General features: G+C 69.6%; 47 protein-coding genes, 2 tRNA genes, 1 pseudogene and 1 riboswitch (1 of these 51 only partly in view). Of the genes and pseudogenes, 31 read left to right on the top strand and 19 right to left on the bottom strand.

Features of this window, described 5'->3' with window-relative positions; genetic code table 11:
* Positions 1-1494: the 3' portion of an MFS transporter gene (locus ABH936_RS10955; RefSeq protein WP_404603251.1), read on the top strand. 30 nt of this gene lie to the left of the window's left edge; the window shows 1494 of its 1524 coding nt (coding positions 31-1524); its start codon lies beyond the left edge, outside the window; the stop codon is at positions 1492-1494.
* A 105-nt stretch (positions 1495-1599) separates the two neighbouring features.
* Here the strand turns inward: ABH936_RS10955 and ABH936_RS10950 are convergent, their stop codons facing one another.
* A complete protein-coding gene (locus tag ABH936_RS10950; protein WP_312293351.1) occupies positions 1600-3294 on the bottom strand; it encodes a long-chain-fatty-acid--CoA ligase in 1695 nt (564 codons plus the stop codon).
* Between the two features lie 264 nt (positions 3295-3558).
* On the opposite strand from ABH936_RS10950, the gene ABH936_RS10945 reads away from it, so the two are divergent.
* The 8 genes from ABH936_RS10945 to crcB all read left to right on the top strand — a co-directional run bounded on the left by ABH936_RS10945 (position 3559) and on the right by crcB (position 9524).
* Positions 3559-4101, top strand: coding sequence for an O-acetyl-ADP-ribose deacetylase (locus tag ABH936_RS10945; RefSeq protein ID WP_006945675.1), 543 nt, complete (start codon positions 3559-3561; stop codon positions 4099-4101).
* Positions 4102-4230: 129 nt separating this feature from the next.
* Positions 4231-4626, top strand: a complete 396-nt coding sequence (locus ABH936_RS10940; RefSeq protein ID WP_038566853.1) for a MazG nucleotide pyrophosphohydrolase domain-containing protein — start codon at positions 4231-4233, stop codon at positions 4624-4626.
* Positions 4623-5198, top strand: a complete 576-nt coding sequence (locus ABH936_RS10935; RefSeq protein WP_404603250.1) for a methylated-DNA--[protein]-cysteine S-methyltransferase — start codon at positions 4623-4625, stop codon at positions 5196-5198. Before ABH936_RS10940 ends, ABH936_RS10935 begins: the two co-directional genes overlap by 4 nt.
* An 85-nt stretch (positions 5199-5283) precedes the next feature.
* On the top strand, positions 5284-5868 hold the full coding sequence (locus ABH936_RS10930; protein ID WP_404603269.1) for an RNA polymerase sigma factor: 585 nt from the start codon (positions 5284-5286) through the stop codon (positions 5866-5868).
* Positions 5868-6482 carry a methylated-DNA--[protein]-cysteine S-methyltransferase gene (locus tag ABH936_RS10925; RefSeq protein ID WP_038566849.1) on the top strand — a complete coding sequence of 205 codons (615 nt, stop codon included), beginning with the start codon at positions 5868-5870 and terminating at the stop codon, positions 6480-6482. Before ABH936_RS10930 ends, ABH936_RS10925 begins: the two co-directional genes overlap by 1 nt.
* A 156-nt stretch (positions 6483-6638) precedes the next feature.
* On the top strand, positions 6639-8678 hold the full coding sequence (locus ABH936_RS10920) for a PhoX family phosphatase (protein WP_038566847.1): 2040 nt from the start codon (positions 6639-6641) through the stop codon (positions 8676-8678).
* A 112-nt stretch (positions 8679-8790) separates the two neighbouring features.
* The gene (locus tag ABH936_RS10915; protein ID WP_235181999.1) at positions 8791-9177 is read left to right on the top strand and encodes a CrcB family protein; all 387 of its coding nucleotides are present in this window, start codon (positions 8791-8793) and stop codon (positions 9175-9177) included.
* On the top strand, positions 9177-9524 hold the full coding sequence (crcB, locus tag ABH936_RS10910) for a fluoride efflux transporter CrcB (protein WP_038566845.1): 348 nt from the start codon (positions 9177-9179) through the stop codon (positions 9522-9524). Before ABH936_RS10915 ends, crcB begins: the two co-directional genes overlap by 1 nt.
* 70 nt (positions 9525-9594) lie before the next feature.
* On the opposite strand, the gene ABH936_RS10905 is transcribed toward crcB, so the two are convergent.
* Positions 9595-11121, bottom strand: coding sequence for an ATP-binding protein (locus tag ABH936_RS10905; protein ID WP_404360372.1), 1527 nt, complete (start codon positions 11119-11121; stop codon positions 9595-9597).
* A complete protein-coding gene (locus ABH936_RS10900; protein WP_038566843.1) occupies positions 11118-11846 on the bottom strand; it encodes a response regulator transcription factor in 729 nt (242 codons plus the stop codon). Before ABH936_RS10900 ends, ABH936_RS10905 begins: the two co-directional genes overlap by 4 nt.
* 311 nt (positions 11847-12157) lie before the next feature.
* Between ABH936_RS10900 and ABH936_RS10895 the strand changes: the two genes are divergently transcribed.
* On the top strand, positions 12158-13222 hold the full coding sequence (locus tag ABH936_RS10895; protein ID WP_051805603.1) for a hypothetical protein: 1065 nt from the start codon (positions 12158-12160) through the stop codon (positions 13220-13222).
* On the opposite strand, the gene ABH936_RS10890 is transcribed toward ABH936_RS10895, so the two are convergent.
* A complete protein-coding gene (locus ABH936_RS10890; protein WP_404603249.1) occupies positions 13213-15504 on the bottom strand; it encodes a bifunctional metallophosphatase/5'-nucleotidase in 2292 nt (763 codons plus the stop codon). The genes ABH936_RS10895 and ABH936_RS10890 overlap by 10 nt on opposite strands.
* A gap of 269 nt (positions 15505-15773) precedes the next feature.
* Here ABH936_RS10890 and ABH936_RS10885 point away from each other — a divergent pair, with 269 nt between their 5' ends.
* Positions 15774-16823, top strand: a complete 1050-nt coding sequence (locus ABH936_RS10885) for a pirin family protein (protein ID WP_404603248.1) — start codon at positions 15774-15776, stop codon at positions 16821-16823.
* Positions 16824-16904: 81 nt separating this feature from the next.
* Here ABH936_RS10885 and ABH936_RS10880 read toward each other — a convergent pair whose 3' ends face one another.
* Positions 16905-17546 (bottom strand): hypothetical protein, encoded by a 642-nt coding sequence (locus tag ABH936_RS10880; RefSeq protein WP_115296581.1) that lies wholly within the window; start codon positions 17544-17546, stop codon positions 16905-16907.
* A gap of 255 nt (positions 17547-17801) precedes the next feature.
* Between ABH936_RS10880 and ABH936_RS10875 the strand changes: the two genes are divergently transcribed.
* Both ABH936_RS10875 and ABH936_RS10870 read left to right on the top strand, forming a co-directional pair.
* The gene (locus ABH936_RS10875; protein WP_404603247.1) at positions 17802-18698 is read left to right on the top strand and encodes a lysoplasmalogenase family protein; all 897 of its coding nucleotides are present in this window, start codon (positions 17802-17804) and stop codon (positions 18696-18698) included.
* 86 nt (positions 18699-18784) lie between these two features.
* Positions 18785-19270 (top strand): hypothetical protein, encoded by a 486-nt coding sequence (locus ABH936_RS10870; RefSeq protein WP_074045962.1) that lies wholly within the window; start codon positions 18785-18787, stop codon positions 19268-19270.
* 172 nt (positions 19271-19442) lie between these two features.
* Here ABH936_RS10870 and ABH936_RS10865 read toward each other — a convergent pair whose 3' ends face one another.
* A complete protein-coding gene (locus ABH936_RS10865) occupies positions 19443-19856 on the bottom strand; it encodes a hypothetical protein (RefSeq protein WP_083607261.1) in 414 nt (137 codons plus the stop codon).
* A 6-nt stretch (positions 19857-19862) separates the two neighbouring features.
* Positions 19863-20909 carry an ATP-dependent 6-phosphofructokinase gene (locus tag ABH936_RS10860; protein WP_074045961.1) on the bottom strand — a complete coding sequence of 349 codons (1047 nt, stop codon included), beginning with the start codon at positions 20907-20909 and terminating at the stop codon, positions 19863-19865.
* A gap of 213 nt (positions 20910-21122) precedes the next feature.
* Between ABH936_RS10860 and ABH936_RS10855 the strand changes: the two genes are divergently transcribed.
* The 3 genes from ABH936_RS10855 (at position 21123) to ABH936_RS10845 (ending at position 27636) form a co-directional block, all read left to right on the top strand.
* Positions 21123-25298: a Pls/PosA family non-ribosomal peptide synthetase gene (locus ABH936_RS10855; protein ID WP_207623235.1), complete on the top strand. Its 4176-nt coding sequence runs from the start codon at positions 21123-21125 to the stop codon at positions 25296-25298.
* Positions 25298-26677 carry a M1 family metallopeptidase gene (locus tag ABH936_RS10850; protein ID WP_038566833.1) on the top strand — a complete coding sequence of 460 codons (1380 nt, stop codon included), beginning with the start codon at positions 25298-25300 and terminating at the stop codon, positions 26675-26677. Before ABH936_RS10855 ends, ABH936_RS10850 begins: the two co-directional genes overlap by 1 nt.
* A gap of 116 nt (positions 26678-26793) precedes the next feature.
* Entirely contained in the window at positions 26794-27636 is an 843-nt protein-coding gene (locus ABH936_RS10845; RefSeq protein ID WP_404603246.1) for a thioesterase family protein, read from the top strand.
* 23 nt (positions 27637-27659) lie between these two features.
* Here the strand turns inward: ABH936_RS10845 and ABH936_RS10840 are convergent, their stop codons facing one another.
* The 3 genes from ABH936_RS10840 to ABH936_RS10830 form a co-directional block, all read right to left on the bottom strand.
* Entirely contained in the window at positions 27660-28784 is a 1125-nt protein-coding gene (locus ABH936_RS10840; RefSeq protein WP_404603245.1) for an ABC transporter ATP-binding protein, read from the bottom strand.
* 119 nt (positions 28785-28903) lie between these two features.
* The gene (locus ABH936_RS10835) at positions 28904-30511 is read right to left on the bottom strand and encodes an ABC transporter permease (RefSeq protein ID WP_404603244.1); all 1608 of its coding nucleotides are present in this window, start codon (positions 30509-30511) and stop codon (positions 28904-28906) included.
* A gap of 76 nt (positions 30512-30587) precedes the next feature.
* A complete protein-coding gene (locus ABH936_RS10830) occupies positions 30588-31682 on the bottom strand; it encodes a thiamine ABC transporter substrate binding subunit (RefSeq protein ID WP_404603243.1) in 1095 nt (364 codons plus the stop codon).
* A 55-nt stretch (positions 31683-31737) separates the two neighbouring features.
* A riboswitch (TPP riboswitch) is annotated at positions 31738-31846 on the bottom strand.
* 270 nt (positions 31847-32116) lie between these two features.
* Between ABH936_RS10830 and ABH936_RS10825 the strand changes: the two genes are divergently transcribed.
* From ABH936_RS10825 to ABH936_RS10810, 4 genes and pseudogenes are all read left to right on the top strand, one after another.
* Entirely contained in the window at positions 32117-32452 is a 336-nt protein-coding gene (locus ABH936_RS10825) for a DUF4235 domain-containing protein (protein ID WP_006945679.1), read from the top strand.
* 377 nt (positions 32453-32829) lie between these two features.
* Positions 32830-33105: pseudogene (locus ABH936_RS10820) on the top strand (DUF72 domain-containing protein); the annotation flags it as partial.
* A 139-nt stretch (positions 33106-33244) separates the two neighbouring features.
* Entirely contained in the window at positions 33245-34774 is a 1530-nt protein-coding gene (locus ABH936_RS10815) for a circularly permuted type 2 ATP-grasp protein (RefSeq protein ID WP_051805597.1), read from the top strand.
* A 198-nt stretch (positions 34775-34972) separates the two neighbouring features.
* The gene (locus tag ABH936_RS10810; RefSeq protein ID WP_038566823.1) at positions 34973-36256 is read left to right on the top strand and encodes a DUF4921 family protein; all 1284 of its coding nucleotides are present in this window, start codon (positions 34973-34975) and stop codon (positions 36254-36256) included.
* Between the two features lie 12 nt (positions 36257-36268).
* On the opposite strand, the gene ABH936_RS10805 is transcribed toward ABH936_RS10810, so the two are convergent.
* Positions 36269-36700 (bottom strand): nucleoside deaminase, encoded by a 432-nt coding sequence (locus tag ABH936_RS10805; RefSeq protein ID WP_038570237.1) that lies wholly within the window; start codon positions 36698-36700, stop codon positions 36269-36271.
* Between the two features lie 64 nt (positions 36701-36764).
* On the opposite strand from ABH936_RS10805, the gene upp reads away from it, so the two are divergent.
* Positions 36765-37415, top strand: a complete 651-nt coding sequence (upp, locus tag ABH936_RS10800) for a uracil phosphoribosyltransferase (RefSeq protein ID WP_006945708.1) — start codon at positions 36765-36767, stop codon at positions 37413-37415.
* A gap of 106 nt (positions 37416-37521) precedes the next feature.
* Here the strand turns inward: upp and ABH936_RS10795 are convergent, their stop codons facing one another.
* Positions 37522-38601, bottom strand: a complete 1080-nt coding sequence (locus ABH936_RS10795; RefSeq protein WP_040014728.1) for a small ribosomal subunit Rsm22 family protein — start codon at positions 38599-38601, stop codon at positions 37522-37524.
* A 204-nt stretch (positions 38602-38805) separates the two neighbouring features.
* Here ABH936_RS10795 and ABH936_RS10790 point away from each other — a divergent pair, with 204 nt between their 5' ends.
* The 8 genes from ABH936_RS10790 (at position 38806) to ABH936_RS10755 (ending at position 45500) form a co-directional block, all read left to right on the top strand.
* On the top strand, positions 38806-38982 hold the full coding sequence (locus ABH936_RS10790; RefSeq protein ID WP_006945715.1) for a hypothetical protein: 177 nt from the start codon (positions 38806-38808) through the stop codon (positions 38980-38982).
* Positions 38983-38986: 4 nt separating this feature from the next.
* A complete protein-coding gene (locus ABH936_RS10785) occupies positions 38987-40021 on the top strand; it encodes a PH domain-containing protein (RefSeq protein ID WP_165583816.1) in 1035 nt (344 codons plus the stop codon).
* Positions 40022-40060: 39 nt separating this feature from the next.
* Positions 40061-41629 carry an APC family permease gene (locus ABH936_RS10780; RefSeq protein WP_062257539.1) on the top strand — a complete coding sequence of 523 codons (1569 nt, stop codon included), beginning with the start codon at positions 40061-40063 and terminating at the stop codon, positions 41627-41629.
* 257 nt (positions 41630-41886) lie between these two features.
* Positions 41887-42462, top strand: a complete 576-nt coding sequence (gene def, locus ABH936_RS10775) for a peptide deformylase (protein ID WP_006945693.1) — start codon at positions 41887-41889, stop codon at positions 42460-42462.
* 59 nt (positions 42463-42521) lie between these two features.
* Positions 42522-43397 (top strand): SMP-30/gluconolactonase/LRE family protein, encoded by an 876-nt coding sequence (locus ABH936_RS10770; RefSeq protein WP_006945667.1) that lies wholly within the window; start codon positions 42522-42524, stop codon positions 43395-43397.
* Positions 43398-43768: 371 nt separating this feature from the next.
* Positions 43769-43841 (top strand) — tRNA-Arg (locus ABH936_RS10765).
* Positions 43842-43947: 106 nt separating this feature from the next.
* Entirely contained in the window at positions 43948-44667 is a 720-nt protein-coding gene (locus tag ABH936_RS10760) for a TSUP family transporter (protein WP_404603242.1), read from the top strand.
* A 194-nt stretch (positions 44668-44861) separates the two neighbouring features.
* Positions 44862-45500: a hemerythrin domain-containing protein gene (locus ABH936_RS10755; RefSeq protein ID WP_062257542.1), complete on the top strand. Its 639-nt coding sequence runs from the start codon at positions 44862-44864 to the stop codon at positions 45498-45500.
* A gap of 221 nt (positions 45501-45721) precedes the next feature.
* On the opposite strand, the gene selB is transcribed toward ABH936_RS10755, so the two are convergent.
* The 3 genes from selB to ABH936_RS10740 form a co-directional block, all read right to left on the bottom strand.
* Positions 45722-47539 (bottom strand): selenocysteine-specific translation elongation factor, encoded by a 1818-nt coding sequence (selB, locus tag ABH936_RS10750; protein WP_404603241.1) that lies wholly within the window; start codon positions 47537-47539, stop codon positions 45722-45724.
* 118 nt (positions 47540-47657) lie between these two features.
* Positions 47658-49013: an L-seryl-tRNA(Sec) selenium transferase gene (gene selA / locus ABH936_RS10745; RefSeq protein WP_144707847.1), complete on the bottom strand. Its 1356-nt coding sequence runs from the start codon at positions 49011-49013 to the stop codon at positions 47658-47660.
* A 225-nt stretch (positions 49014-49238) separates the two neighbouring features.
* Positions 49239-49331: transfer RNA gene (locus tag ABH936_RS10740), tRNA-Sec, on the bottom strand.
* Between the two features lie 121 nt (positions 49332-49452).
* Here ABH936_RS10740 and selD point away from each other — a divergent pair.
* The gene (gene selD / locus ABH936_RS10735; RefSeq protein WP_006945665.1) at positions 49453-50442 is read left to right on the top strand and encodes a selenide, water dikinase SelD; all 990 of its coding nucleotides are present in this window, start codon (positions 49453-49455) and stop codon (positions 50440-50442) included.
* A gap of 131 nt (positions 50443-50573) precedes the next feature.
* Here selD and nrfD read toward each other — a convergent pair whose 3' ends face one another.
* The 4 genes from nrfD to ABH936_RS10715 all read right to left on the bottom strand — a co-directional run bounded on the left by nrfD (position 50574) and on the right by ABH936_RS10715 (position 56962).
* The gene (gene nrfD / locus ABH936_RS10730) at positions 50574-51917 is read right to left on the bottom strand and encodes an NrfD/PsrC family molybdoenzyme membrane anchor subunit (RefSeq protein ID WP_006945724.1); all 1344 of its coding nucleotides are present in this window, start codon (positions 51915-51917) and stop codon (positions 50574-50576) included.
* Positions 51914-53140: a 4Fe-4S dicluster domain-containing protein gene (locus tag ABH936_RS10725; RefSeq protein WP_144707846.1), complete on the bottom strand. Its 1227-nt coding sequence runs from the start codon at positions 53138-53140 to the stop codon at positions 51914-51916. Before ABH936_RS10725 ends, nrfD begins: the two co-directional genes overlap by 4 nt.
* Positions 53140-56430: a formate dehydrogenase gene (gene fdh / locus ABH936_RS10720; RefSeq protein WP_404603240.1), complete on the bottom strand. Its 3291-nt coding sequence runs from the start codon at positions 56428-56430 to the stop codon at positions 53140-53142. The genes ABH936_RS10725 and fdh overlap by 1 nt, the downstream gene beginning before the upstream one ends.
* Before the next feature lie 133 nt (positions 56431-56563).
* Entirely contained in the window at positions 56564-56962 is a 399-nt protein-coding gene (locus tag ABH936_RS10715) for an HAD hydrolase-like protein (RefSeq protein ID WP_006945734.1), read from the bottom strand.
* 49 nt (positions 56963-57011) lie between these two features.
* Between ABH936_RS10715 and ABH936_RS10710 the strand changes: the two genes are divergently transcribed.
* Complete coding sequence (locus ABH936_RS10710; RefSeq protein WP_006945659.1) at positions 57012-57665, top strand: histidine phosphatase family protein; 654 nt, start codon at positions 57012-57014, stop codon at positions 57663-57665.
* The last annotated feature ends 6 nt before the right edge of the window (positions 57666-57671 follow it).

Below are 57671 nucleotides of genomic sequence, written 5' to 3'. Positions count from 1 at the left end.
GGCGAGCCCCGCGAGCTCGAACGCGACCACATCACCGTGGTCGAGAAAGCTCCACTCAAGAAAGCCATCACGGGCGCCACCATGGGCAACCTCATGGAATGGTACGACTTCGGCATCTACGGCTACCTCGCCGCCACGATGACGAAGGTGTTCCAGCCCGAGGGTGGCGACGACTCGACGAAGATGATCATCACCTTCGCCGTGTTCGCCGTCAGCTTCCTCGCCCGCCCCTTCGGTGGCCTCGTCTTCGGCCCCCTCGGCGACAAGATCGGGCGTCAGAAGACGCTCGCCATCACGATGCTCGCCATGTCGATCGCGACGGGCGCCATCGGTCTACTGCCGTCGTTCTCGACCGCCGGCTGGTGGGCGTTCGCCGGTCTCATCATCTGCCGCCTCATCCAGGGCTTCTCCACCGGCGGTGAGTACTCGGGCGCAACGACGTTCGTCTCCGAGTACTCCCCCGACAAGCGTCGCGGCTACTTCTCGAGCTTTCTCGACACCGGTTCCTACCTCGGTTTCGCGGTCGGCGCCGCCGTCGTCGCGCTGTTCAGCATCGGCCTCGGCTCCGAGACGATGGACGACTGGGGCTGGCGCATCCCGTTCCTGCTCGCTCTGCCGTTCGGCCTGCTCGCCATGTACTTCCGCATGAAGATCGACGAGTCGCCGACGTTCGAGAACACGCAGGCCGCCAACGAGGCAGCCGAGAGCAACGACGCCATCGACGAGTCGCAGACGCAGCTCGGCCCGGTCGGCATCATCAAGCACCACTGGCGCCCGCTGCTCATCGCCATGGCGCTCGTCGGCGCGACGAACACCGCCGGCTACTCGCTCACGTCGTACATGCCCGGTTACCTCGAGAGCAACCACGGCTACACCACCCTGGGTGCCGCTGCAGCCACCATCCCGGCGCTCGTGGCGCTCTCCCTGGCCGTGCCCTTCGTCGGGCGCTTGTCGGACAAGATCGGCCGCAAGCCCGTCTACTGGATCGCGATCATCTCGACGCTGCTGTTCACCTACCCCGCCTACATGATGATGAAGAACCAGACGCTGGCCTTCGTCGCGATGTTCATGCTGGCCTTCTCCGTCTGCTTCTACGTCGCGATGTCGGCCTCGACGCTGCCCGCGCTGTTCCCGACGGCCTCACGCTTCGGCGGCATGGCGCTGTCGTACAACATCGCCGTCTCCCTGTTCGGCGGCACCGCGCCGATGATCAGCGAAGCGCTCGTCAAGTGGACCGGCAGCAAGAACGCGCCGGCGCTCTACACGATGTTCTTCGCCGTGCTCGGCGGCATCGCATTGCTCGCGATGAAGGAGTCGGCGCGTAGACCGCTGCCGGGTTCGATGCCGACGGTCGCCTCCGACGAAGAGGCCCACGAACTCGTCGAGACGCAGCACGACAACCCCGACATCGTCCACGAGGACCTGCCGTTCGACGCGCACGACGCCGCGAACGCGGCAACCGCGGGGACCACTTCCGACGCCGAGAAGCGCTGACGTCCGCTGCCGCGAGCGCTGAGTCCACAGCGCTCGCAGCCACGAAGGCCGCCACCCGATCGGGGTGGCGGCCTTCGCCGCCGTGTCGCCGCGACCACCGCTCGTTCAGTCACCCTGGTTCGCGTGCTCGTGCAGCAGCTTGGTGACCTCGCGGCGCAGCACCTTGCCCATCGGGTTCGTCGGCAGTTCGTCGACGACGACGAAGCGACGCGGCGCCTTGTACGCCGTCAGCTTGCCCTTGACGTGGCGGCGCAGCGCCTCGGCGTCAGCATCGGTGTGGCCGTCGGCGAGCACGACGGCGGCGACGACGTCCTCACCGCCCGCGGTGGCGGGCAGCCCGACGACGGCGGCGTCAGCGATCGAGTCGTGTTCGCGCAGCACGCCTTCGACCTCGCTCGGGTAGACGTTGAAGCCACCGGTGACGATCATCTCCTTGATGCGGTCGACGACCGTCAGGTAGCCGCCCTCACCCATCTCGACGACGTCGCCGGTGCGGAAGAAGCCGTCGTGGAACGCCTCCTGCGTCGCCTCGGGCTTCTTGTAATAGCCACCGAAGACCTGCGGACCCTTGACGAGCAGCTCGCCCGGGCCGGACTCCGGCGCGTCCTTCGTGACGTCCTCGGGATCGGCGAGGCGGATCTCGACGTCGGGGAACGGCACGCCGATCGAGCCGGCGCGACGATCGTCGGAGATGGGGTTGCCGACGACGACCGGGCTCGTCTCGGTGAGGCCGTAGCCCTCGATGAGGTGGCCGCCCGTCGCCTCCTCCCAGCGTTGCACGAGCGCGGACGGCAGCGACATCGCGCCCGACAGGCCGATGCGGATGCCCTCGAGGCTGACGTCGCGCTTCTCCGCCTCGTCGAGGATGCGGGCGTACAGCGGCGGTACACCCGGAGCGAACGTCGGGGTGCGACGCTTCACGGCGTCGATGATGAGCGGCACCTCGGGGGCGGGCAGCATGAGCAGGCACGCGCCGAGGTTGATGCCCGCGAGGACGCCGATCGTCAGACCGTACGCGTGGAACATCGGGAGGACGACGAGGAACGTCTCCTCACCGTCACGCAGCTGCGCCCACGCCTTGCCCTGCAGGCAGTTGGCAGCGAGGTTCGCGTGCGTGAGCGGGACGCCCTTGGGGGTGCCGCTCGTGCCCGAGGTGTAGAGCATGATCGCCGGGTCACCGGCCGATGGCTTGGGGTGGTCGACGGGCAGCGTGCCGCGTGAGAGCAGGTCGTTCCAGCTCAGCAGGCCCTCGGGCGCCGGGCCGGTGAGCCGCTCGCGCGACTCGCGCGCCTTCTTCACCGGCAGGCGCAGCGCGAGACGCTTGACGAACGGCAGCTCCGCCGTCACGTCGATCGCGACGATGTGGCGGACGCCGTTCTCCTGCGCGAGGTCGACGAGCATCGGGCTGATCTTGTCCCATGCGATGACGACCTCGGCCTCGTGGTCCTCGAACGGCGCGCGCAGCTCACCGATCGTGTAGAGCGGGTTGTGCTGCACCGCGATCGCGCCGATGCGCATGATCGCCTGCGTGACGACGACGTTCTGCGGGCAGCCAGGCAGCAGGACGGCGACGCGGTCGCCCGCCGTGACACCGAGGTCCAACAGACCGGCCGCGGCGGCGTCGACCTGAGCCTTGAGCTGGTCGTAGGTCGTGACGCGCCCCATGAAGTCGATGGCCGGGCGATCGCCGAATCGCGCGACGGCGGAGTCGAACTGATCGACGAGCGTCGCCATGCCGTAATCGAGGCGCAGGGGCACACCGGGCGAGTAGGAGTTCGCCCACAGCGCGTTCGTCAGCATCGTCGTCATCCTCCATCGGCGCGTCGCGCCTCGTCACGGCTGGTCTCGTCACAGCACGAGGTGCCGAGCGGGATCGCCGGCACCGTCTTCGAGTGTATGCCCCGTCACGTCGAGCTTCTACACCCGTAGTACCCATCGGCGATTCCTGTCCCCTCCTGCGAACTACGTCCCCGGTCGCGATTCCTGTCCCCTGTGCGATTTTCGGTCACATTCGCGAATCCCGTCCCCACCTGCGGAACTGCGGCGCGGTGCAGGATGGGTGCCATGAACACCGTGACAGTCCATGAGGCCCCCTCCGTCGAGATCGTGCGTGGCGACATCACGACCGAGCAGGTCGACGCCGTCGTCAACGCCGCGAACTCGGGCCTGCTCGGCGGTGGCGGCGTGGACGGTGCCATCCATGCCGCAGCAGGGCCGCAGCTGCGCGAGGAGTGTCGCAAGCTGCGCGCGACACGGCTGACGGGCGGATTACCGACCGGCGAGGCCGTCATCACCGGCGCGGGGCGGATGCCCGCGCGCTACGTCATCCACACTGTCGGCCCGAATCGTCATGCGGGCCAGACGGATCCGGCTCTTCTAAGCTCCTGTTTCGCCGAGTCATTGCGGATCGCCGACGAGGCGGAATGCCGCTCCGTGGCCTTTCCCGCCATCAGCGCGGGCGTGTACGGCTGGGACGTCGAAGAGGTCGCGTGCATCGCTCTCGAGGTGGCGCGTTCCGCCCGATGTGCACATGTCCGGTTGATCCGTTTCGTGCTGTACGACGATCGCGCACTCGCCGCTTTCGAACGTGCTGCCGACCGAGCCTGACCGCATCCCGGCCAAGGCGAGTCGGATCTCTCTCGGGCAGACCAACGGCAGGGTGCGGGGAGCGTTCCTGCGGGCCGGTTGGGTGGCCACGTTCGATGGCTTGTCGGCGCCGCGTGGTTGGCTTCGACCATGGAGCTGAACGAGTGGAGTGGACGCATCGAGGGCATCTCGGCTGCGTACGGCGAGTACTTCGCTGTGGAGCGCACGCCGGAGTGGGTCCTGCTCAAGCTCACCGAGGAGGTCGGGGAGCTCACGCAGGCCTATCTCGCCTCGAGCGGGCAGGGTCGAAACCGGGGCAAGAGCGACGACGAGCTGCGCCAGGACCTCGAGGGTGAGGTCGCCGACGCGTTCGCCATGATCCTGGTCTTCGCTCGGAGCGCGGGTATCGACATCGAATCAGCGCTGACGACGAAGTGGCTCCCGTGGGAGAAGTTCCACGCCGATCGAGCCGCAGGTCTGGCGCCCGAGCCACTCGCCCATCGGTGGCCCGAGCCGTCCGACGATGACTCGCAGGCGTCGTCATGACCGTCGCGAGTCCTCCCCTGCTGCGCGGTGACGGCGCGAGCGCGCAGAATCGTCGGTCAACCCGCCTCGCGACGCCGCTGGGCGACATGCTCGTCGCCGCGAGCGATGACGGGGTGCTCGGCGCCTACTTCGACGGCCAGGCGCATCAGCCGGACGCGGCGTGGTTCGGCACCCGCGTCGAGCGGTCCGACGATGCCCTCCTCGACGCCGCGGCGCAGCAACTCACCGCCTGGTTCGCCGGGGAGCGGACCGATTTCGACCTTCCGCTCGCCCCGCTCGGCACCCCGTTCCAGCGCAGCGTCTGGGAGCTGTTGCTGCAGATCCCTCCCGGCGAGACGACGACGTACGGCGAGCTGTCGGCGTCGCTCTCACCCGACGGAGTCGCCACCCCTGGCCAGGCACAGGGCGTCGGGCAGGCCGTCGGGCACAACCCGATCAGCGTCATCGTGCCGTGCCACCGCGTCGTCGGCTCGGACGGTTCCCTCGTCGGCTTCGCCGGCGGCCTGGATCGCAAACGCTGGCTCCTCGCCCACGGGGAGAGCGAGACGACCCGTGAATCCCGTTTGTTCTGAACGGTTCTCGCGCCGCTCGGCTCGGTTGCGAAAAACGTCCTCTCGCCGACCTCACACTTCGTCGTTCTCGGACGACTCCTGAGTGATGACACAACCGCTCTTCCACGAGATCGTCGAACGCCATGGGCCGACGGTTCTGCGCGTGTGCGCCGCGACCCTCGGGCCCGGTGCGGACGCGGAGGACGCCTGGTCCGAGACGTTTCTCGCGGCTCTGCGGGGCTACCCGTTCGACGACATCGAAGACGTCGAGGCATGGCTCGTGCGCGTGGCGCGGCACAAGAGCGTCGACATCGTGCGACGGAATCGCCGCGCCGCACCACACCCCGAGCTCGTCCGCGATGTCGAGGCGGCCCACGACTCGACTCGATCGCGGCGCCTCGGCGCCGGAGCCGCCAAGGACGACGACGCCGGGCAGGCGCTTCAACGCCTGTTCGTCGACGACGTCCACCCGGGCGCCGACGTCGAGGCCTGGGACGGCGAGTTGTGGAGCCACGTGGGCGCTCTGAGCGAACGGCAGCAGTTCGTCGTCGTGCACCGCTACGTGGGGCAGTGGACCTACCCGGAGATCGCCGACAAGCTCGGCTGCTCGACGGCGGCCGCCCGGCGTTGCGGAGCCGACGCCATCGCCGCGCTGCGTCATCGACTCATCCCGACCCGAGAGGACACCTGATGACCAGCGACGACGTGTTCACCACGACCATCGACGCCTTCACCGACGCGTCATCGACCGAGGCGCTGACGAATCGTCTGCTCGAACATGTGCGTCCGCGGGACGTCGACGTCGTGTGGACGACGCACGAGACGCTGCTCGGTCGGCTCCTGCTCGCCTTCCGCGACGACGCCGTCGTCCGCATCGCGTTCGAGTCGGAGGGCTTCGACGCCGTGCTCGACGACCTCGGTGAACGTCTCGGACGCCGCACGCTGCGCTCGGCCCAGCCCGCCGACACCCTGCGCCGCCAGCTCGACCTGTACTTCACCGGGGTGCGCGTGGAGTTCAGCGTGACGCCCGACCTGTCGTTGTCCACTGCCCCCTTCCGACGGGAGGTGCAGTCGAGCCTGACCACGATTCCCTACGGCCGCACCATCAGCTACGCCGATCTCGCCTCCTCGACGGGACGCCCCCGCGCGGTTCGCGCCGTCGGCAGTGCCTGCGCGAGCAATCCGCTACCCATCGTCCTCCCCTGTCACCGGGTCGTGCGTAGCGACGGCTCCCTCGGCAACTACCTCGGCGGCGTCGAGGCGAAGCAGCGGTTGCTCGAGCTCGAGTCCGCCGCCGCGCCTTAGGCCCACCTAAGTCATGCAGCCGGCTCTCAGGGTTTACGCCGACGACATCTGCGCGACGTCTCGTGTCTGCCTCGACGCCCAAGGATCGACCCGCGTGGGCGCCCCCACCGTCCGCCCTGATCAGCTCCCGACTTTCCGCCCCGGCGAGGAGACCCCATGAGCCCCAAGCTGCTCCCCCTCATCAATACCCGCCACGGTTCGCGCAGCGCGAAGACGTGCGAGTACCGCTGCGCCAACCAGTGCGACGCGCCGACGCCGAACACCTCGGGCAACGAGGAATTCCAGACTCTCGCTCAGCGTGCCATCGCGCGTCGCGCGATGCTCACGGGCTCCGCGGGCGCCATGGTGCTCGCCGGTTTCGGCGCGCAGGCTGCTGCGGCGGACACTGCGCACGGCCACCACCCGCGACCCGAGCGCAATGTCGGGCGCGCCTCCTTCACCTCCGTCGCGCCGAACCGCAAGGATGACGTCGTCAGCGCCGAAGGGTTCACGCACGACGTGATCATCCGTTGGGGCGACCCCGTCACCAAGCGCGCACCGCGTTTCGACGTCCACCACCAGACGCCCGAGGCACAGGCGCAGCAGTTCGGTTACAACAACGACTATGTCGGCATCATCCCGCTCGACGGTCGCCGCGCCCTGCTGAGCGTCAACCACGAGTACACCGACCCGGAACTGATGTTCCCGACCGGGACGGACGAGCTGCTCAAGAAGAAGATCGAGATGGCCGCGCACGGTCTGGCGGTCGTCGCCATCGAGAGGGGCCGGGCCAAGGGGTCATGGAAGGCCAGCGACCCGCGCCGCTCGCGCTACAACCGCCGCATCACGGCCAGCACGCCGCTGCGCGTCGACGGCCCCGCCGCTGGTCACGAGCTGCTGCGCACCAAGGCTGACCCCAAGGGCACGACGATCCTCGGCACCTTCGCCAACTGCTCCGGCGGCACCACGCCGTGGGGCACGACGCTGCACGGCGAGGAGAACTTCCACGGCTACTTCGACGCCTCCGGCGCGCTCGACCCCAAGCAGGCCGATGCCTACAAGCGGTACGGCATCACCGGCCAGGGCAAGGGGTGGAAGGACGTCGACGAGCGTTTCGACCTGACGAAGACCCCGAACGAGGCCAACCGCTTCGGTTGGATCGTCGAGCTCGACCCGCTCGACCCGTCAGCCCCGCCCGTCAAGCACACGATGCTCGGCCGTGTGAAGCACGAAGGCTGCAACGTCACGATCGCACGTGACGGCCGCGTCGTCGCCTACACCGGGGACGACGAGAAGGGCGAGTACATCTACAAGTTCGTCTCACGTGACCGCTACCAGCGCAGTGCCTCGCCCGCCGCACGCCGCCACAACAAGACGCTGCTGTCCGCCGGCACGCTCTACGTCGCGAAGTTCACCGGTGACGGCGACGCCGACGGCGTCCACGACGGCACAGGCACGTGGATCCCGCTCGCGAGCGAGAAGAAGTCGTACGTTCCGGGCATGAGCGTCGCGGAGGTGCTCGTCCACACGCGCGTGGCGGCCGACAAGGTCGGTCCGACGCGCATGGACCGCCCCGAGGACATCGAGCCGAACCCCGTCAACGGCAAGATCTACTGCGCGCTGACGAACAACTCCGACCGCGGCAAGAAGTTCACCACGGACGAGGCCAATCCCCTCGCCTCGTCGATGACGCGCAAGAAGCTGGGCGAGCCGCTCACGGCCACGTCCGGCAACCGCAACGGATACATCCTCGAGGTCACCGAGGGCCGTGGCGGCTCCTGCGGCAAGGGGTACGAGACCTCGACCGACTTCACCTGGGATCTCATGCTCATCTGCGGTGACCCGGCCGCGCAGGAGACGTACTTCGCCGGCTTCCCGAAGGAGCACGTCAGCCCGATCAGCTGCCCCGACAACGTCGCCTTCGACGCCGTCGGCAACCTGTGGATCTCCACCGACGGCAACCAGCTTGGCTCCAACGACGGGCTCTTCCGCGTCCCGACGAACGGGCCGGAGCGCGGCCGCGTCCAGCAGTTCCTCACGGTGCCCTACGGCGCCGAGACCTGCGGGCCGCTCGTCAGCCCGGACCAGCTGTCCGTCTTCACGGCCGTGCAGCACCCGGGCGAGACCGACGACGCGACGTTCGAGAAGCCGACGAGCACGTGGCCGCACACGGACGCCTTCCCCCGCCCGTCGGTCATCGTCTCCTACGCGAAATGACGATGCTCGTCTGAGCGAGCGTGAGCCGTGAGGTCAGACGAGCAGGCGCCGGCGGCTCACCCGCGCATCAGGTGAGCCGCCGGCGTCATGCGTCATGGCCTAGGCTCGGGCCGTGAGTTCGCCCGCCTTGCATCGTCGCGTCTCGATGGTCGCTCTCGTCGCCCTGGGCGGCGCAGCGGGGGCGATGGCCCGCGCCGGTGTTGCGGCCGCGATGCATGCGCCGTGGGCGACGCTGACGGTCAACCTCGTCGGCGCGTTCGTCCTCGGCGGGCTGCTCGAGTTCTTCACCCGCGCAGGCGACCGCCCGGCCTGGCGTCTGCTGCTCGGCACCGGGTTCTGCGGGGCCTTCACGACGTACAGCACGTTCGCGCGAGAGGTCGCCGAACGCTCCGCTGGGTCGGGAGTGGGCCTCGCCGCCGCGGAGGTCGCGCTCGGCCTCGCAGCCGCGGCGGCGGGGGCCGTCGTCACCGCCCGTTGGGCACCTCGGAGCAGCGCATGATGACGTGGCCGCTCATCGCCCTCGGTGGCGCTGTCGGAGCCGTCCTGCGCTTCGTCCTCGACGGAGAGATGAAGGCCCGCGGCCCACGCACGTGGCCCCACTCGACGTTCGCCGTCAACCTCCTCGGCTCGTTCGTGCTCGGCGTCCTCACCGCGCATCCTCGCCCAGGATGGTTGAGCGCCCTCGTCGTCACCGGCGTCTGCGGCGGCTTCACGACGTTCTCCACCGCGAGCGTCGAAACGCTCACCCTGCTGCGCGCACGGCGCGCGGCCACTGCTCTCGGGTACGCGGTGGGCAGCGTCGTCGCGTGCGTCGCCGTCATCCTGTTGGCCCACCGCATCGCCTGACGGCCGGGCTCGGGCCGGCTGTCGAGCCGCGCGGCGCGCATCCGACACCGCGACCGGCTCGAACCGAAGCTCACTCAGCCCCGAGCGCTGCGGGGCGGCGCGGCAACGTCACGATCGCCGTCGTGCCGGCAGTGCTGGAGTCGAAGTGGATGCTCGCCTCCATCGACTCCGCGAGTGCCATCGTGATGGCGAGGCCCAGCCCACCGCGACGACCGGTGTCCGAACGCGCCGCCCCCTTGAAACGTCGCCCTGGTTCGGCGGCGACGGACGCGGGCAGCCCCGGCCCGTCGTCGGCCACCTCGACGACGACGCTGTCGCCGGCGTCGCGCACGCTGAGCTGCACGCGCGTACCAGCGGGCGTGTGGCGTCGCGCGTTCGTCACCAGATTGACGATGACGCGGCGCACCCCGTTCTCGTCGCCCACGATCTCGCACGCCTCGTCCGGCGCGTCGAACGCCCACAGGTGCTGCGGCGCCATCAGTTTCGCGTCGGACAACGCCTCCAACGCGAGGAACGTGACGTCGACGCTCTCCTGTGCCGCGCGTTGGCCGGCGTCGAGGTGGGCGAGGAGCAACAGATCCTCGACGAGGCGCGCCATCCGGATGCTCTCGCGTTCGATGCGACGCAGCGATGGCGCCAGCTCGAGCTCGAGCGCGCGGACGTCACTCGCCGCCCTACGTCCGTGGTCAGCGCCGCCATCCTGGCCCTCAACGCCCGAGAGGCCCGCGCCGGCAGACTCGCCCGCCGCCTCGGATCGCTCGGCCTCTACGGCGCGCGTGAGCATCGACGCGGACAGCTCGGCATGCGATCGCACGACGGCCAGCGGCGTGCGCAGTTCATGGCTGACGTCGGCCAGCATGGTGCGCAGGGCGGCCTCGCTCTCGTCGCGGCGCGCGAGGGCCGCCTCGACCTGACGCAGCAGATCGTTGATGGCGTGCGTGAGCACCCCCACCTCGTCGGCGGCTCGTCGCGGTTCGGGCACACGGCGGCTGACGGCGTCCTCCACCGATTCCGCGGGTGTCTCGGCGATACTGCGCGCGGTGCGCGTGACGGCCTGCAGGGGCCGCACCTGACGTCGCGTCAGCCACACGCCGACGGCGCTCGCCACGATGCCCGCGGGCACCCACAGTGCCAGTTGCCACGCGGCGAGGCGGGTGAGGTCGCGCTCCGCAGGTTCCATGCTGACGGCAGCGAGCACCTCGGTGCCGGGCTGCCTCAGCGTGGCGACGCGCATGTCGTCGCGTTCGGGCAGCTTGACGTCGCGCAGGCCGTCCGGGCGATCGAGCTCGGTTCGCAGCGCGGTGGCGTCCTCCGCCGCCACCACGCGGTCGGGGCCGTTGGCGCGCACGTCGAGCCGGTCGCCACGTCGCACCATGACGATCGCCCCGGACGGTAGTTCTTCCGCCAGCTCCTGCGCCGACGTGTGCTCGTGGTTGACCGCAACGTGCAGGGTGTCGTCGATGCTCGCGTGGATGACGGCGCGTGACAGCAGGAACGAGGCGATGCAGCCGATGGCGGCGAGCACCATCGTCAGCGTCATGACGAGCACTGCGACGCGGGTGCTCAGCTTGCGTGGCCGCAGCCGTGCGAGGTTCATCCCGCGGCGGGTCGCATGGTGTATCCGAGGCCCCGCACCGTGTGGATGAGCGCCGGATGCGACCCGTCGATCTTCTTGCGCAGGTAGCTGATGTAGAGCTCGACGACGTGCTCACCGCCCTGGAAATCCTCGCCCCACACCGCGGCGAGCAACTCCTGCTTCGAGCACACGCGACGCCCGTTCTGCGCCAGGTGCCGCGCGAGCGCGAACTCGGTGGCGGTCAGACGGATCGGTTCGCCGGCGCGCGACACCTCGTACGTCAGGGTGTTGATGACGAGGTCGTCGACGACGAGATGCTCGCCCTGCCCCTGCGCGACCATGCCGCTGCGGCGCATGAGCGCCTCGGCGCGGACGATGACCTCCTCGAGGCTGAACGGCTTCGTCAGGTAGTCGTCAGCGCCCTGCCGGATGCCACTCACCCTGTCCTCCAACGCATCCCGCGCCGTGAGGAAGATGACTCCCGCCTCGGGCAGGATCGAGCGGATGCGGGCGAGGACGTCGAAACCGTCCGTGTCCGGCAGCCCGATGTCGAGGACGACGACGTCCGGGCTCTCGCGCCGCGCGAGGGCGACGGCCTGCGAGCCGGTCGTCGCCGTCAGCACCTGCCAGCCCTGGAACGTGAACGCCGCCGACAGCGACGTGAGCAGGCCCTCCTCGTCGTCGACGATGAGGACGCGCGCTGCACGTCCGGTGACGTGACGAAAGGATGCCTCGCGGGTGTTCATGCTCCCACGATAGAAGCCGCCGAGACGCGCGAAACAGACCACAGTTCCATGAGAGGGAATTCTGAGGAAGGGGCGATAGTTTCATCTTCGTGCCCAGGAAGGTGCTCCCGTTCCCCCCTGGTGTGATGCGTCCTGGGCACCCCAGCGGCGGTGGAGGTCTCGACCTTCACCGCCGCTTTCTTCTCACCGCGGGCGCGTCGTCCACAGGCCGTGACGGCGGGAGCGCTCTTTCCGCTGCCGGAGCAGGCTGATCCACAGGGTGGCCGTGCTGACGTTGGCGCCGCTCATGGCCCGCCCGCCACGCTCGAGCCATGAGCGACGATCTGGCACCCGGCCCCCTGTTCGACACCCCCGCGCCTGACACCTCCGACGACGCCGCACCGACGCTCGTCGGCGCGTGGATGAGCCCCGGCCTCCTGACACATGACGGTGTCGTGCCGCATGACGAGCGCCTGCCGGGCGATTTCGGTGCGACCGGCCCCGGGGCGGACGATCCCGACGCGGGCGGCCCGGCGGAAACCGGCCTCGGGTCGGACGAGGCGCCGTCGGCCAGCCAGCCGTCCCCTGCTGACCCGACGGCCGGTGAGTCGGCCGCTCCCGAAGACGCGCCTGCTCCGGAGAACGAGCCAGCTCTCGAGGACGGTCTCGTTCCAGGGGACGATCTCGAGTCGTGCGCGGCGACCCTCGCAGTCGCCGTCGTGCTCGAGCGCGGCGCTCCGTCTGCATGGCGCGCCGTGCCGGTGCGTCAGGGCCTGAGCAGCGCCGTCATCGATGCGGTGATGACGCCCCGCGTCATGACGAGCACCGTCGACGCCGTCGTCGCCCGCCACGAGGCCGCGTTCGGGGCGGGCACCGCGTCGGAGCTGCTGCACGCGTTCGATCTCATGGGCGAGACGACGTGGCGGGAGGAGATCGGCACCGGCCACCGCACCCGCGCCAGTGTGGACGCACCCCACAAGAGCGCCGTCATCCGTCAGGCGGCGGCGCTCCTCGCGGGCCGAGGTATCGAGTCATGCGCCGACCTGGTGGCGGCCGCCCACGACGACGACCTCCGACGGGCCTGGTGCGCGCTGCCCGGCCAGTCGTCCGGCTCGACGTGGCGTCACCTGCTGCTCGCCGGAGGGTGCGACGACGTCATGTTGTGCCCCCTCACCCGATCCTTCGCGCGCCGCGCCACCGGCCACACCCTCACCGCCGACGAGCTCCACGCCGTCATCGTCTCCGCGGCCGTCCAGTTGGGCATCACGCCCGCCGCGATCGAGCACCAGATGTGGCGCGGCGCGCTCACGGCGAAGCGCCGCCGCCCCAGCGTGAGCGACGACGGCGCTGCGCGTGAGGGGGCCGATGAGCCCCCTGCTGTCGACGATCAGCTCTGACGGCGCAGACGCATCGCGATGCCCGCGCCGGCAGCCACCACGACGACAGCCAGGCCCGCGAGGCCTGTGACGGCGCGCTCGTTGCTCACGCCATCGGTGTCGACCTTCGGCCCCGTCGTCGTGCTCGGGGACGTGCCGTCGGAAGCGGAACCGGTCTCCGTCGCGCCGGTGGTGGAGCTCGTCGAACCGGCCGGCGGCGTCGTGGGCTCGGTCGTCGGCGTGGTCGGCTCGGTCGTCGGCGTCGTCGGTTCCGTCGTCGGCGTCGTGGGCTCGGTCGTCGGCGTCGTCGGCTCGGTCGTCGGCGTCGGGGTCGTCGTGGCGCCGGCCTCGAGCGTCACGGGGAAGCTGCCCGTCGTGCCGGATTCCTTGGCCCTCAGCGTGATCACGGCGTCGCCGGCGGCGAGGTCGCTCGGGGCGGTGAACGAGATCGTGGCCTCACCGTGGTTGGCCGGGTAGGGCGGGGTGGCGGCGCTCGTCGCGCTGATCGGGAACGTTCCGACCACGTGGCCACCGATCGAGACCTCGACCGAGGTGTTCGTCGGCGAGTTCTTGCTCGTCATGTCGAAGCCGGAGGCGGTGAACTCGACCTTCTCCCCGGCCTTGACGCTCGTCGGCTGGCCATGGATGGACAGCGACTGCTTGGCGTACGACGGCTTCACCGGGCTGTGCGCCTTGAGCCACTCGACGAACAGGCCCTGGTCGATGAGACCGGAGTCGGAGATCGGGCCACCCTCGTTGAGGGCGGTGAAGTTGTCGCCGCCGGCCATGAGGAAGGAGTTGGACGCGACGGTGTACTTCGCCGCCGGGTCGATGGGCTTGCCGCCCACCATGACGCTGGTGATGCGCGAGCCCGCGGGCTTGGTCTCGTCGAACGTGTACGTGACGTTGCTCGACAGGCCCATCTTGAGGAACGGGCGGGAGGCGCCGTCGGGCTGCCACTGCTGCTCGAGGAGCTTGACGAACGTCGAGCCCGAGATCTCACGCGTCGCGACCGTGTTGTTGAACGGCATGACGGCCGCGGCCTGCGCGAACGTCAGGTTGCCCGCGGCGTCGGGGACGAGGTCGGCGCGCACGCCGCCGGGGTTCATGATGCCGATCTCGACGCTGCCCGGGCGACCGGGCGCGTTGAGGGAGTCGACGTAGCTCTGCGCGATGGCGTTCGACAGGTTCGACTCGGCGAGACGGTCGTCGCGCGAGCCGTCGGGCTTGAGCGCCGAGGTGATCGGGCCCGTGGCCTGCGCGATGACCTGCTGACCGATCTGCGCGGCGCGCGCGTTCGCCGAGTCGACGATGGAGGCCGCCGCGGTGTAGGCGGGCAGCGACGCGCAGGCGTCCGTCGGCGCCGTGACCTTGCGGTTGACGACGGAGTACTGCTTCACCTTCCCCGAGGCCTTGTCGTAGCCGAGGTTGAGGATGCCCAGGTTGTGCGCGTAGAAGTCGGTCTGGATGATCGGGCGCGTGCCGTCGCCGTCAGGCACGGGAGCGTCCCAGTCGTACAGCTGGTGGGTGTGGCCGGTGAAGATCGCAGAGACGTTCGCGCTCGTCTTCGTCACGATGTTCTTGAAGACGGGGCTCGCGGATTCCATCTGCTCCAGCGTCGCGCTGCCGCCCTCCGGCGCACCCTCGTGGTACTCGGCGACGACGACGTCGGCCTCACCGTTCGACGGGTCGCCGTCCTTCAGCTTCGCGGCGACACGGTTGACGGCGGCCACGGGGTCACCGAAGTCGATGCTCGCGATGCCGTCGGCGCCGACCATGTTCTTCGTGTCCGTCGTGACGGCACCGACGACGGCGACCTTGACGCCGTTGACGTCGAGCACCTTGTACTCGGGCAGCGCGGGCGTCGTCGTGCCCTTCTCGTAGACGTTGGCACCGAGGTAGGTCCACTGCGCGCGCGACTGGACGTGACCGGTCAGGTCGTCGAAGCCCTTGTCGAACTCGTGGTTGCCGACGGAGGAGACCTGCAGCTTCAGGGCGTTGAGGTAGTCGATCGACGGGTTGTCGTCCTGCGAGGCCGACTCGAACGGCGAACCGCCGACGTTGTCACCGGCCGAGATGAACGCCGAACCCGGGAACTCCTGCTCGGCCGAGGCGACGGTGCAGGCGAAGTCCTTCGTGAAGTGACCGTGGAAATCGTTGGTGCCGAGCAGCGTGACGGGCGTGAGGTCGGCGTCGAGCGTGGGAACGACGGTGGCGGCGTTCGCGGCAGGCGTCAGGGCACCGGCGAAGGCGAGTGCGAGCACACCGGAGAGGGCACAGGTGCGCGCGATGCGGTTGGTCATGAGGTTCCTCGAGGTTCGAAGTGTTCGGCGGACGCTCGGCCTGGGGCACGTCGCCGCTGCAGGAAGGACAGCGCCTCATTGTGCGCAGGCTGGCCACCCCCTGGGTGCCCCCAGCGCCCCCTGCGCATGATGTTCACCAACTGTTCGCCTGACGTCGTCGACCACGGGCGAAACCGCGGTGGCGGCCGTCCACCTCACCCACCCCGCCAGGCGGAATAGTTGAAATGTAAACTAGGTTGAACCAGGCAACCGATCGCCAGGAGGATCACATGCCCGCCGTCACCGCAGACACGCTCACGTTGCCGCGCCTCGCCGCACCCGCGGCCACGGCCCGCGAGCGCCGCGTCACCCGTCACGTGGCCGGCCCGAAGGGGTACGAGGGCGAGGGTTTCCCGGTCACGCGCGCCTTCGCCGGCATCCCTCACGACGAGCTCGACCCCTTCGTCCACATGGACGAGATGGGCGCCGTCAACTACGCCCCGGGCGAGCCGAAGGGCACCGACTGGCACCCGCATCGCGGTTTCGAAACCGTCACCTACATCATGGACGGGCGCTTCCAGCACCAAGATTCGCACGGTGGCGGCGGCATGATCGAGAACGGCGCCACCCAGTGGATGACGGCCGGTTCCGGCGTGCTGCACATCGAGACGCCCCCGGCCGAGCTCGTCGTCTCCGGCGGTTTCTTCCACGGCATCCAGCTGTGGGTCAACCTGCCGGCCGCGCAGAAGTTCGCCGACCCGCGATACCAGAACATCGACGGCACGGACTCCGAGCTCGTGACGACGCACGACGGTGCCGCGCTCATCCGCATCATCGCCGGCTCCATCGGCGGCTTCCGCGGCCCGGGCAGCACGCACACGCCGATCACGATGGCACACGCGACGATCCCTGCCGGCGTGCGCGCCGACATCCCGTGGGAGGCGTCCTACAACGGCCTCGTGTTCGTCCTGTCCGGTTCGGGCACCATCGGCAGCACGCCCGCTGACGGTTCGTCGCCCCGGCCCATCTCGGCGGGTCAGACGATCGTCACGAGCGCCGGTGACCTCATGACGCTGACCGCCGACCCCCGCCAGGACGTCGAGACCCCGTCGCTCGAGGTGCTGCTGCTCGGCGGTCGCCCCATCAAGGAACCCGTCGTGCAGTACGGTCCCTTCGTCATGAACACGAAGGCGGAGGTCATGGCGGCGTTCGAGGACTTCCGCTCAGGACGCCTCGGCCGCGTCCCCGCGGACGCCCTGCGCCCCTACCGCGCGACGGAGGCCGAACTGCGCGACGCCGTGGCCGCCATGCCGCACGGGGGCACCATCACGACCCCCTGACCACCGCGCCGCCGTCCCCATCGGCGATTTTCGTCCACCTTCGAGGCCGGCTCGTCGCCCACGACGGGCCGGCCGGCGTCGTCACCCAACGGGCAGAGCGGGCATCTGCATGACGAACCACACCGCGAAGCCGACGGCCAGTGCGAGGGTGACGATCGCGACGACGGCCGTGACCGCGGGCGCCGTCCGAGGGCGTGGGCGCTGACCGCGCGGGGCTGCGATGACCTTCGGCAGCCGCCACACGTAGGCGAGGACGTGCGTCGCGGCGCAGATGATCCACCCCCAGAACGACGCCTCGTGCAGCGTCAGCCAGATCGTGTCCGGTTCGTACAGCGTCACGATGCCAGTGCCGATGACGCTCGCAGTGAGCACCACGAGCAGCGGCGCAAGCAGTCGCAGGACGATGAACGGTGGCCCTGACGCGACGTAGCGGCCGTCGCGCGTGTAGTAACGCACGAGCCGGTAGCCGGTGGAGGTCAGCTTGACGAGGACGACGACGCCCGCGGCGATGCCCAGCCCCGCATGCCACTCGATGAGCCCCTCGACGTCGAGCAAGGTGACGCCGACGGCGCTCAGGATGAGGACGAGCGAGGCGCCGAGCGTTGCGGTCAGGCGTGAGTTGGCGACGACGCCGTCGTCCGCGGCGGGCTTGTCGACGCTTTCGGGGCGGAACAGCTCGGCGGGGAAGACCACCTCGTCGAGCGGTTCGGGCAGGCGATTCATGCGCCGATCATGCGGCCGCGCAGCGAGATGCGCCAACCAGTGCAGGCAAACCTGAGCTCGCCACCTCGTGCTCACTCCGGCGACACAGAACCCGCCCCGCGAAGCTGCCTGCCCGTTATCCACGCCCGCGGGGTCGATATCCACCGCGAGGCCATCGCGAAGCTGCGATGCTGAGGGGACGAGAACGGCGCTGACGCGCCCCCGAGACCGAACCCGAGTTCGAGGAGAGATGACGATGACGCACGGTGAGCGGGTATGAAACTGCGTCCTCTGCGCCACCGTTCGGCAGGCCGCGCAATCGCCTCACTTCCCGGCGCGGCCACGCGCCCTGCAATCGCTCGCCTCGCGACGACGCGCCCCTCGGCCGCGGCATACGTCGTCGTCGCTGCGACGACCAGCCTCGGGGCTCTGTTGCCCGACGATCGCCTCCACGCCGTCACCAAGCATCTCGTCGCACCGCTCGCCGCGCTCGACGTCGCGACTCGCCCGGGGGTGTGGACCCCGCGTCGCCGTCCTACGACCGGCACGCTGCTCGTCGCCCTCACCGGCTCGGCCATCGGCGACCACCTCATGCTCGCCGAGTCGCGCAGCGAGGGCGCGGCGGCTCGCCGTCATCTGCGTCGCGGCGCGGCCGCATTCGGTGTGCAGCAGCTCGGCCTGCTCACCGTCATGCGCACGCGCGGCCAGCGCTTCACGCCGCGCACGATCGCAGTCGGCGTGACGACGCTCGCCGCGCTCGCCGTGGTCGATCACGTTGCCGCCCGGCGCGATTCCGTCTCGTCGATCGTGCCGGACGACAGCGCTCCGAGCGCCGCTCACAACCCGGACGCCGCCAGGGTTCAGCCGAGCGCCGCCGAGCCGCGCACGCCCGACGCGCCATCGTCCGCACTGCCCGACCCTGTCGTCGCGACCTACGGGGCGCTCCTCGTCGCCATGGCCATGCTCGCCCAGGACGACGCCCGTACCGCCCGCGGCGGGGCCATCTTCCTCGCGAGCGACGCCCTCATCGTCACCCGACAACTGCTGCCGCACAGCAGGCTGCGGCGCGTCGCCGACACCGCCGTCATGGCGACGTACACCGCGGCGCTCGCGATGCTCGTCGACGCGTTGGCCGCCGACGACATCACTCCCGCGCGATGTCACCGCGGGTGATAATGCAGGCATGGCTCTGCAGATCGACTACTTCGCCGCCGACGACATTACTCCCGCGCGATGTCACCGCGGGTGATAATGCAGGCATGGCTCTGCAGATCGACTACTTCGCCGCCGCGTCCGACGACGAGGCCGCGGCGCTCGTCAACCTCGAGACGGGGGTGCGCTCGATCCCGTTCGACGACGAATCCGACGCTCCGGCAGTCGAATACGACGTCGTCCCCTCCCAGGTCGTTGATCCGGGCCTCGCACTCGGCTACCTCAACGAGCTGTTGACGGGCGTGCCCGTCGAGGAGTTCGTGACGAACGGCTGGCCCGCGCTCGTCGCGACGAGTCACGACGAGCAGAAGTTCGTCCTGCAGGTCGACCCGGGGTTCGTCGCGCTCATGTCGACGCGCGAAGGGCCGTTCGACGACCTCGCCGCCCAATGGGCCGCCGTCGAAGCGCCCGAGGACGCCGAAGAGTGGGACGCCGACCCGCGTGAACTCGGCGAGTTCCTGGCCCAGTTCGTCGCGCTCGCGCTGACGGCCGGCGACGAGGGCAAGCACGTCTACTGCTGGCTGTGGCCCTGACGGGTCTGGGTGCTCGCCGGCCCGGCGCCGCAGGAGACGCCCGCCGGATGGCAGGTCACTCACACATAGGCGCGCAACTGCGTGCCTCCCTGATCGTCAGTCGCCATCCTGCATCACGCGAGGCCACCGCAGCGCGCCATGCGAGGCCGCCACGCCGCATCACGCGCAGCGATCACCTTGCAAGGTCCTCCCGCGACAGCGCACGGTAGGCGTGCCAGGCCGGTTCCTCGTACGGGTGCGCAGCGAGCATGGCGTCGAGCGCCCGCACGGCGTCGCGACGCGGGCACACGACTTCGATGCGCTGCTCCTGCACGACCTCGGGGCGCCCTACGGCGCCGATGTGCGGCTGCGCGCCGGCGAGCGGTTCGAAGCGCCCTTCGCCGGTGACGCTGAACGAGCACGCGCGGTAGTCGCCGATCGCACCCGCCCCGGCCCGCGCCGCAGCGTCACGCACCGCGTCGACGTGGCTGAGAGGGGAGAACACGACGATGACGACGAGGTCGTCGCGGCCGCCCGCACCCCCGTCACCCGCGCCGAGGTACTGGCCCCCACGCCGGACGGCGCGCGCCCAGCGCGTCTCATGCACCGTCGATCACCCGAACAGGACGGCTGCCTCGTCCCACTGCTTGCGCGGGACGGTCTTGAGCTCCTTCGTCGCCTCGGCCATCGGCACCGTCACGATGTCGATGCCCGAGAGCGCCACCATCTGACCCCACTTGCGCTGCATGACGGCGTCGATGGCGGCGTGCCCGAAGCGCGTCGCGAGCACGCGGTCGTAGGCCGTCGGCACACCGCCGCGCTGCAGGTGGCCGAGCGTCGCGGCGCGCGTCTCGATGCCGGTTGAGCGTTCGATGAGCGGTGCGAGCGCCTCACCGATGCCACCGAGGCGCGGGCGCCCGGCGGCGTCGAGGCCACGTTCGGCCGCGATGTCCTCGAGCTCGCCCTTGTCGTTCTTCAGCTGAAACCCCTCGGACACGACGACGACAGGCGCACGCCCGCGCGCCTGCGTCAGCAGTACCCACTCGGTGATCTGCTCGAGCGTCACCGACACCTCGGGGATGAGGATGGCGTGGGCGCCGCTCGCGAGCCCGGCGTGCAGCGCGATCCAGCCGACGTGACGGCCCATGACCTCGACGACCATGCAGCGGTGGTGCGCCTCCGTCGTCGTGCGCAGGCGGTCGATCGACTCGGTCGCGATGGAGACGGCGGTGTCGAACCCGAAGGTGTAGTCGGTGCCCGACAAGTCGTTGTCGATGGTCTTCGGCACACCGACGACGGGCAGCCCGTCGGCCGCGAGACGCGCGGCACCCGACAGCGTGCCCTCGCCTCCGATCGCAATGATCCCCTCCATGCCGTGCCGTTCCATGACGGCGCGAATCGCGTCGGGGCCTCCGACGCCGTCGATGCCGTTGTAGGGGTGCGTTCGGGAGGTGCCGAGGATGGTGCCCCCCTCCTTGGACAGCCCACGCACGCGACGGCGTGGAAGGGAGAACACGTCGTCGACGATGAGGCCGCGCCACCCGTCACGGATGCCGACGAAGTCCTGCTCATAGATCTTGTCGCCCTTCATCACCGCGCCACGGATGACGGCGTTGAGGCCGGGGCAGTCGCCGCCAGAGGTCAGGATGCCGATGCTCATGCTCCTAGTTTCTCCCATGCTCGGCGGCAGGGGGCACCCGCACCGCCGGGCGGGACGTCGCATCTCTCCCTACGGACGAGTAGACCCGCAGCCATGTGGATCGGACGGCAGCCGGCGCGACGCATCGCGTGTGCGCCCAGGATCACCCGTCGGGAGGAGCGTTGCCCATTACGATGAGGTGTCACCACACCTCGACGGCAGGAATCCGTGAGCATGACGCGCCCCGACGACACGACGCCTCAAGCCCCTGTTCCCCCCGAGCCGGAGGCTGCGGAGCCAGAGCCATCCGGAACCCGCGACCCGTTGCTGCGTGGCGATCTGGCTCCCGCGCCGCGCACACTCGTCGACATCCTGCGCGCGAGCGTCGCCGCGCACCCGGACGACCCGGCCGTCGACAACGGCCAGGACGTGCTGACGTACGCCGAATTCGCCCAGGCCGCAGAGCAGTTCGCCGACGCCCTGCACGAGCTGGGCATCGGTTCGGGTGAGCGCATCGGCATCCGCATCCCGTCGGGAACCCTTGATCTGTACGTCGCGATCGCGGGGACGCTCGTCGCGGGCTGCGCGTACGTGCCGGTCGACTTCGACGACCCCGACGAGCGCGCCGACACCGTCTTCGGCGAGGCCGACGTCGCCGCCATCGTCGGCAAGGACCTCGTCATCAGCCCCCGCGCGCCGCACGCCGACGACGCCGCGGCGCACGACGACGTGCGCACCGGCGACCCTGCCCTCACCGACGACGCGTGGATCATCTTCACCTCGGGTTCGACGGGCAAACCGAAGGGCGTCGCCGTCACGCATCGCAACGCTGCGGCGTTCGTCGACGCCGAGGCCAACCTGTTCCTGCAGAACGCACCCATCGGGCCGGGTGATCGCGTCATGGCGGGTCTGTCCGTCGCGTTCGACGCGAGCTGCGAGGAGATGTGGCTCGCGTGGCGCTACGGCGCCTGCCTCGTGCCGGCACCGCGCAGCCTCGTGAAGTCGGGCATGGATCTGGGGCCGTGGCTGACGGCGAACGACATCACGATCATCTCGACGGTGCCGACGCTCGTCGCGCTGTGGCCGCACGAGGCGATCAAGGACGTCCGCCTCGTCATCCTCGGCGGCGAGGCGTGCCCGCCCGAGATCGGGGCCCGTCTCGCGACCGAGGCCCGCGAGGTGTGGAATACCTACGGCCCGACGGAGGCGACCGTCGTCGCCTGCGCCGCGCAGCTGACGGGTGAGCCACCCGTGCGCATCGGCTTGCCCCTCGACGGGTGGGATCTCGCCGTCGTCGACTCCGAGGGCAACCCCGTGCCGCAGGGTGAGGCGGGCGAGCTCATCATCGGCGGCGTCGGCCTCGCGCGCTACCTCGATCCGGCCAAGGACGCGGAGAAGTACGCGCCGATGCCGACGCTCGGGTGGGAGCGCGCGTACCGGAGCGGCGACATCGTCGTCAACGATCCGATCGGTCTGACGTTCCAGGGCCGCGCCGACGACCAGATCAAACTCAACGGCCGACGCATCGAGCTCGGCGAGGTCGACTCCGCGCTGCTGCAGCTGCCGCACGTCAGTGGTGCGGCTGCGGCGGTGCGTACCTCGGAGACGGGCAACAAGCTGCTCGTCGGCTACCTCACCGTCAAGGACGGCTTCGACCGCAAGGCCGCCACCGCGCACCTGCGCGAGACGATGCCCGCGGCGCTCGTGCCGCAGCTCGCCGTCGTCGACACGCTGCCGACGCGCACCTCCGGCAAGATCGACCGCGATGCGCTGCCGTGGCCCCTCGAGATCCCGACGGGTGACGGCGACGGCGAGACGTTCACGGGCACCGCGGCGCGGCTGCAGGAGCTGTTCGCCAGCATCCTGGGCACTCCCCCGACGTCGCCGGACGACAACTTCTTCGACCTCGGCGGCGGCTCGCTGACGGCGGCGCAGCTCGTCGCGCGGCTGCGTGAGACGAACCCGGAGATCACCGTCGCCGACGTCTACGAGGCGAACTCGATCACCGAACTCGCCGCGACGATCGACCAGATGTCCTCTCCCACCGGGCGATTGAACGACAACGTCGTCAAGGTGCGCCGCAGCACGCAGAGGTTGCAGGTCGTCGCGTCGCTCGCGGTACGCCAGTTCTCGGCGCTGCGTTGGCTGACGTGGTTGGGTGCCGGCGCTAACCTCGCGCACGCCTGCGGCATGACGTGGGTGCCGACGCTGAGCTGGTGGTGGATCCTCGTGGGCTGGGTGCTGTTCGTCGCCCCGCCGGGGCGCATGCTGCTGGCCGCCGGATTCGCCCGCACCATCCTCGCGGGGGTGACGCCGGGCGCGTACAGCCGCGGTGGACGCACCCACCTGCGCGTCTGGCTCGCCGAACGCATCGCCGACGAACTGGGCGCCACCAACCTCGCCGGTGCGCCGCTCGTCAAGTTCTACGGCCGCCTGCTCGGCTGCGACATCAAGAAGCACGTCGACCTGCACAGCCTGCCGCCCGTCACCGGCTTCCTCACGCTCGGCAAGGGCTGCTCGATCGAGCCCGAGGTGGAGCTGCGCGGGCACTGGATCGACGGTGACACGTTCCATCTCGGACGCATCGAGGTCGGACCGAACGCCCGCGTCGGCACGCGCTCGACGCTGCTGCCCGGCGCCCGCGTCGGCAAGCGCGCGGAGATCGCCCCCGGTTCGGGCGTGTTCGGTCGCGTGCCCGCCGACCAGCTCTGGTCCGGGGCGCCCGCCGAGCACATCGGCACCGCACGCGGCCCGTGGGACGAGCAGGCGCCGCCGAACAAGCCGATCTGGCTCGTCGCGTACGGCGCGACGGGCATGGCTGCGTCGCTCATCCCCGCGGTGGGTTCGGCGGCCGGGCTGGCCGTGCTGTGGCCCTGGCTGCGTCACGCCGACTCGGTCGCGGACATCGCCCGCATCGGCGCGATCGGCGTCATCCCGGCGACGCTCGTCGGTTTCGTCGTCACGGCCCTCGTCATCCTCGGTGCGGTGCGCGCCCTCGGCCGCGGCCTCGTCGCCGGCCACCACCCGATCCACGGCGGTCAGGGCTGGCGCGCGTGGACGACCATGCGCATCCTCGACGAGGCCCGCACCTGGCTGTTCCCGCTCTACTCGAGCACGCTGACGCCGAACTGGCTGCGCGCGCTCGGCGCGAAGATCGGACGTGAGGTCGAGGCCTCGACCGTGCTCATGCTGCCGAAGATGGCGGACGTCGGCGAGGGCGCGTTCCTCGCCGACGACACCCTCGTCGCCAACTACGAACTCGGCGGCGGCTGGATTCGCATCGCGCCCGTCAAGGTCGGCAAGGGTGCCTTCATCGGCAACTCGGGCATGGCCGCGCCCGGGCGCAAGGTGCCGAAGCGCGGCCTCGTCGCCGTACTGTCGGCCGCGCCCGCACGCGGGGCGGCGAAGAAGGGCACGAGCTGGCTCGGCTCGCCGCCGCAACGTCTGCGCCGCGAGGCCGGTGAGACGGACGCCTCCCGTACCACCGCGCCGCCGACGAAGCTGCGTGTCGCGCGCGCCGTCGTCGAGGCGCTGCGGATCATCCCGCAGTCGCTGCACTCGGCGCTCATCGCCGGTGCAGCGCTGACGATGCTGTGGGTCGCCGACACGCACTCGTGGTGGCTGGCAGCGCTGACGGCAGGATTCGTGCTCGTCGGCTTCGGCGCGCTCGGCGGGGCGTCCGCCGTCATCGCGAAGTGGCTACTGGTCGGGCGCCTGCGCGTCACCGAATACCCGCTGTGGAGTTCATTCGTGTGGCGCAACGAACTCGCCGACACGTTCACCGAGGTCGTCGCCGCGCCCTGGCTCATCCGCGCCAACGGCGGCACGCCGGTGCTCAACCTGTGGCTGCGCGCGATGGGAGCGAAGATCGGCCACGGCGTGTGGTGCGAGACGTACTGGCTGCCCGAAGCCGACCTCATCCGCCTCGGCGACGGCGCCTGCGTCAACTCGGGTTGTGTCGTGCAGACTCACCTGTTCCACGACCGCATCCTCGCGATGGACACCGTCACCCTCGGCGCCGGCGCGACGCTCGGCCCGAACAGCGTCGTCCTGCCCGCCGCGAAGATCGGCACGCACGCGACCGTCGGGCCGACGTCCCTCGTCATGCGCGGCGAGAGCGTGCCGGACAAGACCCGCTGGCTCGGCAATCCCATCGGCCCGTGGATCGAGGACGAGAACCCCGCCGACGCCCGCCGCGACGGCGGCGAGATGGAAACCGACGACGCCGTCGCGCACGATGACGAAGCGGCGCGTACTTCGCAGGGCGCGACCCACGTCGAGTTCCACGACGAACCGTCCTCACCGGTAGCATCCGACGAGCACCCCGGTGACGGGCAGCCCGTCACGAACGGCGCCTCCTTCGAGGTACGCGACGCCACGCCGACCGCACGACCCGAAAGAGATTCCTGATGTTCAGCAGCACTCCGAGCGGCGGCGCCGACCCCTACGTCCCGGGTCACGGTGATCTGGCGTTCGGCGTCGATTCCTACGATCTGACCCTCGACTACACGCCCGCCGGTAACCGTCTCGACGCCACGGCCGTGCTCGCCTGCCGCATCGTCGACGACGTGCCGGAGGCCTCGCTCGACGACGGCGGGGTGCGCCGGATCGAACTCGACCTGCATCACCGACTCAAGGTCGCGAAGCTGACGGTGTCGGGCGCGAAGATGGCGCGGTTCGGCCAGGAGCGTTCGCGGCTGTTCATCCGGTTCGCGCAGCCGCTCGCGCCGGGCGCGCGCTTCACCGTCACCGTCGCCTACAAGGGTTCGCCCGGTCCGATGCGCGGGCTCGACGGCGACGCGGGCTGGGAGGAGCTGGAGAACGGCGTCATCGTCGCGTCGCAGCCCCACGGTTCGCCGACGTGGTTCCCGTGCAACGACCGTGCCGCGGACAAGGCCGTCTACCGCTTCGCCGTGACGACGGATGCCGAGTACCACGTCGTCGCCAATGGCACTCTGCTGCGCCGCCGTCACACGGGCCGACGTGCGACGTGGACGTACGAGTGCACAGCACCCATGTCTCCGTACCTGGCGACGTTGCAGATCGGGCCGTACCAGACCCGTCAGATCCAGGCGAAGCCGACGGACGTCCGCCTCGTCTTCCCGCCTCGTCTGCGTGAGCCGGTCCGGGAGGCGTTCTCCGAGCAGCTGCACATGATCGATTTCTTCTCCTCGCGCTTCGGCGCGTACCCCTTCGCCTCATACACGGCCGTCATCACCGACGACCCGCTCGAGATCCCCCTCGAGTCGCAGACGTTGTCGACGTTCGGCTCGAACTTCGCGAACCGCGGCTGGGACGCACAGCGCCTCATCGCGCACGAACTCGCGCACCAGTGGTTCGGCAACGCCGTGACGGCGGCGTCGTGGGAGGACATCTGGCTCCACGAGGGCTTCGCCTGCTACAGCGAGTGGCTGTGGAGCGAGGAGATCCATCTCGGGAGCGCCGACCAGCGGGCGCGCGAGGCGTGGCTGCGCCTGTCGCGGCTGCCGCAGGATCTGCGCCTGCACGATCCGGGCCCGAAGGACATGTTCGACGACCGCGTCTACAAGCGCGGAGCGCTGACGCTGCACGCCCTTCGCCTGACGATGGGTGACGCCGCGTTCTTCACGCTGCTGCAGCGATGGGTGTCCGAGAACACCGGCAAGACGGTGACGACGCAGCAGTTCGTGCGGCTCGCGGACGAGGTGGCTGCCGCAGCCGGCGTCGAACCCGTGGGCGCCCTCATCGCCGAGTGGCTCGAGACCCTCCCCCTGCCGCAGCTGCCTGGGCCAGGCTCCACGCGCGTCTGACCCGCTCGAGCCATTGAATGTGGACAAGAATCGCAAGTGTGGACAGGAATCGCAGATGGGTACGCGGCGCCGCCACCGAAGCGATCCAGGTCACACCAGATGGGTAGGGTGAGGGCATGCCAGCTGATGCACCCAAGCTTCCTGCGTTCACGCCGCGCGAGGACGTCGACGCCTACTTCATTCCCCGCCTCGAGACCCCCGAAGGAGCCCCCGAGGGCGCGCGCCTGTTCAATCCGACGATCCACGTGCAGGGCGCCTGGAACGAGGGCGAGCAGCACCTCGCCGCGTCGGCAGGGCTCATGGTGCACTGCATCGAACAGCACGAGCCGCGCGACGACATGCAGCTTGCGAAGATCACCTTCGACGTCCTCGGCTTCATCCCGCTGCGTCCGACGCTTGTGTCGGTGCGCACGATCCGCCCCGGCCGCACGATCGAACTCGTCGAAGCGACGTTCAGCGTCGACGGACGAACCATCATCGTCGGGCGCGCGTGGCGTCTGTCGAAGCAGGATTCCTCACCGGTGGCGGGCGCCGGCGTGCCCGCCATGCCGCCCCTCGAAGAATGCACGCCCTACAGCATGTCGAGCATGTGGCCGGGCGGCTTCATCCACTCCCTCGACGGTTACGAGGCCGAACCTTACGTGCCGGGCCGACACCGCGTCTGGCTGCGCACGCAGCTACCGATCGTCATGGGTGAACAGATCACCCCGACGACGCACTTCCTCTCCGTCATCGACGGCGCCAACGGCATCGCCGTCCGCGTCGACCCGCGCGAGTGGATGTACCCCAACGTCGATTTGACGGTGCACCTCTTCAGCCAACCCGACCCCACCGCAACGGGATTCGACACCACCGTCGCGATGGGCGAGAGCGGGCTCGGCGTGACGATGACGTCACTGCACGACATCCACGGCCCCGTCGGACGCATCGCGCAGAGCCTGACGGTCCGCAAGCTCTGACGCGCGATGTTGCCCGGGAATCGTCAGTGGGTGAACTGCACGCCCTGGGAGGCGTCGAGCACGACGCCGACGCGGGCGCCGGGCTCGAGCGCGGCCGGTTCGACGTCGCCGGGGTAGGCCACGGCAGCCAGCTCCAGCGTGGGCAGCGCATCGAGCCGGACGCTCACGCGCGTCACCTCGTCCGCCACCGCGCTGTGCACGACGCTCGCCGCCAGCGCGCGGGGGGCCCGGGCGTCACGCGCTTCGGCCGCTTCGCCCCACGAGGAACCATGTGTCGCCCCGGCGTCACGCATTGCGACACCGTCTCCCGAAGAGGAGCCGGACGCCGTTCCTGTCGCAGCCACCCGTAGCGCATTCTGACGCAACTTCCAACGCCCCGGCGCGAGGCCCACCGCTGCCGCCTCGTCGGGGTCCAGGGTCGTCGTGAAGCCGAGGAAACCGGCGGTGTCTTCGTCGGACGGCGCGGCCCACACCTCACGCACGGCACCGTGCTGGACGATGCGTCCCTCGCGCATGACGGCGATGTCGTCGGCGACGGTGAGCGCCTCGCCGTGATCGTGCGTGACGAACAGTGCGGTCGCGTTCTCGGCCGTGAGGATGGCCCGCAGATCGGTCGACAACCGCTCGCGCAGGCCTCTGTCGAGGGCCGAGAGCGGCTCGTCGAGGAGCAACAACCGCGGTCGCACCGCGAGGGCGCGCGCGAGCGCCACACGCTGCTGTTGACCGCCGGACAGCGTTGCGGGAGAACGCTTCTCGTAGCCAGGCAGCCCGACGAGGTCGAGCAGTTGCCCGACGCGCGCGGCCTGCTCGGCGCGCCCCACGCCACGTCGCGCCAGCCCGTAGGCGACGTTCGCGGCGACGTCGAGGTGCCCGAACAGTTGGCCGTCCTGGAACATCAGCGCGAAGTCGCGCTTGTGCGTCGGCACGCGCGTCACGTCGTCGCCGTCGAAGCTGACGCGCCCCGCGTCGAGACGCTGCAACCCTGCGACGGCGCGTAGCAGCGTCGACTTGCCGCAGCCGCTCGGGCCGAGGACGGCGAGCACGCGCCCGGCGTCGACGGTGACGTCGACGTCGTCGAGCGCCGGCACCTCCTGGCCGGCGAACGTCACGCAGGCGCCGCTGACGACGAGCCCGCGCGCCGCCTCCACGGCCCGCTCACCATCGGGCCGCTCTCCACGAGACGTCCTCCCGTCAGCCCGCCCTTCGCCGACCGGCGTGCCGCCAGTGTGCACCGAACCGGCGTCGCCTCGTCTGAGTCGTCCCACCATCAGCCCATCCTCCCTGCGGCGGCGCCGCCGATCTTGTCGACGGACACCATGACGAGGCCAGTCACGGCTGCGAGCACGACGGACGCTGCCATCGCGCCACCGAAGTTGGCGTCGCCGGGGCGCCCGATCAGCTGGTAGATGACGACGGGCAGCGTCGGCGAATCAGGTTGCGCGAGAAAGGCCGTCGCACCGAACTCGCCGAGCGAAACCGCGAGCGCGAACCCGGCTGCCGCGACGAAGGGTCGCCACAGCACCGGCCGATCCGCCGTCATCCATGCGCGGATCGGCGAGGCCCCGAGCGCGGCGGCCGCCTCGCGCGGACGTGGGTCGAGCGAGCGCAGCACGGGCGTCAGCGTGCGCACGACGAGCGGTAGCGCGACCATCGCCTGCGCGATCGGAATGAGCGCTGACGACGAACGCAGGTCGAGAGGCGGCCGGTCGAGCGTGATGAGGAAACCGAAACCGACGGTGACGGCCGAGACGCCGAGCGGCAGCATGAACGCCGCGTCGAGCAGCCGGACGACACGCCGCCCCGTCGGGCTCGCCGCGCGCCACGACACGACGACGCTGACGCACACCCCCAGCACGAGCGCGAGCAACGCAGCGTCGATCGCGATGCGCCAGCTCTGCGAGAGCGCGCTGACGACCCCGAGGTCACCCAATCCGCGATAGTGCTGCACGGTCCAGCCGCCATCGGAACGCAGCGAGCGCACGAGCAGCGTCACCAGTGGCGCCAGGATGAGCGCCCCGACGGCGGCGGTGAGCGTCAGGGCAGCCACGTCACCGCGCCCAGGACGTCGCAGCGCCGTCTGCTGCGTCACGCCGCGTCGCACCCGCTCGTCATGACGCCCGATGCGCGAGCGTTCGCTGACGACGAGCAGCGCCGCGACGAGGACGAACTGCGTCACTGACAGCACCGCCGCGGCTCGCAGGTCGAGGAATTCGACGGTGAGGGAGTAGATCTCCGTCTCGAGCGTCGAGTAGCGCAGGCCACCGAGCATGAGGACGATGCCGAACGCCGTCGAGCAGAACAGAAACACGACGCTCGCGGCGCTGACGACGGCGGGGCGCAGCTGCGGCCACGTCACCGTCCGGAAGACCTCCCGCGGTGAGGCCCCGAGTGCCGCCGCCGACTCCGCCGTGCGCGGGTCGAGCGACGCCCACATCGGCCCGACGGTGCGCACGACGACGGACACGTTGAAGAACACCATCGCGAGCAGCACCGGCTGCCACGAGCCGTCCCAGCCCAAGCAGGCAAGCGGGCCACCGTCGGCGAACAGCGACCGGAACGCGACGCCGACGACGACCGTCGGCATGACGAACGGCAGGACGACGAGCGCGCGCCACACCCCCGCCCCCGGCACGCGCAACCGGTACAGAGCGTGCGCGACGGGCACACCTAGCACCACCGAGCACGCCGTCGCGAGCGCCGCCATCCACACGGTGAACCACAGCACGCGCAGGATGCGCGGGCGCGTCAGGACGTCCGTGAATCCGCCCAGATCGACGCGCCCACCAGGCGCGAGCCCACGCACCGCCATCGCCGCGACGGGCCACGCGAAGAAGATCGCGAGGAACACGAGCGGGACGACGGCAAGCACGGCCATGACGAAAGGCGCGCGAGCGCCCCCGTCTCGTGCGCCGCGACGCAGACCATCACGGGTGCCGTTCATCGCTCGGGCGTCACTTGGACGTGACGTCCTTCCACTTCGTCAGCCATTCGGAACGGTTCTTGTCGATGTCGGCGGGCGACACCTCGATCGACTTCGTCGGCTGCTTCGCGTTCGCCGCCCACGCCTTGGGCAGTTCGACGTTCGAGTCGACGGGGAAGACGTACATCGAGTCGGGCAGCGATTTCTGGAAGCTCGCACCGTTCATGAAGTTGATAAGTGCCTTCGCGCCGTCGGGGTTCTTCGCTCCCTTGAGCACACCGGCGTACTCGGTCGATCGGAAGCACGTGTCGAGCAGCGCCGACGTCGTCGACGTGCCCGCCTTGTCGACGGTGAACGCCGGCGAGCTGTCGTAGCTGACGACGATCGGACGCTTGCCCTTGCCACTGCCGCTGAAGTCGACCTCGTACGCGTCGCTCCAGCCCGACGTCAGCTTGAGCCCGTTCGCCATGAGCTTCTTCCAGTACGCCTCCCAGCCGTCCTGGCCGTAGTGGCCGACGGTCGCGAGGAAGAACGCCATGCCCGGCGAGCTCGACGACGCGCCCGGCGCGACCATGAGGTTCTTGTACTCGGGCTTGACGAGGTCGTCGAACGAAGCGGGCTTCGTCTTGTGGTTCTTCGTGAACCACGCGTCGTCGACGTTGACGCACACCGACGCGGTGTCGATCGGCGCCAGCTGCCCCTTGCCCTGGCCGTCCGGCAGCTCGTACTTCGACGCCGACGCAGGCGCGCCCTTCGGGCTGTACGGCTCGAGGACGTCGTTCGTGGCGACACGCGAGGCGAACGTGTTGTCGATGCCGAACACGACGTCACCGAGCGGGTTGTTCTTGCTCAGCACGAGCTTGTTCGCGAGCTCACCGGCGTCACCGGACTTCACGACCTTGACGGTGTAGCCCGTCTGCTTCGTGAACTCGGCCATGACGTTCTTGTCGGGCGCCCACGACTCGTGCGTCACCAACGTGACCGTCTTCGACGCGCCCGAACCCGACGCACCCGAGCCGCCCGCCGAACTCGACTTCGACCCCGACGAGTTGTTGTCGACGCTGCACGCCGCCAGCGCACCCACGCACGCGAGCGCCAGCACGGCGCGGCCACCACGAGACATCATGTGAACGTTCCTCCTCACGGCCAGTGAGGGACGTCGTCGCCCGCACGTACGCGCGACGAGTGAGAACTCGACTTCCTCCGCCGGTGCTAACCGGGTCAGGTTCGAGGGTTTGGTGCCGGGTGCGGCACGATCTCAGCGCACACTGCGCTCCCCTGTCGTTCGAGCGCGAGATTAGCACCGACCACCGACGGACGACACGCTTCGGCCCGCTTCGCACTCCGGCATCCCCGCTGACGGCTCGTGCGCACCTCACGCCGACGCCCGATCCCCCGTGCAAGAGGCGACCGCCACGACGCCCACCCCCGTCAGACCGGGCCGATGACCATGCCGACTGGCGCAGCGACACATGCACGCGCGAGGATGGACCCAAGACATCAACGGCCCGAGGCTCGACGACGCCTCACGACGGCCGACGACACGTAAGGGGAAACACCATGGGCAACCTCGTGTGGAAGGTGCTGAGCATGGGCGCCGGCATCGTCGCGAGCAAGATCGCGACGACCACCGCCACCAAGACGTGGAAGATGACGACCGGCAAGAGCCCGCGCAGCGCGAAGGACCCGAACGCCAGCATCATCGAAGCCGCGATCTACGCCGCCATCTCCACCGGCGCACTCGCCGCCGCGAAGATGTACGCCGAACGCCGCGCCGCCGACTACTTCACCAAGTCCGCCGGCCACCCGCCGCAGGCCCTCGTCAAGCGCGCCGAAGAAGAAGCCAAGGAAGCCCAGAAGGGCAAGAGCCAGGCGCCCGTCGTCGTCATGAAGTAATTCCCCTTCGTCCGCTTTCCGGCGTGGGAGCCTCGCGGGCTCGGCTCCCACGCTCGGTGCAGCAGACTCGGGGGCGTCCATGTCGCGCATGGAGCCGTCCGCTTGGAGGGTCAGGTTCTGCCTGGCCCTCCTCGCGTGTCTCGGGCCGACGCATCACTGAGCGTCGCGAATTTCGTCCACACCGACGAATCACGTCCACATTTGCGATTCACGTCCACCTCGGCGAACATCGTCCACATTCACGTCCCGGCCGAACGTCACGCCGCGCTCCGGTGGCATCTGACGACATGAGCACGGCCACCCGAGCGCAACTGCGCCTCGGCACGTCAGGGGGGACGTAAGCCGCCTGGAAAGGCACCGTCCACCCCGCAGGCGTCGCCGACCGCGTGCGCCTCGAGTACTACGCGGCGAACCTCTTCGACACCGTCGAACTCAACGCCAGCTACTACCGCTGGCCGGCACTCACGAGCCTCGAGGGCTGGCACCGCCGCCTACCCGGCGGGTTCCGCATGACCGTCAAGGCATGGGCAACCGGCATCAACGGCTGGCTCACCGAGGGACGCACCGTCTGGGCGTACTTCAACAACGACATCGACTGCGCCGCCGTCGCCAACGCGCAGACCCTGGGCCGCTTCGTCCACGACCGCACGTGACCGATCAGCCCTGCTTCACCCATGCGGCCCCTCACCTCGCCCGCCATCGCCCGAGATCCGCCCACCTCCGCGCGACGGACCAGAACCCGCCCGCCTCGTCCGCGAGCGCACGTGAGCCGTCTGCCGTAACGTCGTGCCCATGACCACCGCACAGGGCACGAACGCGACGAACGACGAGGGCGCAGAGGGCGAGATCGTCCCCGAGGCGTTCAGCGAATACCGCGAGCACGAACCCGAGACCCCGGGCGTGCACGACGAATCCGTCACCGACGATGCGGAGCTGCGCCCCGACTACGCGGCCGTCATCGAGCGCATCGAGACGCTCGGGCCCGACGAGGTGTCGCGCCGCCTCGAAGCGGCCGGCAAGGGCCTGACCGAGCTCGGCGTGACGATCAACTCCGAGGACGGCAACCGCCCGTACCCGATCGACATCGTGCCGCGCATCATCTCGGCCGAGCGCTGGGCCGAGCTCAGCGCCGGCGCCGAGCAGCGCGTCCGTGCGCTCGAACTCTTCCTGCGCGACGTCTACGGCCCCGGCGAGATCATCAAGGCGGGCCGCGTCGACGCCGACATGCTGCGTCGCTCGCCCGGCTGGTCCAAGGACGGCCAGCGGGTGCCCGCTGACTTCGTCCGCGCCGGCATCTGCGGCCTCGACCTCGTCTCGCCCGCGTCCGGCGAGTGGATGGTGCTCGAGGACAACCTGCGCATGCCCGGCGGGCTCGGCATGACGCACATCAACCGCGAGGTGCTCGAGAACCACTTCGCCGAGATCCTGCCGCCCGCCGAGACGCTCGAGCACCCGACCCGGACGTACGGGCTGCTGCACGAGTCGCTCGTCGCGAGCGCAAGACTCGTCGACGGTGGCGTTGCCGGGGGCGAGATCGGCCTGTGCATGGTCTCCCCCGGCCCGACGGACACGACTTGGTACGAGCAGAACCTCGTGAGCGGCCAGGTCGGCGCCGCCATCGTGACGGCGGACGCCCTCGTCGTCGACGACGGCAAGCTGTGGCGCCTCGACGGCGGCGAACGTCACCGCGTGCACCTGCTCAACCCGCGCATGGGTGAGACCGAGCTGTTCGGAGCGAAGGGCGCGGACGGTCGTCCGCTCGGCGACGCGCTGCGTGACGTGCTCGCGGCGGGCGCGGTCGCCATCGTCAATGCGCCCGGCAACGGCCTCGCCGACGACAAGGCGACGTACGCGCTCGTGCCCGACATCATCGATTTCTACCTCGGCGAGAAGCCGCTGCTCGCGCAGGTGCCGACGCTGCTGTGCGCCCGCGAGGACCAGCGCGAGGAGGTGCTCGATCGCCTCGACGAACTCGTCGTCAAGCCGATCGACGGCTACGGCGGCAGCGGCATCACCGTCGGCCCGGAGTGCTCGGCCGACGAGCTGGAGACGCGCCGTCGGGAGATCCGTGAGACGCCGGAGCGCTTCGTCGCGCAGGACATCGTGCCGTTGTCGACCCTGCCGACGCTCGTCGACGGCTCGTTCGCGCCGAGCCATGTCGACCTGCGCGCGTTCGTGCTGCAGCGCCCGGACGAGCAGGACGCCTCGCGCACCGTCGCCGTCACGGCACCGGGAGCGATGACGCGCGTCGCCCCAGCGGGCACGATGATCGTCAACGTCTCGGCCGGCGGCGGCGCGAAGGACACCTGGATCCAGCGCTGACGCCCGCATCGCGGCCCGGTGCGACGCTCGAAGCGCCCTGACGCGATCGTCGACGGCCGCGCCACCGTGCGCAGAGTTACGCCAACCTGCGCAGAACCGCGCCCGGTCGCGCAGCCCCATGCCTCTGCGGGCAAGTGCACCCAGGTGCACTTGCCCGCAGAGGAGACGGGGCGCGGCGCCGTGGGTGAGACTGGAGTCATGACGCCCGACGCCAGCCAGCAGCCGACCGAGTTCATCCGCACGATGGCCGACGGCACGACGAAGCAGGTCAACCCGCTGAGCGGTACGAAGGTGTGGACGGTGCCAGGCCGCGGCGACCGTCCCCTCGGGCTCGTCCCGCCTGGCGTCAAGGACCTCGAACCGCACGACTTCACGGCGTCCTGCGCATTCTGCTCCGACCGTTACCTCGAGACGCCGCCGGAGAAGGTGCGTTCCGTCCTCGCCGCAGGTTCCGCCGAGGGGCCGCGCTTCGTCCGACTGCGTGGTCTGACGCCGGCCGAGGTGACATCGCAGGTCGCCGAGTTCCGCCGCATCCCGAACCTGTTCGAGATCATGTCGGTCGACTACTGGCAGGCCAATCACGGTTACACGTTCGACGACGCGATCGAGGCCCGCCGCCGCGCCTACGAGGCTGCTGACGGAGGGCGCGAACACCTGTTGCGCCTCGCGCGGGTGCGTCTCGGCAAGCGCGCCGAGGGCGCCACGGACGCCGAACTCCTCGACGCTGCAGGCGATTTCTTCGCGAGCACCCATGACGTCATCGTCGGCCGCCGCCACTACGTCGACGGCGCGACGCGCAGCGACCAGCTCGCCTCGTCAGGCGCCCTGACGCCGACCGAGCACCGCGAATACCTCGACCTGACGATCGACGCGATGGCCGAGCTGTACGCGACGAACCCGCACGTGCGCTACGTCGCGGCCTTCCAGAACTGGCTCAAGCCGGCGGGCGCGTCGTTCGACCACCTGCACAAGCAGATCGTCGGCATCGACGAGTTCGGCACCTCGACCGACCTCGACATCGATGCGGCGCGTCGCGATCCGCGCGTGTTCGAGGAACTCATCGCCTACGCGCGCAGCCACGATCTCGTCGTCGCGGAGAACGCTCACGCGATCGCCTTCGCCGGGTTCGGCCACCGCTACCCGAGCATCGAGATCTGGTCGACGTCCGGCACGTGCGAGCCATGGCTCATGACCGACGACGAACGTCACGCGATGGCCGACCTCGTCCACGCCATGCATGCCGCGACCGGAACCGATGTGCCGTGCAACGAGGAGTGGCACCACCGTCCGCCGTCCATGAGCGACGTCGAGATCCCCTGGCACGTCGTGCTCAAGTGGCGCATCGCCAACCTCGCCGGGTTCGAGGGCAGCACGAAGATCTACCTCAACACCATCAGCCCCGCGGGCGTCCGCGACCGCGTCGTTCCCGCGCTCCGCCGGTTGCAGGAGGAGGGCCGCCTCGCCCCCGGCATCCGCCTCTGATCGCTGCGCGCGTCACCGTCGGGTCGCGAAGAACTCCTTGAGGACCGCCGAACACTCGTCCTCACGGATGCCGCCGACCACCTCGATGCGGTGGGTCGAGCGTGAGTCGCGTACGACGTCCCACAACCCGCCGCAGGCGCCGGCCTTGCGATCCCACGCCCCGAGGACGATGCGCGCCAGCCGCGCCTGAACGGCTGCCCCCGCGCACATGAGGCACGGTTCGAGCGTGACGACGAGGGTGCAGCCGTCGAGGCGCCAGCCCCCTCGCGACGCTGCAGCGCGCCGCATCGCGACGATCTCCGCATGACCCGTCGGGTCGCCGTCGACCTCACGAAGGTTCGCGCCGACGCCGATCACCTCGCCGTCAGCATCGACGACGAGCGCTCCGACCGGCACGTCTCCCGCCGCGCCCACCTCACGCGCCAGTTCGAGCGCGCGCCCCATCCACGCGTCGTACGTGAGCTCGATCGCTGGTGCCACGGGAAGATCCACGGGTTAAGTTTGTCCCATGCGCGTCATCGTTGCCGACCACCCGCTCATCTCGCACAAGCTCACGACGCTGCGTGACAAGCGAACCGACTCCCCGACGTTCCGTCGCCTCGTCGACGAACTCGTCACGCTCCTCGCGTACGAGGCGACGCGTGACGTCCGCGTCGAGGAGGTCGACGTCGAGACGCCGGTGACGACGGCGCGCGGCATCAAGCTCGCGACGCCGCGTCCGCTGCTCGTGCCGATCCTGCGCGCCGGCCTGGGCATGCTCGACGGCATGATGCGGCTCCTGCCGACGGCCGAGGTCGGCTTCCTCGGTCTCGTGCGCAACGAGGAGACGCTCGAGGCGACGACGTACGCGAACCGTCTGCCCGACGACCTGTCGGGCCGTCAGGTCTACGTCGTCGACCCGATGCTCGCGACGGGCGGCACCCTCGCCGCGACGATCGACTACCTCGTCGAGCGCGGCGCCGACGACATCACGGCCGTCGTGCTCATCGCCGCGCCGGAAGGCCTGGCGAAGCTCGAGGAGTTGACGTCGCACATCGAGGTGCCCATCACCCTCGTCACCGGTGCGATGGACGAGAAGCTCAACGAGAACGGCTACATCGTGCCCGGCCTCGGCGACGCCGGCGACCGTCTCTACGGCATCGCGACGCACGACGCGTGAGCGCCTGAGCCGCATTCTCGATGGGGGCCGAAATCCTGAAATGCAGGGTTTCGGCCCCCATCACGCTCATTCGGGGCTGAAACACTGCATGGCAACGTTTCAGCCCTCAGCCCCGAGCACCCAGGTCGATGGCGTCGCCCCAGCCAGCGTCACGAGCCTGCTTGTAGGCCGGGCCGGCCTTCTTCGTCACGACGGCGCGTCGCACCTGGCCGGCGAGGCCTGAGGCGTCGAGCGCCTCGCACACCTGCAGCTCGACGAACCCCTTGTTCTTCTTCGGGTGCCGGATGATGCGGGCGTCGCGCTCGCTGGGGCGCTGCGTCAGATCGACGCCGTCGCGCAACGGCACACCCTGCGCCACATGCGCGGGCTCACGCACCATCGCGACGTACGAGAACTTCTCGTCCTCGTGCGACAGCTCGCCACCCTTGATCTGCCGGTGCACCGACGAACGGTTGACGCGCGCCGCGAAGTGGCACCAATCCGGTTCCGTCTTGGCGAGCAACGGGCACGCCCCCTGATGCGGACATGGCGCCGCGACCGACCACGACTGCTCGAGCAGTTGATCGCGGGCTCGCAGGATGCGCGCGTAGCCGTCCGGCGTGCCGGGTTCGACGATGACGACGGCGCGCGTCGCCGCTGACGTCGCCTCGGCGACGATGCGATCGGCCTGCTGCGGCGACAACTCGCTCAACACATAGGAGACCGTCGCGAGATCGGCGCCGCCACCGGATGGCGCACCGACCGTCACGTTCCACGACCCGACGCGGCCCTCCTGCCACACGGTGCGCTCGAGGGCGGGCACCCCACTGGCGCGCGCGAGCCGCTGCCCCAGGTCGAGCGCGGCCGGCACCTGGTCGAGGACGCTGATGTCGCGCAGCGTCTCGAAGACGTCCGCCGCCGCCCAGGCCGCGGCGCCGGTGCCGCCGCCGAGGTCGACCATCGACGTCACCGAATCAGCGTCGAACACACCGGAATCGGCGAGGGCGCGCAGCGCCGAACGCACCGCACCGAACGTCGCGGGCATGCGGTAGTGGGCGTACGCGAGCACGTCGACGGGGCGCGCGAGAATGGGCTCGTCAGCCGCCGCGACGGCCCGATACCGGGTCGACAGGCGCGTGACAGCGTCACTCAACTGCTTGATCGCCGTACCGGAGGCTTCTCGTTCGAGCGCATCGCGCAGACTCATCGCCAGATCCACGCCGTCAGCGTACGCACCACCAGCAATAGCGGCGCGCGCGTTCCACGGCGGGCCCGACGGCGCGCACCCAACGGCGAGCGCCGCGAAAACGGTTCGGCGCGCCTGCGCCGCAGCATGGGCGAACCCTGCAAGGATGCGAGAGTTGCCCGTGCCTTCCCCCGCGTGCTCCACCCACCAGAAAGAGACGACGCCATGGACAAGATCAACTTCAAGTCGATCCTGAAGTTCTTGTTGTTCGCGTTCATCATCTACGCCGTCTTCTCGAGCCCCGCGAAGTCGGCCGACGTCGTGCGCGCCGTCGGCGACGTGCTGCGCAACGCCGTCACCAACCTGCGCGAATTCTTCGACGCGCTGCTCGGCAAGAACTGAACCCATGGGCCCACTGCGCCCACATCAGGCGAGCGACCGCGTCGCCGGTTATCTCGCGCGCGGTGAGGACGTCGTCCTCGAGATGAAGCAGCACTGGGCGCGCGTGCTGCCCGCCATCACCTCGTGCGTCGTCGGGTTCGTCCTCGTCATCGTCGCGGGCATCTGCGCGCCCGCCTGGATGGGCCCGCTGACGAACGCCGCGTGGTGGATCTGGCTCGTCCTCGCCGCGCACCTCGCCTGGCGCGTCGTCGAATGGTGGGACCAGACGTTCGTCATCACGAACAAGCGCCTCATCCTGGTGCACGGGTTGTTCGTCAAGAAGGTGGCGATGATGCCGCTGTCGAAGGTGACGGACATGTCGTACAACCGCTCGCCCGCCGCGCGGCTGCTCGGCTACGGCACGTTCAAGATCGAATCGGCGGGTCAGGAGCAGGCGCTCAACGTCATCGACTACGTGCGCAACCCCGACGAGAAATACCGCGACATCTGCGGGCTCATCTTCGGTTTCGAGGACGAGGACGACCCGCGCCCCAGCGGGCACGCGGACGCGCGGCACGCCGACGACGAGGGCTACGACGACGAATGGCGTGACCCGTGGGTCGAGGACGACTGGCGCGACGAGTCGCAGCATGACGAGTCGTGGGATGGCGTCGGTTGGTCCGACGACGAACAACGCCGCGAGACGCCGCGCCGCGAATCGCAGCGTCATGAGTCGCAGCGTCACGGCCCGTCAGGCGGCGACGACACCCGCCCCCTCGCGGTCCGTCAGCCCCGAGCTCGCTACGGCCGCGGGCAACGTCGAGCCGCCGAGGACGACACCGATCCTCACGGATTTGTCACGGTTGACCACCCAAACCCCCACAGTGACACCGATCACACGTACCGTCAGCGGCATGACAGGGACGAGACGTCGCCCGAGCAGGGTGACGAATCGGCCTGGTGGGTGAGCCGTGAACACGCGACCTCACCTCAACCCGTCCGCCGACGAGGTCGCGACCACGATGTGGACGATGGCTCCACATGGCGAGACGGAACGTAATCTCACACGGTTCCAACCATCCGGTGAAAGGGCGCTCACATGAGCCTTTTGCGCACCAAGTCGATCGAAGCGTCGATCGCAGACTCGGAAGCCTCCGAGTTCCAGCTGAAGAAGAACCTGTCAGCGCTCGACCTGACGGTCTTCGGCATCGGCGTCATCATCGGCGCCGGCATCTTCACGGTGACGGGGCGAGCCGCCCACACGATGGCGGGCCCCGCCATCGTCATCTCGTTCCTCATCGGCGCCTTCTGCTGCGGTCTCGCGGCCCTGTGCTACGCCGAGCTGTCGTCGGCGGTGCCCGTCTCGGGCTCGGCCTACACGTTCTCCTACGCGACGATGGGCGAACTCATCGCCTGGATCGTGGGCTGGGATCTGCTTCTCGAGCTCATCCTCGCCGCGGGCGTCGTCGCCCAGGGTTGGAGCGCGTACTTCAACATCCTGTTCGGTGAGTGGGGGTTGAAGCTGCCCGACAATCTGCAGGGCGGCACCGGCTGGTTCACCCACTTCGACATCGCCGCCTTCGGCCTCGTCGCCGTGCTCACCTGCGTCATCGCGACGGGCATCAAGGAGTCGATGCGCGTCAACCTGACGCTGGTCGCCGTCAAGCTGTTCATCGTGCTGTTCATCATCGTGATGGGCATCCAGTACATCAACACGTCGAACTACACCCCGTTCGTGCCGCCGGCTCAGCACCTCGAGAGCACGTCCGACACGCTCAAGCGCCCCCTGTGGGAGCTCATGACGGGCATGGAACCGCAGGCGTTCGGCGTCATGGGCGTCATCTCCGGCGCAGCCCTCGTGTTCTTCGCCTACATCGGCTTCGACGTCGTCGCGACCACCGCCGAGGAGACGCGCAACCCGAAGCGCGACCTGCCGATCGGCATCATCGGCTCGCTCGCGATCTGCACGATCCTCTACGTCTCCGTCTGCCTCGTCATCACCGGCATGGTGAGCTACGACAAGATCGACCCCAAGGGCGCACTCGCCGCGGCCTTCCGCGATCACGGACATCCCGGGTACGCGCAGATCATCGCAGCCGGCGCCGTCGCGGGTCTCGCCACGGTCGTCATGACGCTGATGATCGGCGCCACCCGCGTCATGTACGCGATGTCGCGCGACGGCCTGCTGCCGATGGGCATGGCACGCACGAACCCCAAGACGGGCACGCCGGTCCCGATGACGCTCGTCATGGGCTTCATCATCGCGGTCGCAGCGGCGACCATCCCGATCGGTGAGTTCGAGGAGATGGTCAACATCGGCACCCTGTCGGCGTTCTTCCTCGTCAGCCTGGCCGTGCCCGTGCTGCGCAAGAAGCGCCCCGACCTCGAGCGCCCGTTCAAGGTGCCGGGCAGCCCCGTCCTCCCGTGGGTCGCCGCCGCTGTGTGCCTCTACCTCATGCTCAACCTGCCCGTCGAGACGTGGCTGCGTTTCGTGGTGTGGCTCCTCATCGGCTTCGCGATCTACTTCTTCTACGGCCGCGGCCACTCGCGCGTCGGTCGCAACCCGCAGCTGCAGGGCGGCGTCGGTGACGGCGTCTACGCCACCGACCTCGACACGTCGGTCGGTGACGGCGCCGAGGCGCTGCGCAAGAACGAGCGACGCTACTGAGCACACTCGCCTCGTTTCATCTCGAAGCCCCTCACCCGCATCGTCGGGTCGAGGGGCTTCGACGTGCTCCGTCGCCTCTTGTCGCAGCTCACCCGCGCCCGCGATCGAGCGGAATCGGTGGGATCGAGCGTCGGGGCACTCGATCCCGCCGATTTCGCTCGATCACGTCGGCGAGCACCCATGCACCCGGTCGCCCCACCCGAGGGCCCTAGAATGATCGACGCCCACCCGCCGACCCGCGTTCTTCGAGGTTCCTCATGGCTGTTCGCCCCATCACCATCGTCGGCCACAAGGCCCTGCACGCACCCACGAAGCGGGTCAAGGAGATCACCGACGACACGCGCGCCCTCGTCGAGGACATGTTCGAGACGATGGAGGCGGCGAACGGCGTCGGCCTCGCAGCCAACCAGGTCGGCGTCAAGCAGCGCATCTTCGTCTTCGACTGTCCCGACGACGAACTCGGCGATAACCGCCGCGGCGTCGTCATCAACCCGAAGCTCGAGAAGGGTCGCGTGCCTGCCGGCGAGGCCGACGAGGAGAACGACAACGAGGGTTGCCTGTCGGTGCCCGGCGAGCACTTCCCGACGGCGCGGGCCGACTGGGCGAAGGTGACGGGCACCGACCTCGACGGGAACGAGATCGTCATCGAGGGGCACGGCTTCTTCGCCCGCATGCTGCAGCACGAGACCGACCACCTCGACGGCTACCTCTACCTCGACCGCCTCACGCCGACGATGCGCCTCGAGTCGCGCGAGGCGGTCAAGGACCGCGGCTGGCAGTACGACGGCATCACCAAGTGGGACCCGACCGAACTCAAGGCCGAGGACGTCTGAGCCGACAGCGGCATCCGAGCATCGTCGCGGAGCGTTGCCGCCCGATATAGCCTGACGTCATGAAGGCTGAAGCTGTCGCGAAACCGCACGCCTACCACGGTGAGGGCGTCATCTGGGCCGACGATTGGGGCGGCGGCCACCCGGCGCTGCGCTACGTCGACATGCTGGCCGGGGACGTCCTCGAGCTCCAGCCGGGCGGTGATGTCACCCGATTCCACGTCGGGGACGTCGCGGCAGCGCTGCGTCCGCGCGCAGGTGGAGGCGCGATCGTCGCGACGGAGCGTGGTTTCGCACTGACGCGTTCGGTCGACTTCGCCGATCTGGAGCACACCGCCGATCTGTGGCCGTCGACGCACGAGCCGCGCACCCGGTTCAACGACGGTGGATGCGCCCCCGACGGGTCGTTCTACATGGGGTCGATGGCCTACGACCAGAGCGAGGGCGCGGCATCGATGTGGCGGCTGGCGCCGGACCGGTCGACGAGCCATGTCTTCGGTGACGTCACCATCTCGAACGGCCTGTGCTGGTCGCCCGACGGCACGCTCGCCTACTACAACGACACGCCGACCCGCATCATCTGGGTGTTCGACTGGAGCGCCGAGACCGGCCTGACGAACCGTCGGCCCTTCGTCCGGCTCGAGGACGGCATCGGCCACCCCGACGGGCTGACGGTCGACGCCGAAGGCGGAGTGTGGACGGCGCTGTTCGGCGGCTCCGCCGTGCGTCGCTACGACGCTGACGGCTCGCTCAGCGAGATCGTCGAGGTGGGGCCGAGCCTGGTGACGTGCCCGGCCTTCGGCGGCGACGACCTCGACCAGCTGTTCATCACGACCTCGCGAGAGAACCTGCCCGACGACGCGGAGCCCGACGCCGGCGCCCTCTTCGTCTGTACGCCGGGTATCCGCGGTCAACGCACCCTCCCCTTCACCGGCTGACCGCACCAGTCCGTCCCCATGTGCGATTCTTGACCCCTTCTGCGAACCGCGTCCACATCGGCGATTTACGTCCCCATTCAACGGACGTTGCCACCAGGGCGACCCGTGTCACGACGACTCGCGCCGACGCGTGCGAATGTGACGCTGATTCGCAGATGTGGACGCCGTTCGCGCGTGTGAACGTAGATGGCGGATGGGGACGCGATTCGCCGATGTGGACGAAAATCGCAGGTCATGACGGGCGACACGGGCGGGGCTGACGGAGCAGCACAGGTCGGTTCACGCGGGTACGCCGCGAGCCGATTAGCGTTCCCCCGAGGATGCGTGTAAAGTTCTATCTCGTTGCAGAGGCCGCTGAGGCCGAGCAGCAAGCACCCGTAGCTCAACGGATAGAGCATCTGACTACGGATCAGAAGGTTTGGGGTTCGAATCCCTACGGGTGCACTCTGTGTTGAGACAGAGGAAAGAACCCCCGGCTCGCCGGGGGTTTTTGCTATGTCCGGGCCTTGCTCTCCGCGCGGCCCGACAACCTTCGCCGAAGTGAGGTCCGATGCCGCTCACCGCCCTGCTGGTCCTCGGTCTCGTCGTCGGCGTCGGCGCCTTCGTGCAACGCATCGCCGGGTTCGGCCTCGCCGTCGTCGCAGCGCCGTTCGTCGTCATGGTCGCTCCGCAAGTCATGCCGGCGGCACTGCTATTCGTTGTCCTGCCACTGCCCGTGCTGGAGATGGCTCGGGCCCACCGTGACATCCGGTGGCGGCCGTTCGGGTGGGCGATGGCAGGCCGCCTCGCGACGATGCCACTCGGCGTCTGGCTCGCGGCCAACGCGTCGCACACCGTCACGTCACTCCTCGTGGCCGGCATGGTGCTCGTCGCCGTCGCCGGATCGCTCACGCGCTGGCGCGTACGCCCGTCGTCGGGCATCGCCCTCGGCGCCGGAGCATTGACGGGCATCTCGGCGACGACGGCGTCGATCGGCGGCCCGTTCTTCGGCCTCGCCCTGCAGGAACTCACACCGCAGCAGGCACGCTCGACACTCGCGCCGTTCTTCCTCTTCGGCTCACTGAGTTCACTGCTCGGCCTCGCGATCGGCGACCAGATCAGCGCTGACGGTCTGCGTGCCGGGCTCGCGTGGCTGCCGTTCATGGCCGTGGGTGCTCTCGCGGCGCAGCCGTTGCGGCACTCGATCGACGCGGTGCGCTTCCGCCACAGCATCCTCGCGCTCGCGACGGTCAGCGCCCTCGCCGTCATCGTCCGCGTCGCGCTCACCTGAACGCGTCCCTCTCGACGGCGAGCGCCACGCCGTCCGCGTCCCGCGCGTCGTCATCGAGCCCGCGACGCTGGGCGCGACGTCCCCGTCACGAACGCTTTGTCGCATAGGTGCACCTTGCTGGCGCAACGCCCTTCGTCAGCGTGAGATTGAGGGCAAACAGCCCCCGATTCCGGGGCCGTCTCACGGAGGTAGCCATGGACATCACCGAGATCATCCTGCAGCAGCACACCGCTCAGCGACGCGCGTTCGCCGTGCTCGAGGAGTGGCCGCGCGACGACACCGACGGTCTGGCCGCGTTGTGGAGCCAGCTGCGCATCTTCCTCGAGCTGCACGCTGAGGCCGAGGAGCTGTACTTCTACCCCGAGCTCGTCAAGATCGGCACCGGCGGTGCAGACGCCGAGAGCAACGACGAGCAGGTCGAGGACGCGATCCACGACCACAACCTGCTGCGCGACGCCATCAAGCGCGCGGACGCCGCCACGACCGGGTCGAAAGACTGGTGGGAGGCCGTCGTCCAGGCCAACATCGCGAACTCCGACCACATGGCCGAGGAAGAGCGCCAGGACCTGGCCGACTTCCGTCAGCAGGCGAGCCTCGAACTACGTCACCAGGTCGGCATCAACTTCCTGCGCCACCTCGCGGCGTCGTGGTCGAAGCCGCTGACGATCGAGGACAAGAACCCCGAGCGCTTCATCGCCGACGCCGAGAAGGCCGGCCCGAGCGGCGCCGTCCGCGCCGCAGCTGCTCAGGCGAAGGAGCAGACGTCGACGCGCGTCAGCGCCCACCCCGAGCCGTCGCTCAAGGCCGACGACCCGGAAGGCGACGACGACTGAGCTCCCCTGATCGAACGCGACGCGCCATCGCTGGGTCCTTCCCAGAGGTGGCGCGTTGCTATGTCTGTGCGGCTGGACGCACGTCGAAGATCGGCCCCGAGCGGCGGTCGGTCGGCGCCGGGCGCGGGTGGTGCGCCCCCGGCGCGCTCGGGTGGGCCTCAGTCGGTCGCGATTCCGACGCTCCGTCCGACGGTGCTGCGCTCGGCCCCGTCCAGCACGATTCAGCGCACGACGACGCGCGCGTTGCCGTCACGCCGCGTCCAGCCTCGCGCGTCGAGATGCTCGAGCAGGGGGATGACGACGCGGCGCGTCGTGCCGAGCGCCTGGCGCGCCTCGCTCGTCGTGAACGGTTGCGGCAGTCTTGCGAGCTCGCGCATCGCTCGCGCGGGCGCGTCGGGCAGCAGGACGATGTCGGCGGGCTCGGCCTTGAGTCGCAGGATCGCTCCGCGCTGTGCAGCCGCGGCGAGCTGCCGGTTGCCGAGGCCGAGCGCCACGAGGTCATCGGCTTCGGGGGCATCGAACGGGTTGGCGCGCAACCGTTCTCGAAGTTGCTCCAGGGCCGCTTCATCGGCACCGAACGATGAGCCGTGGCGTGAGCCGACGACCCGCCCGTCGCGGATCACGAGACCCGCATCAGGGTTCGTCACGCCGCATGACTCGACGAGGGCGGGCAGCAGACGTCGGGGCACGCCGAGGCGCGTCTCGATGGCGCCTGACGGCAGCCCGGGGCTCAAGGGGTCGGCGGCGTCAGCGGTGACCGCCTCGATGATCGCGGCGCGCCAGGCCGTCGCCTGTTTCTCGTGCACGACGAGTCCCTCGACACGACCCAGGCCCTCCCCCGGCAGGGGCAGCCCCTCGCGCAGCACCTCGGGGCGGCGGGCCCCGACGGCGGTGACCCACTCGTCGCGCACCCAGCCGCGCTCGGCGACGAGCGGTTCGAGCTGCGCGACCGCGTGGCCGGCTAGGACACGTGCGCGCTCCCGACCGGCGCCGCGCCTCGTCAATGCCGCCGGGTCGAGGTCGAGCACCGTTGCCCCGCAATGGATCCGCCCCGCTGACGCATCGCGCACGATGATGCGATCCCCCAGCCGCAACGGCAGCGGATCGCTCAGCGTCAACCGCGCGTGACGCTCGTCGAACGGTCGCACCCGCGCCTCGACGGACGCTGTGCCGATGTGGACGCTGACCTCCGCCGACGCATCCTGCCACTCATGCCCGCTCTCGCTGCGTACGTCAAGGACGTTCACCCACGACGCCGACCCCGGCGTCAGCAGGGGCGTGCCGCGCGGCACGTCGTCGGTGTGCAGACCTCGCAGAGCGACCGCGACGCGCGAGACCGGCGAGACCTCGTCATGACGCTGCCCGAGCACCTGCAACGAACGCACGGCCGCTCGTTCGTCACCCACCTCCAACTCGTCCCCGAGACGCAGCGTGCCCGCCGCGAGCGTGCCGGTGACCACGGTGCCGGTGCCCTTGACGGAGAACGAACGGTCGACCCACAACCGCACAGGCGAAACCGTGTCCACGGGTGGCATCTGCGCGACGAGATCGTCGAGGGCGCACCGCAGTTCGTCGATGCCACGGCCGCTGACGGCGTCGGTCTCGACGACGTCGACAACTTCGAGCGACGTCGCGGCGATGTGACCGAGCGCTGTCTCACGCACCTCGGCGACGCGCTCGGGCGTCGCCAGGCCACAGCGCGTGATGACGAGCAGGCCGTGCCTGAGACCGAGTGCGTCGATGGCGTCGAGGTGCTCGCGCGATTGCGCCTGCCACCCCTGATCCGCGGCGACGACGAGCATGACGGCCGGCGCCGGCCCGAGGCCCGCGAGCATGTTGCCGATGAAGCGACGGTGGCCGGGCACGTCGACGAATGCGAGCTTCTCGCCCGACGGCAGGTCGAGCCCCGCGAACCCGAGATCGATCGTCAGGCCACGCTTCTTCTCCTCCTCGAGCCGATCCGGGTCGGTGCCCGTGAGAGCCCGCACGAGGGTGCTCTTGCCGTGGTCGACGTGACCGGCCGTCGCGACGACGCGCATCAGCACTCACTCCCCGCGAGCCGCACCGCGCCGCCGCTGCGCTCGGCGACGTAGCCCCTGGCGGGGAGGAGCGGTGTCGTCGCCGACGGGGCCGTGGCATCACGCCGCGCGTTCATCGTCATGCGCGTCCTCCGTCGTCAGCTGGGGTGCCGGGTTCGTTGCCTACAGCGACGGCCCGGATCGCGGCGGCGACGTCGGCGTCCGAGGACGCTGGGACGCACCGCAGGTCGACGAGGCAGCGTCCAAGCGCGGTGCGGGCCAGGACGCACGGGCGTCCGAGGCGTAGCGCCTCCGCGAAGGGCTCGGGCAGGGCGACGGCGAGGCTCGGCAGCTCGAAACCAGGCGCGCCTCCCCCACCGACGCGTCCGATGACGTCGACGACCTCGGCGCCCGGAACGACGTCAGCGATGGCCGCCGCGAGGTGTGTCGTGCGCTGACGAAGCGAGTCGCGCGTCTCGTGCAGGGCGCGGGTAACGGGGGGTTCGGGGCCGCGCAGGGTGGCTTCGAGAGCGGCGAGCGTCAGCTTGTCGACGCGCATCGCGCGGGCCATCGGGTGGCGGCGGACGCGTTCCACGGCGTCGGCGTCGCCGAGAACGAGCCCCGCTTGCGGCCCGCCGAGTAGCTTGTCGCCGCTCGCGGTGACGACCGTCGCGCCGTCGCGCAGCCAGCTCGTCGCGTCGGGCTCGTCGGGCAGCACCCGTTCGGGGGCGAGCAGGCCGCTGCCGACGTCCGCGATGACGGGGACGCCGAGCGCCGCGAGATCGCGCACGCCTGGCACCCCGGCGAACCCTTCGACGCGATAGTTGCTCGTGTGGATCTTGAGCACGGCGCCCACCCGGCGGCCGTGACGTTCGGCGTCGACGATGGCGTTCTCGTAGTCGCGCAGATGCGTGCGATTCGTCATGCCTACCTCGACGAGCCGGGCCCCGGCCGACTGCAGCAACTCGGGCAGACGGAAGCCGTCGCCGATCTCGATGAGTTCGCCGCGGCTGACGAGGACGTCCGTGTCCCCGGCGATCGCGAGGCAGGCGAGCAGCAGTGCCGCCGCGCCGTTGTTGACGACCAGTGCGCCGCCCGCGTCCGGCACCCGCTCCTGGAGCGCGTCGAGCGTTGCGCGGCCGCGCTTGGCGCGCGTGGCAGTGACGGGGTCGAACTCGACGTCGACGTACCCCGCAGCGCGACCGAGCGCCTCGACCGCGGCGTCGCTGAGAGGCGCGCGCCCGATGTTGGTGTGCACGACGACGCCCGTTGCGTTGAGGATCGCTCGCAGGGTGGTGGCCGACTCGGGCAGGCGCAATGCGATGGCCACGTCGATGCCGTCGGGGCTGATGGTGCCCGCGCGGACGTCGGCCTGGGCAGAGACGATGGCGCGCTTCACAGCGTCGCGTCCGAGCGCGCCTACCTCGTCGGCGAAGCGTGCGAGGAGCTCGTCGGTGCGCGGGATGCGTCGACGTGGGTCGTCGCTCGTGGCCATCGTTCCTCCAGGTCGAGTGCTGATGCGCCCCAACCTATCGGGCAGGTCTGACAATCCTGCGCAGCAACGGTTTTCACGCCCTTCGCCGCTCCGGCGCACTCATGGCTCGAGTGACCCTCCGTGGCACGTCGCTCCGAGCCGCGGCGGCGAGCCCACGCGGCCGGAAGACGGGCCAATGACGACACATGCGAGAAGCCCCGCCAGCTCGCGGGGCCCTGAGACTTGCGGAGGCGGACAGGAATCGAACCTGCCAAACCGAGATGCTCGGTTTCACCGGTTTTGAAGACCGGGGGGCCCACCAGGAACCCGGACGCCTCCCTTGGTGCGTGTCAATCATAGGGGCGCTGGGGTCGTGGGTGCGCCGGGGCGACGGGCGGGCGGGGTCCGCGCGGCGTACCCGTCGGTGTCGTTGTCAGGGGTACGGCGTAGGGTCGGGTGCATGGAGTCGATACGTCTGACGCAGTACGCCCATGGTGGCGGGTGCGCGTGCAAGATCCCGCCCGGCGAGCTCGAGGAGGCGGTGAAGCACCTCGTGGGGCAGCCAAATCCGAGTGTCATCGTCGGCCTCGACGACGGTGACGACGCAGCCGCCGTCCGCGTCGGCGAGCAGGCAGTGCTCTCGACGGCTGACTTCTTCACCCCTGTCGTCGACGACGCGTACGACTTCGGTCGCATCGCGGCCGCGAACGCGCTCAGCGACATCTACGCGATGGGCGGCACCCCCGTCGTCGCCATCAACCTCGTGGGCTGGCCGCGCGACGTGCTCGGACTCGACATCATGGCCGAGGTGCTCCGAGGCGGCGCCGACGTCGGTGCGCAGGCGAACTGCCCCGTCATCGGCGGCCATTCGATCGACGATCCGGAGCCCAAGTTCGGCATGGCCGTCACCGGCATCGCCGACCCGGGCAAGCTCATGCGCAACGACGCCGCCGAGGCGGGCCTGCCCATCTCCCTGACGAAGCCGCTCGGCGTCGGTGTGCTCAACAACAAGCACAAGTCGACGGGCGAGGTTTTCCCGCAGGCCATCGAGGTGATGACGACGCTCAACCGCGACGCGTCGATCGCCGCCGTCGCGGCGGGTGTCAAGGCGGCGACAGACGTCACCGGTTTCGGTCTGCTCGGCCACCTGTGGAAGATGTGCCGCGCCTCGGGCGTTCGCGCCGAGATCGACTCCGCTGCCGTGCCGTACATCGAAGGCGCCCGCGACGCCGCAGCCGAGGGTTACGTCTCCGGCGGCACGCGTCGCAACCTCGACTGGGTGCGTGAGCACATCACCGCAGCCGACGGGATCGGCGAAGACGAACTGCTGCTGCTCGCGGACGCTCAGACGTCCGGCGGCCTCCTCGTCATCGGCGAGGTGCCCGGCGCGCCCGTGATCGGCCGCACCCTCCCCCTCGACGGCGGCGCCCCCGGCATCAGCGTGCGCTGACTCGAACAGCACAGCTGCACGAGAAATGCGCATCTGCACGGGTATCAGCAGTCACGATCCCGGTGCAGATGCGCATTTCTCGTGTACAGACCCGGCCAGCCGACGAGCCGACCCGCCAGACACGCGAGCGCTCAGAGGTTGACGGGCTTGCCGTCCGGGCCAGGCAGCGGTCGGCGCCCATCCGCGGTGCGGGGGGCGTCATCCGCCGAGGCCAGCCGCGGGCCTGTCGTGATGTTCTCCGTCCCGCCACGCGCGTCGAGGCGGCGGCGCTGCGGCCCCATCGTGTACTTCGGGTCCTTCGCCGATTCCATGCCGGCTTCGAACACCGCGAAGCGTGTGCACACCGAGCCTGCGACGAAGCAGGCCCCGGAGACGACGGACGCCACGCGCGAGCGTCGCGCGAACAGCGCCGTCCCGACGAACCCGGCGACGTTGAGCGCCATGCTCGCCTTGTTGAGCTTGCCGGCAGTACCGTGGTGCAGCGGCTCGCCGACGCCCTCGGCGTCGAGGTGCTTCTCGAGACGATTGAGCACGCCGAGGTCGACGGCCGACCCGATGAGCGCTAGCGCCCGGGCGGGGCCAGCCTTCTCGACTGGCGTCCACATCATCGCGTTGCCGCTCGCCGCGGCCGATGCTGAACCGCCGAACACGAACGGCAGGTACAGCCGCGACTCGTGCCACGTCGGCGTCGACGTGTTCGACAGCAGCACCGCCGTGTACGTCGCCAGCGGCGCCGCCATCGACGCACCGAGCGCGACGAATCCCGGTTCGGTGACGCCGAGCATCTTCTCGACGCCGACGAGTGCCCCGTTGACGCGCAACCCGGCGTCACGACGACCCGCAGCACGCGACTGCCGCCGCAACCACCGCGACCCCGGCACCTCGAGCGAGGACGCCGACGCGACCTCGCCTGCAGCCCCGGCCACGCGATCGAGCGCGCCGACCAGACCCGTCACGGTGCCGCTTCGCTTGAGCGGCAGCATCCGCAGCACCTCGAGGGCCGCGAGCGGCATCGCACCGCCGCTGAAACCGGAGAGGATCCACGTGCCCACCGACATCGGCGAGCTGAGCTTCGCCACGCGCATCATGTTGTAGAAGCGCTCCGGGCGACCCAGGTCGCCGATGAGCGACGCACCCGAGACGGCGACCGCAACGGCCGTCGTCAGGCGCGTCACGCGCTGCAGGGGTTCGTTGCCCGTCAGGTACGCGCCGGTCGCGAGCAGCTGAGAACCGCCCGCGAGGCCACCGAAGAACAGGTACGTCGGGATCGGCCATTCCCACGGCACGGGCTTGATGACGCCACGCCCGTAGTAGCTCTGGAACTCGACGTCCGGCACGAGCGCGCGCTCACCGCGGCCCTCGCGACCGTTCAGCCAGTCGGTCGGACGGCGACGCTTGCCGCCACGCCCGCCGCGACGGCGCCGCCCACCCTCGGGTTCAGGATCCCTATACGCATCAAGGGAATTCACGCTCACGCCACACCACCTCCGACGAACGCCAGCGCTGCTGCGGCCATCATTCCGCCGGCCGCCATCGCCATCCGCTTGTACGACTCCGGCAAGGTCTTCGACGGCGCCACCGGGTCCGGTGGCAGTCCGTACACCTCGGGATCGTCGAGCAGGAGGAAGACCGAACCGGTGCCGCCGACGCCGTCGTCGAGGTTCGCGCCGTAGAGGCGCGCCTCCGTCATGCCCTGCGCGTGCAGCTGCGCGACGCGCTCCTCCGCGATCGCGACCATCTCCGCATGCGTGCCGAACTTGATCGACGTCGTGGGGCACGTCTGCGCGCACGCGGGCGTCTGGCCTTCCTTGAGCCGGTCGTAGCACAGCGTGCACTTCTGCGCGTTGCCGTGATTGACGGTCGCCGTCTTCTCACGCCGTTCGATGACGCCGAACGGACACCCGCCGACGCAGTAGCCGCAGCCGTTGCACACGTCGGCCTGCACGACGACCGTGCCGAACTCGGTGCGGAACAGCGCGCCCGTCGGGCAGTTGTCGAGACACCCGGCGTGCGTGCAGTGCTTGCAGACATCGGAGGCCATGAGCCACCGGAAATCCTGGGCCTCGTGCAGCGCCGTCGGCATGACGCCGTTGTCGGTCGCGACGATGTCGAGCACGTTGACCCCCGCCAATTCGTCCGCCACCTGCGCCTGTTCGACGTCGAGCGCCGGGGCGCCCGGGTCGAGCGCTGACGGTGCGTCGGTCGCGTAGTCGGTGTGCCCACCGGCGACGCGGATGGCGCGCGCGGCGTCATCCGGCAGGTCGGCGAGGTGCGACGCTTCGCCCGAGCCGCCCGCAGCTTCTGCACCGGCGCCGGAGGCCGACCGCAGCGTCGGCATGCCGAGGTCGACGAGCTTGCGCCCCGACTCACGGGCCCGCGCGATCTGCTCGCCCGACTGCTCGACGAACGCGACGTGACGCCACGTGTCGGCACCCAGCTCACCCGTGTTGTCGTAGGAGTAGCCGGTGAACTCGTACCCGTCCTCGGGGTTGCGGTTCCACTCCTTGCACGCGACCTCGCAGGCCTTGCAGCCGATGCAGATCGAGGTGTCGGTGAAGAAGCCCATGCGTTCGGCGAGGACGTCGTTGGGCGCACCACCCGTCAGCGTCGTCGCCTCCGGGGTGCCCCAACCCGCCTGCTTCGACGGGTCACCGCCACCCGCGAACTGCGAACGGATGTACTCGGTCACCAGGCTCATCAGTCACACTCCTGGCAGATCTCGTTGCCCGTCTCGACGGTGACGCCGGCGCGGCTCTGGTACTCACTGACGAGCTGCTCGTATTCGTCCCGATCCTGTGGACGGCGGCCCGGGCGGATGTCGCACATGCCCATCTTGCCCTCCTGGATCTGGGTGTTGCGGTCGAGCACCACGCCGAGCAGGTCGTTGGCCGAATCACCATGCACCTCAGCGGACTTCGCGCTGCCCCAGTGGTACGGCATGCCGATCTGGTGCACCATGCGGCCACCGATCTTGAGCGGCACCATGCGGTCGGTGACGAGCACGCGCGCCTCGATCGCCGCGCGAGCCGACACGACGGTCGCCCAGTCGCCGTTCTCGAGGCCCTTCTCGGCCGCGAGATCGGGTGAGACCTCGATGAACATCGACGGCTGCAGCTCCGACAGGTACGGCAACCAACGGCTCATGCCGCCGGCGGTGTGATGCTCCGTCAGGCGCCCGATCTGGAACACGTACGGGTACACGTCGCCACCCGGCGTGCCCTCGCTCGGCGCGTTGAGGTTGTCCTTACGACGGAACGTCACCCGTGTCGGGTTGGACTGCTGGCTGTAGAGCGGGTTGCGCATCGGCGATTCCGCAGCCTCGTAGTGCGTCGGCATCGGGCCGTCGACGAGACCGAGCGGCGCGTAGAGCCAGCCCTTGCCGTCCGCCATCATGATGAACGGATCGTCGCCGGCGAGGCCGTCGGGCCCACCCACACCCTCCTTCGGACGGTAGGACGGGGCGGTCTTGAGCGGGAAGTCGGGGTTGTCCTTGCCGACCCACTGCCCCTTCTCCTCGTCCCACCAGATGAGCTTCTTGCGCTCGCTCCACGGCTTGCCCTCACGGTCCGCGGAGGCGCGGTTGTAGAGCGTGCGGCGGTTCGCGGGCCACGCCCACGCCCATTCGGCGGCCGTCTCGTCCTGCTCGTACCCAGGCTTGCGCCGCGCGGCCTGATTGACCCCGTCCTTGTAGATGCCGGCGTAGATCCAGCATCCCGACGTCGTCGAACCGTCAGCCTTGAGATCCGCGTACGTCGCGAGGGGCTTGCCCTCCGCGTCGGTTCCGTTGATCTCGGCCATGACCGATTCGGCGATGACCTCGCCGTGTTCGTCCTTGGGGTAATCCCACGTGATCGCCTTGAGTGGCTCGTCGATGGGGTCGCTCGAATCGGCCAACCTGGCACGGATGCGCACTCCGACCTCGTGGAAGAAGTCGAGCTCGCTCTGCGCGTCGCCCGGCGGGTTGACCGCCTTGTGACGCCACTGCACGAGGCGTTGGGTCTGGGTGAACGTACCGGCCTTCTCGACGTGCGTCGCCGCGGGGAAGAAGAAGACCTCGGTGTCGATGTCCTCACTCCTCCACTCCCCGGAGGCGACCTCCGGCGCGTCCTTCCAGAACGTCGCGGTCTCGATGAGCTGGAAGTCGCGCACGACGAGCCACTTGAGGTGGCGTAGGCCCTCACGTTGCATACGGGCGTTGGCCGAGCCGACGGCCGGGTTCTGCCCGAGCACGAAATAACCCTCGACCTGGTTCTCGATCATGCCCATGACCGTCTGGTACGTCCCGTGCGCGCCGGACAGACGCGGCATGTAGTCGAGCCCGAAGTTGTTCGCACTTGTCGCGTTCTCGCCGTACCAGGCCTTTAACAGCGACACGGCGTACTTGTCGGCATTCGCCCAGTACCCCTTGGCGTCCTTCGACACGATCGAGTCGATGTAATCCTCGAGCGTTTCGTGGTCGGAGACCCGCGGCATCGGAAGGTAGCCCGGCAGCAGGTTGAACAGTGTGGGAATGTCGGTCGATCCCTGAATCGTCGCGTGTCCGCGCAGCGCCATGATGCCGGCGCCAGGACGCCCGACGTTACCCATGAGCAACTGCAGGATCGCCGCGGTGCGAATCATCTGGGCCCCGCCGACGTGCTGGGTCCAACCGACGGCGTAGGCGAACATCGTCGTGCGCTCGCGACCAGAGTTGGCGACGACCTCGCGGGCGACGAGTGCGAAGTCCTCCTTGGAGACGCCGCACACCTCTTCGACCATCTCCGGTGTGTAGCGCGCGTAGTGCCGCTTCATGATCTGCAGCACGCACATCGGATCGGTGAGCGTCTCGTCGCGCAGCACGGCCGAATGCGCGAGCGTCGGGCCACCCGAGCCGTGCGTCTCGGCGCCACCGCTCGCCTGGTGGCCCGAGGAACCGCTCTTCTCGTCACTCGAGGTGCCCTGATCCGGTTTGCCGGGCGGCGTCTTGTACTGCCACGAACTCTGGTCGTACTGACCCGTGGTCGGGTCGTACCCGGAGAACAGCCCGTCGAGCTCCTCGGTGTCGACGAAGTCGTCGCTGACGATCGTTGCCGCGTTGGTGTAGGCGACGACGTAGTCACGGAAGTAGGACTCGGTAGTCAGCACATGGTTGATGAGTGCGCCGAGGAAGACGATGTCACTTCCGCCACGGATGGGGATGTGCTTGTCGGCCACGGCGGACGTGCGCGTGAAGCGAGGGTCGATGTGGATGACCTTCGCGCCGCGCGCCTTGGCCTCCGTCACCCACTGGAAACCCACCGGATGACACTCGGCCATGTTCGACCCCTCGATGAGGATGAGGTCGGCGTTCGCCATGTCCTGCAGTGAATTGGTGGCTCCACCACGCCCGAACGAGGCTCCCAGACTGGGAACCGTGGCGCTGTGTCAAATACGCGCCTGGTTCTCGATCTGTATGGCCCCCGCGGCGGTGAACAGCTTCTTGATGAGGTAGTTCTCCTCGTTGTCGAGCGTTGCTCCACCCAACGAGGCGATTCCCATGGTGCGACGCAGGCGGTTGCCTTTGTCGTCCGTCTCCTGCCATCCGTTGCGGCGGCTGGCGATGAACCGGTCGACGACCATGTCAATGGCCTTGTCGCGCTCGATCGGCTCCCAATCGGTGCCACCCGGCTTGCGGTAGAGCACCTGCTTGACGCGTGAGGGGTTGTTGACGAGCTGCTCGCTCGCTGCCCCCTTCGGGCACAGGCGGCCGCGCGAGATCGGCGAATCTTTATCGCCTTCGATCCCGACGACCTTCTCGTCCTTGACGAACACGCGCTGGCCGCAGCCGACGGCGCAATAGGGGCAGACCGACTGCACGACGCGGTCGGCCGTCGTCGTGCGCGGTTCGAGCGTTCGAGTCTTCTCACTCGTCACTGCCGGGCCGCGACCGAGGAAATCCTTCGATCGCACCTGACGCAGGACGGGCCACTCGAGGGGTGACAGACCCATTGAGCTCCCCTTTCGTCGCATGCGTGATCGTTCTGCGTCCAAGTCTAGACCCGAGAGCCGACAACCCAACCGTCAGGCGCCGCCCGGAGCGCCGATCACGTTGCCGGGCGGCGAGATTCGCTCGCCTCGAGCTCTTGCCGCGCCGTCGCGCAGATCACTGCGGGCAGGCCTCCTGCAGCACCTCGACGACCGACGGCAGGACGTGCGTGTGCGGGCTCGCCTCAAGCGTCTCGCGCGAGACGGAACCCGAGAGCACCCCCGCGACGAGACCCGCCCCGCTGCGGGTACCCGCGACGAGATCGGCACCCGTGTCGCCCGCGACTACGACCCTTCGGACGTCGACGACGCCGGCACGTTCCATCGCCCGGAAGATCATGTACGGCGCGGGACGCCCCGCCGCCACCTCGTCGGCCGTGACGAGCGCATCGACCATCCCGCCGTCCTCGAGCGGCCCGACGCGCCAGCCCACCCCATCGAGCACCATGTCGGCGACGTCGCGGGTGAAACCGGTCGTCAGGGCGACCTTGAAGCCGGTGGCGCGGTGGATGGGCACGCTCGTGCGTGATCAGGTGATGTTCACCCCCGGCTGATTGGATGAGCGGGTGACCACCCTCCTGCTCATCCGCCACGGCCAGACCCCCAACAACGTCATCGGTGCGCTGGATACCGCGCTGCCCGGCGCCGGGCTCACCGAACTCGGCCACGCGCAGGCCGACGACCTCGTGCCGCGCCTCGCCGATCGCCGCATCGATCGAGTCGTCGCGTCCGCCCACGATCGAGCGCGTCTCACGGCCGGACCGCTCACCGCCGAACGCGGGCTGACGCTGACGCAGGACGCCGGCTTCGGTGAGATCTTCGCCGGTGATCTCGAGATGGCGACGACGCACGAAGCCGCCGACATCTACCTCGACACGGCCTACGCGTGGGCCACCGGTGACCTCGAGGCGCGCATCCCGGGTGGCCCCGCCGGCGCGGAGACGCTCGAACGGTTCACCGAGGCACTCGAACGCTCCCTGGACGGGCTCGACGACGATGCGACGCTCGCCGTCGTCAGTCATGGCGCGGTGCTGCGGCTATGGGTGACGTCGCAGTGCGAGAACCTCACGCCGCGGGAGGTGCGTCAGCGTCGGATCCCCAACACGACCGTCCTGACGCTCGAGGGTCGGCCGGGCGCCTGGCGATTCGTGGCCTGGGACGAACCGCGCCTGCTCGACCTCGCCGCCGACGACCCGACGGCCAACGCCGACGAAGACTGAATAGCC

Origin of the sequence: Dermacoccus sp. GAS27A (assembly GCF_044909235.1) — a bacterium.
GTDB classification, from domain to species: domain Bacteria; phylum Actinomycetota; class Actinomycetes; order Actinomycetales; family Dermatophilaceae; genus Dermacoccus; species Dermacoccus nishinomiyaensis.
This window is presented reverse-complemented; position numbering and strand designations above follow the sequence as displayed.

What these genes read in the sequence shown, in the direction of transcription:
- ABH936_RS10945 (WP_006945675.1), top strand. Translation starts at nt 3,559, where the DNA reads ATGAACACCGTGACAGTCCATGAGGCCCCCTCCGTCGAGATCGTGCGT.
- ABH936_RS10895 (WP_051805603.1), top strand. Translation starts at nt 12,158, where the DNA reads ATGAGCGACGATCTGGCACCCGGCCCCCTGTTCGACACCCCCGCGCCT.
- ABH936_RS10825 (WP_006945679.1), top strand. Translation starts at nt 32,117, where the DNA reads ATGGGCAACCTCGTGTGGAAGGTGCTGAGCATGGGCGCCGGCATCGTC.
- ABH936_RS10780 (WP_062257539.1), top strand. Translation starts at nt 40,061, where the DNA reads ATGAGCCTTTTGCGCACCAAGTCGATCGAAGCGTCGATCGCAGACTCG.
- selA (WP_144707847.1), bottom strand. Translation starts at nt 49,013, where the DNA reads ATGGCCACGAGCGACGACCCACGTCGACGCATCCCGCGCACCGACGAG.
- crcB (WP_038566845.1), top strand. Translation starts at nt 9,177, where the DNA reads ATGACGTGGCCGCTCATCGCCCTCGGTGGCGCTGTCGGAGCCGTCCTG.
- ABH936_RS10795 (WP_040014728.1), bottom strand. Translation starts at nt 38,601, where the DNA reads ATGAGTCTGCGCGATGCGCTCGAACGAGAAGCCTCCGGTACGGCGATC.
- ABH936_RS10875 (WP_404603247.1), top strand. Translation starts at nt 17,802, where the DNA reads ATGAAACTGCGTCCTCTGCGCCACCGTTCGGCAGGCCGCGCAATCGCC.
- ABH936_RS10860 (WP_074045961.1), bottom strand. Translation starts at nt 20,909, where the DNA reads ATGAGCATCGGCATCCTGACCTCTGGCGGCGACTGCCCCGGCCTCAAC.
- ABH936_RS10760 (WP_404603242.1), top strand. Translation starts at nt 43,948, where the DNA reads ATGCCGCTCACCGCCCTGCTGGTCCTCGGTCTCGTCGTCGGCGTCGGC.
- ABH936_RS10815 (WP_051805597.1), top strand. Translation starts at nt 33,245, where the DNA reads ATGACCACCGCACAGGGCACGAACGCGACGAACGACGAGGGCGCAGAG.
- ABH936_RS10880 (WP_115296581.1), bottom strand. Translation starts at nt 17,546, where the DNA reads ATGAATCGCCTGCCCGAACCGCTCGACGAGGTGGTCTTCCCCGCCGAG.
- ABH936_RS10725 (WP_144707846.1), bottom strand. Translation starts at nt 53,140, where the DNA reads ATGAGCCTGGTGACCGAGTACATCCGTTCGCAGTTCGCGGGTGGCGGT.
- ABH936_RS10790 (WP_006945715.1), top strand. Translation starts at nt 38,806, where the DNA reads ATGGACAAGATCAACTTCAAGTCGATCCTGAAGTTCTTGTTGTTCGCG.
- ABH936_RS10855 (WP_207623235.1), top strand. Translation starts at nt 21,123, where the DNA reads ATGACGCGCCCCGACGACACGACGCCTCAAGCCCCTGTTCCCCCCGAG.
- ABH936_RS10930 (WP_404603269.1), top strand. Translation starts at nt 5,284, where the DNA reads ATGACACAACCGCTCTTCCACGAGATCGTCGAACGCCATGGGCCGACG.
- ABH936_RS10785 (WP_165583816.1), top strand. Translation starts at nt 38,987, where the DNA reads ATGGGCCCACTGCGCCCACATCAGGCGAGCGACCGCGTCGCCGGTTAT.
- selB (WP_404603241.1), bottom strand. Translation starts at nt 47,539, where the DNA reads ATGCGCGTCGTCGCGACGGCCGGTCACGTCGACCACGGCAAGAGCACC.
- ABH936_RS10925 (WP_038566849.1), top strand. Translation starts at nt 5,868, where the DNA reads ATGACCAGCGACGACGTGTTCACCACGACCATCGACGCCTTCACCGAC.
- ABH936_RS10830 (WP_404603243.1), bottom strand. Translation starts at nt 31,682, where the DNA reads ATGATGTCTCGTGGTGGCCGCGCCGTGCTGGCGCTCGCGTGCGTGGGT.
- upp (WP_006945708.1), top strand. Translation starts at nt 36,765, where the DNA reads ATGCGCGTCATCGTTGCCGACCACCCGCTCATCTCGCACAAGCTCACG.
- ABH936_RS10885 (WP_404603248.1), top strand. Translation starts at nt 15,774, where the DNA reads ATGCCCGCCGTCACCGCAGACACGCTCACGTTGCCGCGCCTCGCCGCA.
- ABH936_RS10845 (WP_404603246.1), top strand. Translation starts at nt 26,794, where the DNA reads ATGCCAGCTGATGCACCCAAGCTTCCTGCGTTCACGCCGCGCGAGGAC.
- ABH936_RS10870 (WP_074045962.1), top strand. Translation starts at nt 18,785, where the DNA reads ATGGCTCTGCAGATCGACTACTTCGCCGCCGCGTCCGACGACGAGGCC.
- ABH936_RS10900 (WP_038566843.1), bottom strand. Translation starts at nt 11,846, where the DNA reads ATGAACACCCGCGAGGCATCCTTTCGTCACGTCACCGGACGTGCAGCG.
- ABH936_RS10805 (WP_038570237.1), bottom strand. Translation starts at nt 36,700, where the DNA reads ATGGGGCGCGCGCTCGAACTGGCGCGTGAGGTGGGCGCGGCGGGAGAC.
- def (WP_006945693.1), top strand. Translation starts at nt 41,887, where the DNA reads ATGGCTGTTCGCCCCATCACCATCGTCGGCCACAAGGCCCTGCACGCA.
- ABH936_RS10850 (WP_038566833.1), top strand. Translation starts at nt 25,298, where the DNA reads ATGTTCAGCAGCACTCCGAGCGGCGGCGCCGACCCCTACGTCCCGGGT.
- ABH936_RS10770 (WP_006945667.1), top strand. Translation starts at nt 42,522, where the DNA reads ATGAAGGCTGAAGCTGTCGCGAAACCGCACGCCTACCACGGTGAGGGC.
- ABH936_RS10940 (WP_038566853.1), top strand. Translation starts at nt 4,231, where the DNA reads ATGGAGCTGAACGAGTGGAGTGGACGCATCGAGGGCATCTCGGCTGCG.
- ABH936_RS10835 (WP_404603244.1), bottom strand. Translation starts at nt 30,511, where the DNA reads ATGGCCGTGCTTGCCGTCGTCCCGCTCGTGTTCCTCGCGATCTTCTTC.
- ABH936_RS10890 (WP_404603249.1), bottom strand. Translation starts at nt 15,504, where the DNA reads ATGACCAACCGCATCGCGCGCACCTGTGCCCTCTCCGGTGTGCTCGCA.
- ABH936_RS10935 (WP_404603250.1), top strand. Translation starts at nt 4,623, where the DNA reads ATGACCGTCGCGAGTCCTCCCCTGCTGCGCGGTGACGGCGCGAGCGCG.
- ABH936_RS10920 (WP_038566847.1), top strand. Translation starts at nt 6,639, where the DNA reads ATGAGCCCCAAGCTGCTCCCCCTCATCAATACCCGCCACGGTTCGCGC.
- ABH936_RS10810 (WP_038566823.1), top strand. Translation starts at nt 34,973, where the DNA reads ATGACGCCCGACGCCAGCCAGCAGCCGACCGAGTTCATCCGCACGATG.
- selD (WP_006945665.1), top strand. Translation starts at nt 49,453, where the DNA reads ATGGAGTCGATACGTCTGACGCAGTACGCCCATGGTGGCGGGTGCGCG.
- ABH936_RS10950 (WP_312293351.1), bottom strand. Translation starts at nt 3,294, where the DNA reads ATGCTGACGAACGCGCTGTGGGCGAACTCCTACTCGCCCGGTGTGCCC.
- ABH936_RS10905 (WP_404360372.1), bottom strand. Translation starts at nt 11,121, where the DNA reads ATGAACCTCGCACGGCTGCGGCCACGCAAGCTGAGCACCCGCGTCGCA.
- ABH936_RS10755 (WP_062257542.1), top strand. Translation starts at nt 44,862, where the DNA reads ATGGACATCACCGAGATCATCCTGCAGCAGCACACCGCTCAGCGACGC.